The sequence below is a fragment of the Prevotella phocaeensis genome (assembly GCF_900065875.1).
In the GTDB taxonomy this organism is placed as follows: Bacteria; Bacteroidota; Bacteroidia; order Bacteroidales; family Bacteroidaceae; genus Prevotella; species Prevotella phocaeensis.
This window is the reverse complement of sequence record NZ_LT160621.1, coordinates 173,015-230,685: the sequence shown is the minus strand read 5'-3', so window position 1 is coordinate 230,685 and position 57,671 is coordinate 173,015. Positions and strand designations below refer to the sequence as shown.

At 43.0% G+C, this 57,671-nt stretch carries 34 protein-coding genes, 1 tRNA gene and 1 other RNA gene (2 of these 36 running past the window's edge); 11 read left to right on the top strand and 25 right to left on the bottom strand.

All coding sequences use genetic code 11. From position 1 onward, the window contains the following. Positions 1 to 2,442: the 3' portion of a leucine-rich repeat protein gene (locus BN3912_RS03305; RefSeq protein ID WP_023984404.1), read on the top strand. The gene continues 228 nt to the left of window position 1, outside the view; only the last 2,442 of its 2,670 coding nucleotides appear in the window; its start codon lies beyond the left edge, outside the window; the stop codon is at positions 2,440 to 2,442. 423 nt (positions 2,443 to 2,865) lie between these two features. Here BN3912_RS03305 and BN3912_RS03300 read toward each other — a convergent pair whose 3' ends face one another. The 12 genes from BN3912_RS03300 to BN3912_RS03245 all read right to left on the bottom strand — a co-directional run bounded on the left by BN3912_RS03300 (position 2,866) and on the right by BN3912_RS03245 (position 25,821). Beyond that, positions 2,866 to 4,125, bottom strand: coding sequence for a sialate O-acetylesterase (locus BN3912_RS03300; RefSeq protein ID WP_051403449.1), 1,260 nt, complete (start codon positions 4,123 to 4,125; stop codon positions 2,866 to 2,868). 9 nt (positions 4,126 to 4,134) lie between these two features. Then, positions 4,135 to 6,420: a beta-glucosidase BglX gene (bglX, locus tag BN3912_RS03295; RefSeq protein WP_230204625.1), complete on the bottom strand. Its 2,286-nt coding sequence runs from the start codon at positions 6,418 to 6,420 to the stop codon at positions 4,135 to 4,137. 34 nt (positions 6,421 to 6,454) lie between these two features. Next, positions 6,455 to 8,962 carry a glycoside hydrolase family 2 TIM barrel-domain containing protein gene (locus tag BN3912_RS03290; RefSeq protein ID WP_023984407.1) on the bottom strand — a complete coding sequence of 836 codons (2,508 nt, stop codon included), beginning with the start codon at positions 8,960 to 8,962 and terminating at the stop codon, positions 6,455 to 6,457. A 31-nt stretch (positions 8,963 to 8,993) separates the two neighbouring features. Then, positions 8,994 to 10,889, bottom strand: a complete 1,896-nt coding sequence (locus BN3912_RS03285; protein ID WP_082935428.1) for a glycoside hydrolase family 16 protein — start codon at positions 10,887 to 10,889, stop codon at positions 8,994 to 8,996. 156 nt (positions 10,890 to 11,045) lie between these two features. Beyond that, positions 11,046 to 13,067: a cadherin repeat domain-containing protein gene (locus tag BN3912_RS03280; protein WP_036859646.1), complete on the bottom strand. Its 2,022-nt coding sequence runs from the start codon at positions 13,065 to 13,067 to the stop codon at positions 11,046 to 11,048. Between the two features lie 33 nt (positions 13,068 to 13,100). Next, positions 13,101 to 14,798 carry a RagB/SusD family nutrient uptake outer membrane protein gene (locus tag BN3912_RS03275; protein ID WP_023984420.1) on the bottom strand — a complete coding sequence of 566 codons (1,698 nt, stop codon included), beginning with the start codon at positions 14,796 to 14,798 and terminating at the stop codon, positions 13,101 to 13,103. Between the two features lie 30 nt (positions 14,799 to 14,828). After that, a complete protein-coding gene (locus BN3912_RS03270; protein WP_195906765.1) occupies positions 14,829 to 17,639 on the bottom strand; it encodes a SusC/RagA family TonB-linked outer membrane protein in 2,811 nt (936 codons plus the stop codon). Positions 17,640 to 17,669: 30 nt separating this feature from the next. Further along, complete coding sequence (locus tag BN3912_RS03265) at positions 17,670 to 19,427, bottom strand: RagB/SusD family nutrient uptake outer membrane protein (RefSeq protein WP_195906764.1); 1,758 nt, start codon at positions 19,425 to 19,427, stop codon at positions 17,670 to 17,672. Positions 19,428 to 19,433: 6 nt separating this feature from the next. Then, positions 19,434 to 22,772, bottom strand: coding sequence for a TonB-dependent receptor (locus tag BN3912_RS03260; RefSeq protein ID WP_394332695.1), 3,339 nt, complete (start codon positions 22,770 to 22,772; stop codon positions 19,434 to 19,436). A 115-nt stretch (positions 22,773 to 22,887) separates the two neighbouring features. Then, complete coding sequence (locus tag BN3912_RS03255) at positions 22,888 to 23,841, bottom strand: FecR family protein (protein ID WP_023984424.1); 954 nt, start codon at positions 23,839 to 23,841, stop codon at positions 22,888 to 22,890. Positions 23,842 to 23,924: 83 nt separating this feature from the next. Further along, the gene (locus tag BN3912_RS03250) at positions 23,925 to 24,503 is read right to left on the bottom strand and encodes a sigma-70 family RNA polymerase sigma factor (RefSeq protein ID WP_023984425.1); all 579 of its coding nucleotides are present in this window, start codon (positions 24,501 to 24,503) and stop codon (positions 23,925 to 23,927) included. Positions 24,504 to 24,663: 160 nt separating this feature from the next. Further along, positions 24,664 to 25,821: a purple acid phosphatase family protein gene (locus BN3912_RS03245; protein ID WP_023984426.1), complete on the bottom strand. Its 1,158-nt coding sequence runs from the start codon at positions 25,819 to 25,821 to the stop codon at positions 24,664 to 24,666. A gap of 413 nt (positions 25,822 to 26,234) precedes the next feature. Here BN3912_RS03245 and ssrA point away from each other — a divergent pair. The 5 genes from ssrA to BN3912_RS03220 all read left to right on the top strand — a co-directional run bounded on the left by ssrA (position 26,235) and on the right by BN3912_RS03220 (position 35,520). Further along, positions 26,235 to 26,635: a transfer-messenger RNA gene (gene ssrA / locus BN3912_RS03240) on the top strand. A 750-nt stretch (positions 26,636 to 27,385) separates the two neighbouring features. Then, on the top strand, positions 27,386 to 30,730 hold the full coding sequence (locus BN3912_RS03235; protein ID WP_154665142.1) for a SusC/RagA family TonB-linked outer membrane protein: 3,345 nt from the start codon (positions 27,386 to 27,388) through the stop codon (positions 30,728 to 30,730). Between the two features lie 12 nt (positions 30,731 to 30,742). Then, positions 30,743 to 32,608, top strand: a complete 1,866-nt coding sequence (locus BN3912_RS03230) for a RagB/SusD family nutrient uptake outer membrane protein (protein WP_023984429.1) — start codon at positions 30,743 to 30,745, stop codon at positions 32,606 to 32,608. Between the two features lie 25 nt (positions 32,609 to 32,633). After that, positions 32,634 to 34,043: a DUF4623 domain-containing protein gene (locus BN3912_RS03225; RefSeq protein ID WP_023984430.1), complete on the top strand. Its 1,410-nt coding sequence runs from the start codon at positions 32,634 to 32,636 to the stop codon at positions 34,041 to 34,043. Between the two features lie 22 nt (positions 34,044 to 34,065). After that, positions 34,066 to 35,520, top strand: a complete 1,455-nt coding sequence (locus BN3912_RS03220) for a glycoside hydrolase family 10-like protein (RefSeq protein ID WP_023984431.1) — start codon at positions 34,066 to 34,068, stop codon at positions 35,518 to 35,520. Between the two features lie 353 nt (positions 35,521 to 35,873). On the opposite strand, the gene BN3912_RS03215 is transcribed toward BN3912_RS03220, so the two are convergent. The 8 genes from BN3912_RS03215 to BN3912_RS03180 all read right to left on the bottom strand — a co-directional run bounded on the left by BN3912_RS03215 (position 35,874) and on the right by BN3912_RS03180 (position 44,346). Continuing rightward, positions 35,874 to 36,560 (bottom strand): contractile injection system protein, VgrG/Pvc8 family, encoded by a 687-nt coding sequence (locus BN3912_RS03215; protein WP_064972258.1) that lies wholly within the window; start codon positions 36,558 to 36,560, stop codon positions 35,874 to 35,876. Between the two features lie 108 nt (positions 36,561 to 36,668). Next, positions 36,669 to 37,067, bottom strand: a complete 399-nt coding sequence (gene tssD, locus BN3912_RS03210) for a type VI secretion system tube protein TssD (RefSeq protein ID WP_023984433.1) — start codon at positions 37,065 to 37,067, stop codon at positions 36,669 to 36,671. A 446-nt stretch (positions 37,068 to 37,513) separates the two neighbouring features. Then, positions 37,514 to 37,587 (bottom strand) — tRNA-His (locus tag BN3912_RS03205). A gap of 93 nt (positions 37,588 to 37,680) precedes the next feature. Then, positions 37,681 to 38,094, bottom strand: a complete 414-nt coding sequence (gene secG / locus BN3912_RS03200; protein ID WP_064972259.1) for a preprotein translocase subunit SecG — start codon at positions 38,092 to 38,094, stop codon at positions 37,681 to 37,683. Positions 38,095 to 38,105: 11 nt separating this feature from the next. Beyond that, positions 38,106 to 38,846 (bottom strand): hypothetical protein, encoded by a 741-nt coding sequence (locus tag BN3912_RS03195; RefSeq protein WP_004368127.1) that lies wholly within the window; start codon positions 38,844 to 38,846, stop codon positions 38,106 to 38,108. A 20-nt stretch (positions 38,847 to 38,866) separates the two neighbouring features. Next, complete coding sequence (locus BN3912_RS03190; RefSeq protein WP_050786857.1) at positions 38,867 to 39,406, bottom strand: LptE family protein; 540 nt, start codon at positions 39,404 to 39,406, stop codon at positions 38,867 to 38,869. A gap of 10 nt (positions 39,407 to 39,416) precedes the next feature. Further along, entirely contained in the window at positions 39,417 to 40,658 is a 1,242-nt protein-coding gene (locus tag BN3912_RS03185; protein WP_004368129.1) for a sigma-54 interaction domain-containing protein, read from the bottom strand. A gap of 154 nt (positions 40,659 to 40,812) precedes the next feature. Continuing rightward, positions 40,813 to 44,346 carry a glutaminase domain-containing protein gene (locus BN3912_RS03180; RefSeq protein WP_004368130.1) on the bottom strand — a complete coding sequence of 1,178 codons (3,534 nt, stop codon included), beginning with the start codon at positions 44,344 to 44,346 and terminating at the stop codon, positions 40,813 to 40,815. A 780-nt stretch (positions 44,347 to 45,126) separates the two neighbouring features. Here BN3912_RS03180 and BN3912_RS03170 point away from each other — a divergent pair. The 3 genes from BN3912_RS03170 (at position 45,127) to BN3912_RS03160 (ending at position 51,383) form a co-directional block, all read left to right on the top strand. Then, positions 45,127 to 47,865: a glutaminase family protein gene (locus BN3912_RS03170; protein ID WP_023984437.1), complete on the top strand. Its 2,739-nt coding sequence runs from the start codon at positions 45,127 to 45,129 to the stop codon at positions 47,863 to 47,865. Positions 47,866 to 47,924: 59 nt separating this feature from the next. Next, positions 47,925 to 50,441: a glycoside hydrolase family 31 protein gene (locus BN3912_RS03165; protein WP_023984438.1), complete on the top strand. Its 2,517-nt coding sequence runs from the start codon at positions 47,925 to 47,927 to the stop codon at positions 50,439 to 50,441. A gap of 135 nt (positions 50,442 to 50,576) precedes the next feature. Then, entirely contained in the window at positions 50,577 to 51,383 is an 807-nt protein-coding gene (locus BN3912_RS03160) for a TerB family tellurite resistance protein (protein ID WP_023984439.1), read from the top strand. Between the two features lie 254 nt (positions 51,384 to 51,637). On the opposite strand, the gene BN3912_RS03155 is transcribed toward BN3912_RS03160, so the two are convergent. The 4 genes from BN3912_RS03155 to BN3912_RS03135 all read right to left on the bottom strand — a co-directional run bounded on the left by BN3912_RS03155 (position 51,638) and on the right by BN3912_RS03135 (position 55,173). Beyond that, positions 51,638 to 52,462: a zinc ribbon domain-containing protein gene (locus BN3912_RS03155; RefSeq protein WP_023984440.1), complete on the bottom strand. Its 825-nt coding sequence runs from the start codon at positions 52,460 to 52,462 to the stop codon at positions 51,638 to 51,640. Positions 52,463 to 52,465: 3 nt separating this feature from the next. Next, on the bottom strand, positions 52,466 to 53,254 hold the full coding sequence (locus tag BN3912_RS03150; protein WP_023984441.1) for a Nif3-like dinuclear metal center hexameric protein: 789 nt from the start codon (positions 53,252 to 53,254) through the stop codon (positions 52,466 to 52,468). Between the two features lie 524 nt (positions 53,255 to 53,778). Continuing rightward, a complete protein-coding gene (locus tag BN3912_RS03140) occupies positions 53,779 to 54,525 on the bottom strand; it encodes an ABC transporter permease (protein WP_023984443.1) in 747 nt (248 codons plus the stop codon). A 15-nt stretch (positions 54,526 to 54,540) separates the two neighbouring features. Next, entirely contained in the window at positions 54,541 to 55,173 is a 633-nt protein-coding gene (locus BN3912_RS03135) for an ATP-binding cassette domain-containing protein (protein WP_023984444.1), read from the bottom strand. Positions 55,174 to 55,358: 185 nt separating this feature from the next. Here BN3912_RS03135 and BN3912_RS03130 point away from each other — a divergent pair, with 185 nt between their 5' ends. Beyond that, positions 55,359 to 56,468, top strand: coding sequence for an agmatine deiminase family protein (locus tag BN3912_RS03130; protein ID WP_023984445.1), 1,110 nt, complete (start codon positions 55,359 to 55,361; stop codon positions 56,466 to 56,468). Positions 56,469 to 56,530: 62 nt separating this feature from the next. After that, positions 56,531 to 57,415 (top strand): carbon-nitrogen hydrolase, encoded by an 885-nt coding sequence (locus BN3912_RS03125; RefSeq protein WP_023984446.1) that lies wholly within the window; start codon positions 56,531 to 56,533, stop codon positions 57,413 to 57,415. 245 nt (positions 57,416 to 57,660) lie between these two features. Here the strand turns inward: BN3912_RS03125 and BN3912_RS03120 are convergent, their stop codons facing one another. Beyond that, on the bottom strand, positions 57,661 to 57,671 hold the final stretch of the coding sequence (locus BN3912_RS03120) for an ATP-binding protein (RefSeq protein ID WP_023984447.1). Its footprint extends 1,837 nt past the window's final position; only the last 11 of its 1,848 coding nucleotides appear in the window; the start codon falls outside the window, past its right edge; its stop codon occupies positions 57,661 to 57,663.

Below are 57,671 nucleotides of genomic sequence, written 5' to 3'. Positions count from 1 at the left end.
AGTTCGGGAGTTGAGACCGATGAGCTGCTTTGGGACCTGTATAGCGAAATCCTATCTACAGCGGAAATAGCTGAAATATCAGAGAACACCTCTTCCTTCAATCGCTACAACGAGGCGGTAAACTTCCTATATACGTTCAATGATGACTCTCGTGCAGCCAACGACACACTATTAACATACAATAAATACCGCGACCAATACTTCAAGCAGTGGGAAGAATACAACAATGTGAAACTTGCGCAAACAAAAATAACAACTGAGCAAGGGGCTCTGCAAGCTGCAAGAGCTGTCAAAGTATCCAAGGAAAAACTCGATGACATCGAGCACGAATGGATTGTCGTAGGCAATAAAACGAAAGTAGAAGAGTGCCTCAACACCATTACTGAACTCTCAAAGGCCCACCCTACCATCTTGTGGAACGAAATGAAACAGGGTTTCGATGAACAAAGTGACTTCCTCACCTGCAATACGAAAGGAGTCTTTGCACCCTCCTATATCTTTCCATCAACATTCATGGATGAAAAGTGGGATACCATCACATTCGATGCCGACGACTTGAAAACCTATTTCGACAGGGCTCCCACAGCACTCAAACAACTTACATTAGGACGCCGACAAGAAAAGATTAAACGCATATCGCTCGAATATAGGTCTGTGCGCGTGGAGCGCCCGTGGTTCAACGGAGCTGTATTTAAATCAGACCTGTGGCGTTTCCCTAACACTATGAAGAAAGAGCCGATAGCCTATTCGGACGAGCCCTCACTCGGTCGCTACCCTGCCTACATCACTGCCCTGTTGCTTTATCGTAACCTGCAAATTGTCTACAAATCGGGAATGCAGGCTGTCGAGTCTTCCGAAGGCAAAGACACAACGGCTGTATTGGCGTATATCTGCAAACGACTAACCGACTGTCCTTCTCCTAACCCCAATGCAAAATGGCACAACGGCTGTACCGACGGAAGACTGCAACTACGCCAAGCACACGGCGGAAAACTTATCGCACGCGCTTTCGGCAGACAAATAGGCAGTTGTTACCTGCCTCTCGGGACAGAGGTAGAATGCGTGGCAGAACCCGACACGGCGAATGACTACGTTATTAACTGCTGGAAAATAAACGCCACCGATACCAGTTGCAACAATTATCACTACCGTTTCAAGATATCGTCGCCCATGGAAGAAGTCGAAATAGTATGGAAGAAGGGCGCCAAGATTCCTCCCTCCTCATACGAGTTGAGTCCCGACAGGAAAACACTGTTTAAATGGAAGGGTAGTGAAGCCTACATCGATATGGATACCATCAGCGAGCTGCTGACCGTGACGACTATCTCTGCCGAAGCATTCTGTGACAATAAGTGTCTCCAACATATCCGAATCGGGCAAAACGTATCGGTTATCGAGCGTGGTGCTTTTATGGACTGTGAGGCTCTTGATATGGTGGAGATACCTGCAACGGCAACTTCCATTGATCGCACAGCATTCGGAAAGCGCTCCACCATGACCGTTCCACACTTTACCGTTGATGCCGATAATCCTGTATATGTAGCCAATGAGGGTAACCTCATGGAACGCAAACACACCTGTAACGCTTTCGTCTTGCGATGCATGTACTGCGGTTTTCCCATATTCTTCACTAAGCAACCCGACGTGACGGTATGCCCATACTGCCACAAACAGATGGATGCGAGGAAGACGGAAGAGCAGACAGTTATCCAGCCAGACTTCCATGTACCTCTGAAAATTAGGGAAGCTGAACTCAAGTCTACCCTCAAACGTCATTTCAAACACAAGTTCTTCGTCCTAAAAGACTACAAGCAGATGGTACTTGACAGTGCCGAGTTTTGCTCCATTTACATTCCGCAATGGTTTTTCAGTACCGTCACCTCCTCCGAATATATAGGGCTGAAAGGTGTAGAGCTGCAACAGACACAACCATCAGCAGAATCACAAGGAAAAGCCGATAAGGAAATCAAATACAATGAGTGTTCCGGCACCCACGGAATGATGTTCAAAGACATCGTTATCCCAGCATCTAAGTTTAATGTCAAGATCGATACCAATGTTACGAAGATTCCTTTTGGCGCCGAACTGTACTCCTCTCCCTCTCTGTTTGAACTGTATGGGTGCAATCACGTAGAAGGAGCAAAGGCACTGAAAAATCAAATCGATACAGAAATAAAAGATGCCATAAAGAACGAAATAGGCGGAATAGAGCCAAAAGTAAAAACGATAAAAACAGCATATACCAATATCGATAGCTCTTTGGTGTTATATCCGATATGGAATAGTCTGTTCGCCTACAACGGTAAAGATTATCGCATCGTGGTCGACGGATACACGGGCAAGGTGAGTATGCAAAGTCCCAAGGACAAGGTTAGGATATACGTAACGATTGCCATCACCCTTGCAACTATCTCTGCGATAGTCTTATGCTACATCTTGTAAACCCGTCAGCGGAGAAACATCAATACAGTCATCCTATTGTAACACATTGATAAATAGTTATTTGTAACATATATTCTCCTATCCTACAGGCTGTGTGCTATAACAACAGGTTTCAAAGATAAAGAATATACGGTATATATTGCCTCGTATCGTAGCTAAAGCGTGCAAATAATGTGCATATGTTATGTATCTATCGCCGCCAGATGCATAGCATATTACAATTAAACTGCACCTTCGTACCCTCTTTAAACTTATTCTTTATTTCCTTTTGTAGGGATAATTGGCAGACAAATACCCTCATTATAATACCTACAGCTCCAATTCGAGGATTAAATGCACCTGTTTTTTAAAAGTAAAAAAGTATTTAAATGAGCGGTAATATTTAAAAGAAAAAGATAAACGAACAAATTTCGTCGGAAAAATTTACGAGACCAATGCCTTCATGTGGCATTGGGTTCCATTGACAGCAAAGAAAGACAATATTACATAACGACGCGAATAACCCGACAAGCAGAAAGTGAAACGAGATGCATTTTTCAAAGCTATTTTTTGTAAAATATTGCCGTTTAAATCCGACACCTGTATTTTAACAAGCGGAAGCGTGGCTTGTATGTGCACAATCCCGCCCGTTTCAAACTCTGTTTGTACAGCAACAGGTGTAACGCTCCAAGGTGTTTGCATTATTGTCTGCGATATACTGGTAGATTGATTTAGCAATTCACTCGCTTTATCTGCAAAACGTTTACCCATTTCTATATATCCGTCACGTGTGAAATGCAATTTATTATTGGGATTGTAAGGTAAATCACGACATTTAATTTTATAGCAATTGGGAATATATTTTGGACTATTTTCATCTACTACATCGTCAAAACAATGAGAGATTGAATGTGCGCCAGTAGGCTCACCGATAATCAATGGAACTTCAGTAGACTTCAAATGAAGATCGTGAAGCATATCTTTATACACTTTCTTCACCTCGCTTGCCCAGTACGAATACCACTCATCTTCTTCCCCCTGATGCATAAGAATACCCTTAATAGTACCATATTGCTGCGCAATCTTCGCCATCTCTATCATGCGTTGATAAGGATTGCCTTCATAAGCATAAACAGATTTCTTAATAACACCTTCGTTTGGTAAAGGCGCCCCCAACGACTTATTCAGATAAGCATCATATTTATCTTTGTCAAATAAACGTATGCTCGCACTCGCTACTGCCACATGAACGAAACCGAACTTCTTTCTCGGGTTCTTTGCCAACATGGTTTCACCGAAAGACTTGACCATGCTACACGCTGTTTTAAACCTGTTAGACTTTCTGCAATTGGGTTCTGAAACCGGTTCCCATTGGCCTACACGCGAATGGTCGTAACCAGTTTTATCCTCATTCTCATAATCATTGTAAGATATTAAATTCAGAATATCAGGATTTGGCACCTTATCTGTGGCTGTCGGATATGCGGCATAGCCTTCAGCATTAGACTGTCCGAAAACAATATAGATATAAAAATTGTCTTTATCTATATCTTTTATAGGATTCCAAGAATTAAGTTCTCTTAGCGTTTCTGCCGTTTCCGTCTTCTTTTCTGAGAGAGTCTGTGCCTGTACATCAGGCAAAATTGCACCAACGACAATAGCTATCCACATAGCAGACACACGTTTTAAATACTTTTTTTCCATATATTTTGCTTAAATGTTCTCCAATCTTACCGTACGCGACAGTAATTCCTCGCTATTCGTACCAACCATAATCTCGAACTCTCCGGGCTCTACTACGTATTTCATTTCATTGGTCCAAAACCCCAATTCATGGGCATCAACATTCAATTCTACACGCACTGTCTGCCCTTTAGGGATAAACACCTTCTTAAAACCTTTAAGTTCTTTAACAGGACGCACCATCGTTGCCACTTTATCCGCTACATACAATTGCACAATCTCTGCTCCATCGCGAGAACCGATATTAGTAACATCCACTGTAACCTTGAGCCTTCCGTCTGTTTCGAATCTATCGTTACACTGTAAATTAGCATACGCAAACTGTGTATAGCTCAATCCAAAGCCGAAAGGATAAAGGTTCTTATTCTTCAAATCGATATACCGCACAGTGGAACTATACTCCATATCACCGGGACGCCCCGAACGTTTATAGTTATAAAAATTAGGTATTTGTCCCTCGGCATAAGGAAACGAAGTTGTCAGCTTTGCCGAAGGGTTCACATCTCCAAAAAGAATATCGGCCACAGCATTACCGCATTGTGTGCCGGGAAACCATGCTTCGAGCAGAGCATCTACATTATTGTCAACATGAGACAATGTCATTGGACGCCCATTCATTAGTACTGCCACGATAGGTTTACCCACAGTACGCAAAGTATCGATTAATTCTTCCTGCACACCGGGCAACGAAAGAAAAGCTCGACTACGCGACTCTCCACTCATCAATGCTTTTTCACCAACCACAGTAATAATGACATCGCTCTCTGAAGCGGCTTCCCATGCCTCGGAAAACTCATTTTTCCGCTTATCTAGAAAGTCGCATCCGCGCACATAGCGAATTATTACGCCATTGCCCAGCTTGTTTTTAAGTCCCTGAAACACCGTTACAACATCGTCATCCTCGCCACGTGCCTTCCACGAACCTAACACCTCGCTCCGGTTATCAGCCAATGGACCGATTAAAGCAATGCTATGAATTTGTTTAGACAACGGTAAAATACCGTGTTCATTCTTTAACAATACCATTGAATTGCTTGCTGCTTTACGTGCCAAGTTCATCAGTTTCGGCGAACACACCTCACGTTTCTCACGCTTAGTATCAAGAAAACGGTACGGATCATCGAACAGTCCTAAACGATATTTGATACGTAAAATACGTTCAACTGAAGCATCTATCGTAGACATTGCCACTAATCCTTCGTTCACAGCATCAGGAATGTACGCATTATATAACCCATCTGTCATATCCATATCTACTCCCGCATTAAGTGCCAATATGCTTGCACCTTTGTCATCTTCTACAACTCCTTGTGTTTTCAACTGCATAACCGCATTCCAATCGCTTACTATAAAACCATTAAAACTCCATTGTCGGCGTAATAGATCGCTCATCAGCCAGCGATTGCCTGTTGCAGGAATACCGTTGATATCATTAAATGCCGACATAAATGTCTGTACTCCCGCATTTACACAGGCTTTGTAAGGTGGAAGATAAACTTCTGCAAGCGTGGCAGGCGACATATCTACGGGTGCATAATCGCGACCAGCTTGCGGAGCACCATAAGCAGCAAAGTGCTTGGCACACGCTAATACAGAATTAGGTTGCCACAAATTCCACTGAAAACCTTTCACACGTGCCTCGGCAATCTTACAACCTAAGTATGTATCTTCGCCAGCTCCCTCAACAATACGCCCCCAACGCGGATCTCTGGCAATATCAACCATGGGCGCAAACGTCCAATGTATACCCGAAGCAGAAGCTTCTATCGCCGCCGCTTTAGCAGTCTGTGTTATCATATCCAAATCCCACGAGCACGATTCTGCCAACGGTACAGGAAAGATTGTTTTATAACCATGGATGACATCAAAGGCAAAGAGGACAGGTATCTTCAACCTCGAGAGCCTCATATTCTTCTCTTGCAGCTTACGGAGATTATCCACACCGCCCACATTCAATATTGAACCCACCATACCATGTGCCAAAAGCGAGTCGGATAATATCCCACTATCCGGGCCGGTAAGCAAACCGCGGCCTACATATTGCGACAACTGTCCGACCTTTTCTTGTAAAGTCATCTTTCCGAGCAGGTCTTTAATAAACACATCTTCTTTTGACTTGTCGCTAAAAGTAGCACCGGTCGATGGCCTTATCTGCTTGTTTACATGGGCATACTGTGCACGGAGCGCTGCACAATAACCCATAAATAAACCGACAATTACAATGATATGCCACCATATGTTGATTGTTGCTTTCATTATATCTATATGAAATATCTGTTTTAAATGATAGTTATTGGGCATTTAGATATATGGTTTGAGGCGTTAATCCGATACTTTTTGCAGTGAGCTGTATTATAGATGGAACTTTTTCAGCTTGCAATACAACAAGACACTTGCCCCCAAAGGCCTTGCGATGATTATCTTTAAACCGTTCGAGAGAGAATGGACAACCGTTGTCTACACCAGCTATTTTCGCATTACCCGACACGGAGAAAAGAATATCATTATCTGCCCACGGACACAGATTTCCGTCTTTATCAACTACTTCTACGGTAATAAACGCCAAACTTCGGCCATTTGCCGACAATACATGCTTATCGCTTGTAAGTCGGAGATGGTGCGGAGCACCAGCAGTATGAATGATTTGCATTGCAACGACATCACCATTACTACGCGACACCGCACGAATTTCGCCGGGCTGATATACTACTCGCCACATTACATGATACTGGTGGATATCTTCCTTACACCGAACACCTTGCGATTTGCCGTTCACAAAGAGTTCTACTTCATCCGCGTTGTTATAATAACACCACAAATCGACGGTCTGACCTTCTATCCAATTCCAGTGTGGAAACAAATGAAGTACTGTTTTATCAGTCCATTCACTTTGGTACATATAATATGAATCTTTCGGAAAACCGGCTAAATCGATAATACCGAAATAACTGCTACGGGCAGGAAAATTAAATGGTGTGGGTTCACCGATATAATCCCATCCAGCCCAAATAAATTGCCCGGAGCAGTATGGAGTATGTTTTACCACATCCCAAGTTGCTTCATGCGTAGATCCCCACGACGTATACGAGTTATCGTAAGCCGAACATATGAATGTTGGATCAATATAAGGACGGCGTTTGCCGGGCATTATAAAAACAGAATCACTCGGCATTTTATAACATCCACGTGTCTGTAACGCCGACACACTCTCTGTCATAATGAATGGTTTGTGGGAAAATCTCTTAAATATATCTTTCACCTGTTTATAATGATAATTGAAACCAATGACATCCAATGCCCCGCTTTTAAACAGATGATTGTCGGGCGACACCTCATTGCATCCTGCTGTAATAGGTCGCGAACGATCATATTTTCGCACAATACTGGCAAGAACCTGCGTCAAACGCGAATTTGCACTCAGTTGTTCATCGTTTGCCAATAATAATGCATCTCGATTATTGTTTAATAAGATATTAATTTCTTCCAACGAGATACTATCGGTATTGGCCTTAGACCATTGTTCCAACACCTCATTACCAATGCTCCAAAGAATAATGCTCGGGTGATTGCGATCGCGAAGCACCATGTCTGCAAGGTCACGTTCAAACCATTTGTCGAAATACAAGGCATAATCGTATTTAGTCTTGCCATTATGCCATTCGTCGAAAGCCTCATCCAACACTAGCAATCCCATAGAATCACACATATTCAACAGCTCAGGAGCGGGTGGATTATGCGAACAGCGAATAGCATTCGCTCCCATATCTTTCAACATTTTCAGTTGTCGGTAGAGAGCATCCTCATAAATAGCAGTACCAAGACATCCCAAATCACCATGCATACATACGCCGTTAATTTTCATTCGCTCGCCATTGAGTGAGAAACCATATAGGCTATCGAATGTGATGGTTCTAATACCTGTCGTTGTCGTATCAATATCTATCACGCGACCGTTTGTCAACAATTCCGTTTTTAGCCTATATAAATAAGGCGAACGAACCGACCATAAATGAGGGCGAGTTACATGTAACTGTTGCGACAATACAAAATCGCTATCACGTACAAAACAGTTATTTGATGTACACGCAACAACTTTACCTGTCGTATCAAGTAAGGTATGACGTACAACAAGTTTTTGAGGCGTATTACTTTCGTTCACAATTTGCGTTGTAATATCGACATGTGCTTTATTCCCATATACTTTGGACAAAATTTGTATTCCCCAATGCGCTACATGTATATCGGACGAACGTACCAAGTATACATGCCGATAAATTCCGCAACCACTATACCAACGACAATTGGGTTGCCTGCTGTTATCTACCCGGACGGCAATTACGTTATCGCCATGCTTGTTCAAGTAAGGTGTTAAATCGTAACGGAAGCTGATAAATCCGTAAGGGCGAACACCAAGAAGGTGCCCATTAATGTATACCGATGAGTTCATAAATACCCCGTCGAAGTCTATCTGATAGCGAGAGGTATCATCCTGATCATTCAAAACCAAATGTTTTCGGTACCATCCCACGCCTCCGGGTAACGCGCCACCAACAGCCCCCGATGGATTACTCACATAAAAATCACCTTCTATAGCCCAGTCATGAGGCAAATCAAGTATTCGCCATCGCCTATCATCATAATTATTCTGTGCCATCTGCGGTAAGTCTGCCAACGTAAATCGCCAGTCTTTATCCCACGGAGAACGATCAACAGCACGCCCTATAATACAAAAGAACACAAGCAGCCATATCAACATGGTCTGCCGATAACATGGGATATAGGAATGCAGAAGTTTCATTATCATTTTTAATGCTATACACATTCGTTTCTTACTTGACACATATTTTACGACCGCCCACTATATATATTCCAGAACGGAGTTTAGACTTCTGATAACTATCAGCTATCTTTTTGCCGTCTAAAGTATAAACTGCGCCATCTTTTTGTAATTTATTAGATATTTCTTTGATTGCTGTTATTCCTTTCTTCAAAATCTTCAGCTGCTTTAGGTAATAGCCCTTACCCGTAATTGCCAATCCGAATTCACATAATTCCTTGACTGCTGCAACATTTAAATCAAATGTATATACCCGTTCATCACTCCCTTTTTCAATTTTAATAATATTTCCATAATGTTCCATATCAGAAGACAAAGCCGGACGATCGCTTTGCCCTTCAATTTTAGTATTTTGTCTTAAAAAGCAACGGGCGCCATCTTCAGCATCACATACAGTTATTTCTAATTTATCTCCTGCTTGTACCGCCACACCGTTTTGTTTCCCGTTAAACTCGGCGGCACTAATAAGTACTTCTCCCCAATTAATTTTCTTAAATCCATTCCAAGCCACATCACCGTGCTTATCTAAGCAGATAATGAACATTTTTACTCCTGATCCATAGATTGAACACCCCTCACTTTTTAATTTATTCAGCATGTCTTGAGTATCTATACGAAATGTTACCTGCGCATCGCCATTCGTAACATCGGGCTTCAATGTACAGAGCGTTTGCCCTGAAGCATTACATAAATCAAGATAAGGATATTTCGTAATACCGGTCGTAGTAATGTCGATAACAATTCTATCACCAACCTCCACATTTTCAAAACGTTTGGCAGGCAACACAATATGGCCTCCATCCTGCAGATTACCACTGACATAAACCGCTTCACCGAACCAAAGTGGCGTATTCACTCGTTTGAATGTACGTAACCAGTCTAAATCCATAATAAAATTATGGGGTGTTTTCGACTTATCATTATTAAAATCAGGATTATCTTCCGGATACCCTACACCGAGTTTATCCAACGCTCCAATTTGTCCGGTAACAGCTATATCCCAAGTTTTGTCGAGCGTTCCGTTTGTTATATCCGAATCTAAGAGTCGTGTATATTTGTCTCCATAATCTATAGAACGCCAAACAGAACGTACCCGTCCATCCAATAAAAAGCTTACTACAAAATGCTTATTCGGTTCGTCGATATCCTTATCGATTTGCGTACCATATACATGATAATCTGCTGAAGGATCAAAAGACATATCTTGTATACGATCTTGTTCACTATTCAAGTTATATTTTACGCTGTTCGTAGCTCGGTTATGACCATGTATCGATTGATTGATGACAAAAATATTATTTTTATATTTGTCCCAATTATATTTCACAAAGAACTCCTCCAAATCTATTTCAAACATAGATGCCCCCTTATAATGGCGCAACCATAGTGCCATCCACGTTCCATAGGTATAGGGAATTTTTGCTTTCATTTCGATACGAGAATAAAACGGATAAAATTTCTGAGGATTTTTATATCCTTCTTCGTTAACATATAAATTGGCATCTCGACTTGACAAAGCTCCTGACCACCAGCCCATTTTGTTTGTTGCTTTAGTAGGAGTTGGCGGATTTCCATCGCGCGTTGCAGTGATGCGAGCCACACGCCTGTCACCATCAGCCACAATCCTTACCTGACCAGCACGGTAAGTTTGCGCCATTTGTTGGTTTATATTATTATTGCCGTACAAATTATTTATCGTTTTTTCATCATACAGCCCCCAATATTTATTATCGATTTTATTACCATTAAACTCATCGCCGTCGTAATATTGCCACCCTGCAGGTACTTCAGCCTTAGAAATTGGAACATTTTGTCCTTGCATACACAGTGGAACAATAAATAACATTATACCGACTATTGTTATATTTTTCATATACATTTTTTTCATTCTTCAATTATTCTTTTGTTTTGTTTTCTAAAAATTTCTACCCTTTATGTCACATTTTTATACACGTAAAAGTTCTTAAATTTTCGTAATATAAATAATTATATTTCATTCGTCAAAAACTTTGATCACAAAAATAATCAGGATATACTACCAACTTCATGGCTTTACAATAATGCCTTTTTTATGTAGGAAGTCTAACGTTATCTTAGTACCGGCTGCCCAAACGTAGTCTTTGTTTGGTTCAGGAGAACCGGGTTTGCGAAATGCCAATACTCCCATTGCCGGATCTACATAAATTTCACGTTTCCAGTCGCCGAACTTATTTACTTTACTAAATACTGCTATCTTCGGATACATTCGCACGCGTCCCGTCGATGGGATAGTTGCAGTCATGGTTTTTCCATCGGCATCTACTTGAAAGTCGAACCTGTCGGAACCGCAATAGCCATATAGTTTCACTTTCTCTATGCTAACCATCCTCAATAGAAGGTCTATGTAAACCATATAAATGCCATCTGTAGGGATCACAGCTCTATCTTCTTGCACCGTAAATCCATCGTTTACTTTAAGCGAAACAAATTCGCCATTACCAAAACATTTATCGGTAGAAAACCGCAAACCGCTACCTGCTTTAAAATAATTGATGTAGAACCAACGGTAATCCTCAGAATAAGAACGATCGAATTCCTGCACCTCGGGCGATGCCCAGTTCATATTTCCGAAATCATCGCCTACCATATAGATACAAGTCGCAGAGCCCGGTACATCCTTTTCCTGTGTCAATGGACCGAAATTGGCGGTATTGTCTGCCATATTGAGTTCAATAGGAGTCGATGCAGCTACAGGTACTGGGCTCATTTCACTTGTATCAATACCACGATATATAATCTTTCCGTTATAAATATTGAACTCCATAGAGTTCCAATCACGATCATTATATTTAGAAACAGCAAACATCTTTAGGTTTCCTTTAGTAGATGTTTTTGCCGTAAATTTATTTCCAGTAAGTGCAAATTGATATTCATTACCGCCAAAACAGTCACCTATTCCGTAAACTTCAGGTGTCTCAAACGAAATTAGCTTACGGTTCATGTCTACGAATATCAAGTAATAACCAGACTTCTGTACCGTAGCCCTGCCCTGTGCATCTATTTCAACACCCTGATTTGATTTGAGCGAAGAGAAGCTGTCAGCACCGTTCGTACTTGTCGACCACTGCACAAATTTGCCTTCCTTAAGATACTTTATACTCCAAAACACACCATTTCCAGCCACTCCAACAGGTGTCATTTTCACTATATCCGACGTATTCCATGCACCGAAGTTATTGCCTGCCATATAAAGAGTTTCAGGAAATCCCGTAGCTTCTGGCTCGATGATGCTCTCTCCCCCTATGCGTGCAGAGAATTTCTCGGTAAGCACATTGTATTGTACGCATACAGAATAACGGCCTTTCTGCTTCAATTTCAGATTGACAGAAGAATTATCGGTCAATTCTGAATAAGTATTCGTTAGCATATTGGTACGAACGCTTTTGCCCATACCAGTGAACGTGGTATTGATAGTATCTTTCTCTGTCTTGGAAACCTTGATATAAGTAGGCGAGCCATCAGTATAAGTAAATATGTATTCTGCCGGTAAAATAACTTGTTGGCTGTCGGTATTACACCAAGTAACGATATGGTTTATACGATCGTAAGATACTTTATCGAGCACTATGGTTTTATCACCAGCATCGGTCAATTCCATTATACTCAACATTTTAAATTGTATAGGAATCACATTCATCTCATTCAATTGTTTGTTTACAACAATTTTATAAAGACCTTCTCGATTAACCATAAAACCTTCAGCACCTTGCTTCAACATGTATGTTTTCACGTTCTGACCAACAGATTCTACTTCTCCACCATTACCATAAACAACGGGGTGACCATCTGTTCCAACAAATGAAACCACAAAATTACCACTATTTTTTAACCAAGCATTAAGACTCACAATATTCGAATCTGTTCCCTGTGTTAAAGAGCCCTTGGCAATGGTGCGAGAGAACTCGGTAGCAAAGCCCGACAGATAAACACCTTCCGGTACATTGATCTGTGGATTGAATGAGATATCGTTATCCACACAACCATAAATCAATAGTGCCATTACCATTAATTGAAAGATTTTTTTCATGATGTTTTTCTCCTTAAATAAACAAACAGACCACTACCAGCCGGAATTCTGTTTCCAAGATTTTAATTTCAATAATTCACTCTCGGGTATTGGATACCAATACATTTTAGATAGAAATACCCGTGGTTCTACAGTATAGGGTTCATAATTATAAGTATTGGCAGCTCCTGCAGAAGTGTTTTTAGTAATTCTCACGCCTCTGAGTGGTATGCCCAATGTTGATGAAGCTATTTTCCAACGGCGTACATCCCATGCACGATGCTCCTCAAAAGCCAACTCAACACGGCGTTCACGACGGATACGTTCACGCATATCTGCCTGCGTAAGTCCTGTGGGAAGATCGGGCAAATCTGCTCGTTGCCTAAGTTCATTTATGTAATGGGCAATATCCGGATTACCCGGATCGCTTTCATTTAATGCTTCGGCATAATTCAAATAAATTTCTGCCAGACGAAAAATGGGCCATGTATGTCCTAAAGCTCCGCCACCGGTCTGCACATTAACTTCCCCATTGAGAAATTTACGCAAATAATAACCGGTTTTTGTTGCATTTGTTTTGTACAAACCATCATTTCCACCTATCCATGTTTCTACACTTCTTTGTTGTAAAGCGGAACCATTAAAGATAACTGTTGCAGAAAAACGGGCATCTCTGTTTTTATAAGGAGTTGCTGCCTGTGTGACATTATTCCAAGAAAAATCAGAACCATCACGCATTTCATAAGCATCTACAAGATTTTGTGACGGATTAGTTCCTCCCTTTCCACCAAAGCTAATGGGAAAATTGATACTTTCAAACGTAGAGCTCACACCATAACGCCGCATAAAAATATACTCAGAATTCTTAAAATCATTTTTAAACAAATCGCCATAATCTGAAGCCAAATCGTATATTCCGAGGTCTATCACTGCTTTTGCAGCCTTTGCAGCCTTTATCCATTTCGCATTATCCGATGGAATTTGATGCTCATCAATATTCTCGTAATCCATATACAGCGGACTGGCAGCATATAAAAGCAGCCGACTCTTTAACGCTAACGCAGCTCCTTTGGTAGCATGTCCCAATGCAGTTTCGTCTCTCCATGGTTTCAATTCCAGAGAATCTGCTGCAATGTCACATTCTTTGGCAATGAAATCTACACACTCTTCCATTGTAGGACGAAGAGTATTTCCATAGTCGCCATTAACAGACAACGAAGATGCAATAATAGGAATTGGACCGAAACGTTTTAATAACTCGAAATGGAAATATGCCCTCAAAAAACGTGCCTCCGCCTTCCATATACGGATATCCTTTTGCCTATTCTGGTATTCAATTTGATTTTTCGGATCCAAACGATAAGCATCTAAATTCACTCTATCGGCATTTTCTATAAACTCACAAGCCATACGGATACCAGCATAATAACGATTCCATAAATTATCAGGATTCTCAACCGCATTCCATGATCCTGTATTGAACTTTTGTACATCTGAAGTTTCTACGGCAAATTCGGCATCATCTGTAGCATCATCGAACATAGCTCCATTACTCAAACGGTTCAAACCTTCGGGAAGGAGGCTGTAGATACTCACCAAACATTGGCTGGTGTGTTCATACGATGAATACGTCATATGCTTATCAATATAAGAATCGGTTTCACGATCTAGAAAATCACTACACCCCGTTAGTGTTAAACTAACACTAATATACAAACAAAATATAATATGATTGAAAAAGTTATTTCGCATATTCCTTAATAATATTATTAGATTTCAATATTAAAATACAATCTTCAATCCAAGACTATACGATTTCATTAACGGATAATTGGTAAGCGTTCCCATTTCCGCATCCCCTAATTTACCCAAATGATCGAAAGTCAGAACATTTGTTGCATTAACATAAATATATACATTACTCAATTTCAGAATATTGCTAACAGATTGTGGCAATGCATATCCCAATTGTACATTACGCAATCGTAAAAAACTACCATTGCGCTTCCAGAACGTGGAGGTTCGATAGTTATTATCGAAATCTACAGTAGATAACCGTGGATAACTGGCTGTCGGGTTCTCCTTTGTCCAACTATCAAGTGCTAACGGGGAGGCAGAACCATTATCCTTGAAAGAATAAACACTTGATCCACTAATGTAAATATCACGATTAGCGACTCCTTGAAAAAACAAACTTAAATCAAATCCATTCCATTTACAACCTAAACTCAATACATAGTTCCATTCCGGTACTGTAGTGTGCCCAACAGGATAAGCGTCATTAGAATCGATGATATGATCATTATTCTGATCTACATATTTTATATCACCGGGAGCAACATGCCCAAATTGTGGTACGGGCAAACCAGCTTTCAAGTTTCCATTTGCATCGAAATCAGATTCTTGATACAATCCATCAGCCACTAACATAATAGGTTGCCAAACGGGATGACCTTTCTGATAAAGATAATTATACAATTTCATTTCTTCTCCCTGCTCTTTCACCTTACTTTTGGAATACCATGCACCAGCTTCGACAAAGTAAGAGAAGACATTCTTGATAGTACCATCGTAACGAGTTTTGAACTCGAAGCCATTATTGTTTACACGTCCTACATTCATCAAAGGAAGGATATTACCATAAGAAGCACCAATGAAACCTAGCACATTAGAATATGCCCGTGTAAGGATACCTGACTGGACTTCGTTGAAAAAATCAAAAGTAACTGTTAAATTCTTTAACACCTTAGCATCTAATCCGACATTGAAAATCTTTTTTCGCTCCCAACTTACATCAGCATTGGCAAGTGTAACTTCCCGAAATCCCCCAGAAGAGTTGGCATTAACACCAAACAAATAACTTCCATTATAGTCATAGCTGGCATCAAAAATATAACGAGCGGAAGTCTGATCATTACCGACAAGTCCATAAGAAGTTCTGAGTTTTAGATGGTTTATCCATGAAAGACGTTTCATCAAAGGCTCGTTACTAACGACCCATGCTATGGAACCTGCAGAGAAGAGGCCAAAACGATGATTGGGAGGAAAATTATCCGTTCCCATATAAGATGCGGAAAACTCTGCAATATAAGTTTTCCCATAATTATAAGTCAAACGGCTCGCATAATTCAAATAACGGGCATCATCACGTACACCATACACTTTATATAAATCAGATACAAACAGGAACATTGCATCAATACCATGCTTGCCAAAAGTATTATTGTAATCTACTTGGACTTTCATGTTCATACGGCTGAAATCCGTACGAAAACTTTCTGTTGATTGCAATGGAGCATTGGCACCATACTGCGTATAATTATAAATAGGATTATTTTCAGCATCAATACCAATTTGGGCAATAGAATAACGAGCATAATCGCGCGTCTTCGAAGAAGATTCTGCCACATAGTTATTATAGCCAACACCTATCATTGCGCTCAAACCTTTCACCAAATTGTTAAAATTATATTTCAGATTAAAAATTACTTGCAACGCACGAGAATTCTCTTTGTATAACCCACGATTAAGTATATTAGCTACTGGATTTGTATAAATATTAGTTCCACCAAAGCTTCCATTTGGATTATAAACTGGAAATGCATTGGGAGGCGTTGTCCACATGGAGTTTATTAACTTTGCAGCACTGGAACCACTAGGAGCAGACTGTTCGCCAATACTTGTACTGGTATATAATGATGCAAGCAACGCATTAGTTACACTAATATCCAAATTTGCACGAAAGTTGTAGCGTGCATAATAAGCGTTGGAGTTCTCTTTGCGCTTTTTATCCGTTCCTACATACAAACCATTATTCTGTAATAAACCTGCCATCACATAATAACGAATGACATTACGTCCTCCTCGAAATGTCATTTCTGCTAATGTAAGGGGTGTACTATTTTTTAGCATCTCTTTCTTCCAATTTACATTCGGATATAAGTACGGATTACTACCATTTTGATAAGCAGTTAACTCATCAGTATTGTAACGAGCCACTTGCCCATCATTCGTCAATGCTTGATTATACAGGCGAGCATAATCATATGCCCCTAATGGACTATTCATCACGGTTGGCATTTGCAAACCAGTCTGTACTCTGAAACCGATCTTTGAAGAAGAAAGTTCACCTTTTTTTGTGGTAACAAGTAATACGCCATTGGCTCCACGAGCACCATAGAGTGACAATGCAGCTGCATCTTTTAATAAAGACACAGATTCTATCTCCTCTGTTGAAATATAATCAAGTGGAGCCTCAAAACCATCAACAAAGACAAGCATCTTCTGTCCGCCAACAAAGGAACTAACACCACGTGAATACATATTTTGCATATAGAAATCATAACCAGGTTCACCACCTTGTTGCATTACAGTGAGTCCAAGCAGTTGACCTTTCAAACTATTTCCCACAGAGGGAGAAGTAACCTTCATTAAATTATCGCCACTAACAGTTGATATTGCTGAAGGCATTTTCCATGTTTCCTGCTTACCATAAGCTATTTCCACTTCTGCTGTATCAATCTGCGCATTGCTCAATATACAAATAAACAACAGAATGCAGCCAATCATTAATCTTTTATGTTTTATTGCCATATACATTCAAATTTAAGGTTCATCTCCTATTTACCAACCAGGATTCTGAATCAGATATCCCTTGTCTACTTCATTCTGCATGATTCCATGCAAATAAGAGCGTCTGCTCCATGAGCGGCTCTCAAACACATAAGGTTCATAGTGTATTTTTGACTTACTTCCATCGACAGAAGATATTTTCAAGCCATACATTTTGCCACGCATTACTCCTTCTTGCTCTGCAATAAGCCATCTGCGAATGTCCCAAAAACGATGATCTTCAAAAGCTAATTCTACACCACGTTCGTTACGTAACTTCTCACGGAACTCTTCTTTTGTTAACGAGGTGGGAAAGCCGGGCATACCCGATCTCTCACGTACTTTTTCCACAGTATCAAATGCTTCTTGTGGAGGTACATCATAATATTCATTAAGTGCCTCAGCATAATTTAAATAGAGCTCTGCAACCCTAAACACAATCCAATCTACATTAGTTGTATTCAACGGCGGAGTTACTTTCATTGTACGTGGCACCCACTTTCTGACGAGATGGCGTGTTTTATCAGTAGCAGAACTTTGTGCTCCATTTGGTAAGAAATCAATAAAAGGAATCTCATTATTCCATGAGGCTCCATGATAAGCTACAGTCTGACTAAAACGAGGATCTAATGTTTTATAAATATCCATCAGATTATCGCCGCCGGTATCTGACCAATCAGCTTGGGTACCATCACGTTTCTCATAAAACTTTACAAAATTAAAGGTTACATAAAGTCCTCCATCCCCCCAAGCCTTATTCATTGCCCATACGGGGAGGTCTGCTACCATCGGACGAGAACTCACTTTAAAGTTCCTATATTTCTTGTTTGCCAAGATAATTTCCTTATTATCTGGAACCGTCCATACATGTTCGTAATTAGTTTCAGGTGTGCCATCAGCATAAAGCCCATAATGTCCTGATCCGATAGCTGCGTCTAATGCCTCTTTTGCAGCATCAGCAGCTTTCTTCCAACGTTCTTTATCATAGTTTCCATAACAAATCAAATTCTCGTGTCCATTAAATGGCAAATAAGGAGTATCGGTATTAAACAACGGACTGGCAGCATACAGCAATACACGCGACTTCAATGCCAGAGCAGCTATTCGAGTTGCACGTCCGACCTTTGTCGCATCCGTGTAATAATCCGGTAAAAGACTAGCTGCTCTGTCACAATCTACCAAAACAGAATCTACACAATCTGAAAATGTATTTCGAGGATAAGTGGAGAAATCGTTAGGAGAGAGCCTGAAATGAATAATGGGCAAGCCACCATAGCGATAAACTCCTTCCCACAACAACATAGCTCTCATGAAATATGCCTCCCCAGCCGTGCGTCTATTGAAATCCGGATCACCGACATCATAAGGAACTTCATTAATTCGCTCAAGAATAATATTACACTTCCGTAACGTTTCCCAACGCAAATAATGTCGACAGTCTTCATCCCATTCGGCACTATTGTTATTATGATTGTCTACATTCCATGATGAATTACCTTTTGCCCAATCTGCAACATCTTCTGCCTCATCACAGGCTGAGCCTAAGGTAGAAGAAGAACATAACCTACGATCTGTATTAGAACTACTCATACAAAAACCTAAAGGCATTCCTTCTGCATATACACCAGTAAGGTATCTTTCTGTTAAACTTCTATCTGCAAATACCTTATTCTCATCAAGATCAACCGAAGGAGGCGTCTCTAAGTAATCCGTACATGAGCAAAGAAACATGGAACTCATGATTATTTTTAAGAAATGATATTTTTTCATAATACTTTAGAAATTAATGTTAAGACCTATATTATATATCTTCTGCAATGGATAGGTATTGATTTCTACATTACCGGAACGTGAAGGAGCTTCCGGATCAAGGTCAATAACATCCGACCATGTTATAAGATTCGTACCACTGACATATAGTCGAATACTTTCTACACCCAAAGGCTTTACGAGTTCTTTACCAAAAGTATAACCAACTTCAATGTTTTTTAAACGCAAATAGCTTGCATCCCTAATCCAAAGATTAGAGTCTTTATAGTTATTATCAGTGTCTTTATTTGGACTCAGCGATAAACGCGGAAAACTTATAGGCTCTCCATTCTCATAACGTTCTTGAGTCCAACGCTCCAAAATTAAACTCTTTGCGCTCTCATGTCCATTGATAAATGGCCATAACGATCGTCCAAAGTATTTAATAGAAACATTACTTGCACCCTGAAATAGAGCAGACATATCAAACCCTTTCCAATTAAAACCAAGCGAAAAACCATAAATAATTTCCGGTATGGGAGAATAACCGACAGGTACCCTATCATAATCATCAATTTTTCCATCCTGATTTACATCAATATATTTCACATCACCAGGTTGCAACTTATTGCTACTCCATGCACTGACAGGTCTATCCAAAGCATTAATTTCTTCCCATGAGTTATAATAACCGTCGAAAAGCAACCCGTAGAATTGATTTACGCGTCTGCCCGTTTCCATCTGATAAGCATATTTTTTAGGAACTTCATCTTTAAACAATACTTTGTTGCGTGCAAAAGAATAATTAAAACGGGCCCAATATCTAAAGTCGCGTATATTGCTACGATAGTTCACATCCAGTTCCCATCCTTTGTTTTCCATCTCTCCCATATTATAAGCAGGAAGATTTGCTCCGATAATCATCGGTTGAGTATTACGGTTGGCAAGGATATTATTACGACGCTCCTTAAAAATGTCCAACGACATCGTCAAATGATTTTTAAAGAAATTCATCTCTACACCAAAGTTGAACTTTTTTGCTTTTTCCCAAGTTAGATATGGATTACCAATCTTATTTTCAATAATCATTCGAGAGTTATTCGGTGAAGAAGCGTTTCCGAAATTATATTGGTAAAGGGTATTATTGGAAGCCTCGCCGTATGAAGATGGAAGATAAAGAAAACGATCTCCGCCAATCTTATCGTTACCAACCTCACCGTATGTAGCTCTCAGCTTTAAGAACACAAGGTAATCATTCTTCGGGAAAAAAGGTTCTTCGCTGATAACCCATCCTGCAGAAACTGCAGGGAAGAAACCGAAACGACGGCCTTTGGCAAAGTTCTCCGTTCCATTATAACCCATATTGAACTCCGCTAAATAACGAGAAGCGTAATCATACGTTACGCGACCTACAATACCTTGGTAAGCATTGGGTACCAAATATTGCAAAGAGGGAGAATAATATTTACTTTGATTATACAACAACAAAGCTGTTGTGTGGTGCTGTCCAAAGCTGTGACCATAGTGAATACCCAGCTCCATATATACTTTCCTGTTCTTTCCATAGCCTGGTTTAGCAAACCAAACGGTTTCTTCTTCTTTTGGAAGATAAAGTATATTATCAAGATTAGCAGGATCGCGTTGTGCGACATAATACTGAATGCTTTTACGGAAGCTCTTTCTACTATAATAATAGCTGTCATACGACATACTACCATGTACTGATAAACCTTTCAACAAAATACGGGAAAGATCATAATCCAAACGCAATGTCGTATTGACATTGTTTTTACTGTCATAATCATAACCATTACCCAGCAGGATCATCCATGGATTCTGTTCCCCTAAAACATCTTGCAGACGCACGACTTTCCCATCGATCAGACCGGGCGAACTCAATGGATTAGACCAAGAAATCTCACGCCATATTGTACTATTACCAGCTCCCGGAGTACGTACATTCTCTATCTGTGCTGCCAATTGTAATGATGCGCTGAAATCTTGCGTGATCTTAAAGTCCAGATTCGAGCGAAAATTATAACGAGCATCATGGGCATTCACATCATGATCCTTATCTATCTTCGTATGATTGTACATACCTTGCTGAGCATAAAATCCTGCAGAAACAAAATACTTTACTCGATCTGTACCGCCAGACAAATTAAAATTATGCTGTGTTCGCAGCGTTGTTTTACGCAAAAAATCACCGGTCCAATCCATATTCGGATGAAAAATAGGATCCGTTCCATCGCGATACAACCTAATATCTTCATCAGAGAAGCGCGGTGTATAAGTTGCACCAGAGGTGTAGGCATCATTCTTTAATGCCTCATTATAAAGAGTTGCATAGTCTGCACTATTCAAATAACTTGGAATTGCCGTTGGTTTTTGGATGGCAACATTACCAGAATAACTCAAACGTGGTTTTCCCAATTTTCCCTTACGCGTGGTAATTAAGATAACACCATTGGCACCGCGAACACCATAAATTGCCGTTGCAGAAGCATCTTTCAAAATACTGATAGATTCTATTTCATTAGGATCGATGCCATTATAATTAGGCCTTTCCACACCATCAATCATCACAAGGGGCGCAGTATTCTCTGTAAATGTGCTTACACCACGGATCAACAGCGTGGAACCATCCTCACCCGGAGCCCCACTACGTTGCATCGCTATCAATCCTGGCATCTTTCCAACCAGCATATTGCTGATATTAGCTTGCGGAGTCTGTACAAGATCTTTGGTTGTTACTGATGATATAGCACCCGTAACACTTGCTTTTTTCTGTGTACCGTAGCCTACCACTACCACCTCATTCAACTTTTGGGCGGCATCTTCATCCATAATGATTTTAATATTGTTACGTCCTTTCACAGGTACGTCTTTAGTAACATAACCGATATAAGATACCGTTAGTATTGCCTCATTAGGCACATCTAAACTAAACTCACCTTTTACATTCGTAACAGAACCATCTGATGTTCCTTTTACAAAAATACTTGCACCTACAATAGGTTCTCCGGTATCATCCTTAACGATACCGGCAACCTTGTGTTTTTCAGATATATTCATACTACTACCCTGTGGAATAAAAACGGTTTTCGTGTTATCTTCTTGCCGTACCAATACAATCGTATTGCTATTAAACGAGTATTTAATACTCAATGGCACAAACACCTGAGAGAGCACTTGATCTATCGGAAGATTTTTACATACGATAGAAACTTTGGTCTTCGGGTCTAATACACTGTTTCTATACACAAAGGTATAGCGAGTCTGTCGCTCGATTTGCCGAATAAATGTACGCACCTCTCTATTCTTGATGCTCAATGTCATCCTCTCATTCTGTGCAAACATGCCCATTGGGAATAAGAATAGGAACAGTATAAAGAAAGCTGTGAGCGAACCGTTCTGTTTGCATTTTCCGTTTTTACTCATATTGATTAGGTCTTTAGATCTTTAGTCAACAATTATTGTTTTATTTTACTATAATTTCATTTTTCTGTATTTGAAATTTAAATCCATACTGCATACTAAGGGAACGCAGTACACATTCTAAAGATTCTTGATGAAAAGAACCGGTTAAAAGGTCGTTAGCAAGGCGCTCGTCCATAAGATGTATCGTTACGCCATACCAGTTTTCGATCAGTTTAAGTACTTCCTTCAGCGGCAAAGAGTTGAAAACAAGATAACCATCTTTCCACCCTGCATCCTGATACACATCGTTTTGTACTATCGACATACTGTGGTTATTCTGCCGATAAATAGATTTCTCACCGGGAACTAACATATATTTCTGGACAAGCCTATTACTACTCAGCCGCACAGAACCCGAGAACAATGAGGTTTCCACACGGCCATAACCAGCTTTAACATTGAATCGGGTACCTAAAACCTCTACTTTTATGTCGCCTACCGATACATGGAACGGACAATTAGCATCTTTCTTTACTTCGAAATAGGCCTCTCCATAACTTAATTTTACTTCACGATGCTCACCCGGCACCACATCATAGCGTAATTCCGTACCGCTGTTCAGTGCTACTTTCGTGCCATCGGGCAGCACTATTGTAGCTTTATTACCCGAAGCAACATTAACAATTGCAGGTAGCAGCTGTTCATTTGTCGCCGGTTTCAGCCATAGATACACTCCCGAAAACGATACAAGAAATACAAAAACTGCCGCCACATACCTCGATATCTTATATATACGTTTCCGTTTCAGCTTCTTTTCAATAAGGTATAAAATTTCGTCTTTCACCATTGGAGGCATTTCTACCGCACATGAGGTTGAGGAAAAATCTTCATACATCATCTGCCATAGTTCATCGTCGGATGCTTTCTCTACTTCCTGCTGGAATACATTGAAGTCTTCTTCCGAAAGCTTACCCTTCAAGTATCGATCGTATAAGTTGTTTATTTGTTTAGACATAAATAGTTTTTCTATAAGTTATACGCCAAAGCACTTCATAAGTACCAGACATATAACATTCATTAAGGATTGGGAACGGGTATTTACAAGAACAAAAAAACGAAAACAAACCACACAAAGCGCCCCCTTAGCAACTCATTTCGAAATATTTTTAAAGTCGAAGTAAGGTAATTCTTCACAGTTTGTGGCGACAAGTTAAGCGATTCGGCAATCTGTTTTATGGGCATTCTTTGTTCTCTGCTCATCTCGTAAATTTCGCATGCACGGCGTGAGAGACGTGCTTTGGTTTTCTGTAAACGTACGGTAAGCTCATTGTAATACAATTCCTCTTCGGGTGAAGGTGCTACAGACAACTGATCGCATAAATCAAGATATTCTTCGAAATTTACCGTTGCTACTTGTCGCCTGAAGCCATCGATGATAAGGTGTCGTGCAATAGTAAAAAGTAAAGACTGTATATTGCCGCAACAATCCAGTTGTGTGTGTTTGTCCCAAAGTTTCAAAAAGGTCTCTTGTACAATATCTTCCGACAGTGTTTGATTTTTCGTCTGAACCAAGGCAAAGCTATAAATCCGATCGGCATATTGGTCGTAGATTGCCGCGAAAGCCTCATAAGAGCCTTCTTTCAATGCTGTAATATATGTAATTTCATCGTTTTTCATTCACGGCATGTAATATAATAATAAGGTGACAAAACACTACTTACAGACTATCAAACGGTTTGTTTGCAAATATAAGCGAAAAAGATAATATCACCAAAATCACAATATTTATTTTATCTTTCTGCACCATTCAGCTACTTTTCATCATCGGCAATACTCCCTACTTTAACGGGAATGTAAAGTGTTTTTTATCTTTTCCATTAAGCCCCACGTAGTTTACTTCCATCTTTCCTTTTGAAATATGGCACAACAAATAAGTGTTGTTACTATTGACCAAATTGGGAAAGTTGATTACCTCATTGGGTTCTTGGTATCCATAGTGATGCAAGTGTCCGGAAAGCATTACAGATACGTTCATTTTATTTAGTTCGGGAACGACTGTCTCCAATAAATGATAAGGACCATGCCAGTTCTCTAAAGTTGGTGGCATGTGCGAGAATACTACCAAAGGATACTTGCCAATCTTCTCTGTTTGCTGTAATTCGTGCAACCATTGTGCCTGTTCTTCACGATATTTGTCGTATTCGGTAATACCTCCGTACTCGATATCGCTATCAGGCTTATCCTCTCCCGAGTCTATAAAAAGGAAATCCACACCGCAGATATGTTTCAAACGATAGTATTTGCCCGTTGTTGACGGGAAAAAGCGATACAGGTTGTCGGCAAAAGGGCCGCGAAGTTCGTGGTTACCTCTATTGAACATAATAGGAACCGACTTGGCAAACATACTCACACATGTATCTATATACGCCTGAAAAATATGCTCCTGACTATTGATACGGCTCGACATATCTCCGTTAAGCAATACAAAATCGACATGCTTAAAGTCGATATGCTTACATAAATCTTTCATGAAAGCGGCCCTTTCGTGAATATCATTTAGTACTAAAAAAGTAATATCGCGGGCATGATCAGAAAATGTTTTGAATTCATGCGGTTTTCCTTTCCATACATCGGTAGCCGTTATATTGCCGTAAGTAACCCAGTCATCGTACTTCCATCCCGCAACTTCTTCTGTAAAGATACGGTAACGATAACGCGTATCGGGCTTTAAACCCACCACACGCACATGGTGTACACTGTCTGTCAGTACCCTCCGTCCGTGCAAAGTGGCGTAATATCGCTGTCGTTCCTTACCATAGAAATGGTCTTTTCCATCTTCTGCCACTTCTACCCAAGCCCTTCCGGGCTTATCAGTCACCCACATAATAGTTACTCCGGTACTGTCCATATCGCAAATATAAGGTCCGTGTGTTACCTTAATGGCACTTACAGACAACGATACCAGCAACGTTGCACACAAAAGTAATCGTTTCATTCGTTTATTAGATTGTGATGTTTAGAATTTACAGTGTCTTTATAGATACTACGTAAAACATAGATAATGGTACTAATAAAAATATATATATTTGAAAAGTAAACATTTTATTGCCCACATCCTTTCATTGTGGTAAAGCTAAAGCGTGCAAATAATGCGCATATGTTATGTATCTATCGCCGCCAGATGCATAATATATCACAATTAAACCATACACCTGTCACACATAGGGTGTACACCATCCCACCACAGGAAATGATTAGAAATGCGGGATGAATATTTTATAATTCCACATTAATAGATTGCCTTTTCATGAAAAAAAATCTCCTAAAAGCAGTTTACTTTAAAATAAATACGTATATTTGCAGCTGTAAAGAAACTTACAAAGCTGTTCTGTGGAACGTAGAAGCATCGGGGCTGTTTGGATTTGACAGCGGGATGAAATGGTATGTAAGCACGCGGAGACTCGTCGGCTATCTCCTTAATCAGAGCAGGCAAACAATTAATTGGCGAAAACAATTACGCTCTCGCTGCCTAATCGAAGCATAGTAGATTACTGGCTTTATCCTGTTATCAGATGACAGGACGAGACATCGCTCAAGAGATGTTGTTCCGAATCTTCTTGGTAAAGCGGTGCAGGTAAATCGGAAATAGCATGCGTATGCCTCCCTGCGTATGTAAAACTTTAAGAGGATAAGGCTATGGTTGGTGGTTCAGGTCTTGCCATGGCACGAAAACAAAGGCTGAAATAAGCGTGTAGAAAGCATATGGTTTCCCTGTTTGGACGCGGGTTCGACTCCCGCCAGCTCCACTTCAAGTACTCTGAACAGGAACTAAGAAGAAAAAGATTAAAAAATATAATCGTCGTAGCTCATTGATGTTACGGCGATTATTTGTCTTTATCCAATCTTGTTTTAGATAACATTCGAAGGTTACCGATACGATCAAAATACTCCCAACAGGCTACAATTTAGCTACAGGAAAAATCCGTTTTGGAAAATTGTAGCAATTGATACCACACAAAGTACGATAGATACAGCATAGTGCATATTTCATTATATTTTGTGAAAAAGTAAATGTTTTCTTTGTTTTTATTATAAGTAATACAAAATAATGTTTATATTTGCAACACTAAGATATGCAAAATACAAATAACAATTTATTTTTGCGAACTGCTTTGACGACTTAAATTTATTAACCGACCTAAATTGACACATTGTTATGCCTGCACCATGAATTTATCTTCTGCCAGTATAAGTATGCCCTCGGGTGTTCTGCGGCTATATCGCCCAGAGCAAGATAATCTGAATAATCTTTTTAGCCGAACCGGTTATGACGGTTCTTTTCTCTCTGCCCGTTTTTAAGAAACGACAAACCGCAAAAAATCTTAATCGATACAAAAGACATGAATGAAAATTTGTTTAAATGGAGCGATATTATCGCCCGACGCTTAAAGAAGGGATGTTTTAAAAACTCCCGACGATTTTGTGCATTGTTTGTGATCTGCATTCCGCTTGCCGTAGCGGCAACGATACCGGGCAGTGCTGATCCGTCTGTAATAGATATGCTGCAACAACAACGCAAGACGATAAGAGGCATTGTAACAGATGCCAACAACGAACCGCTCGTGGGCGTGAGCATTACCGAAAAGGGAACGTCGAATGCTTATATTACGAATGCCGAAGGGCGTTTCGAAATGCAACTGAACAATGCCAACGCCTCGCTGGTAGTATCGTATGTGGGGTTTGTAACTCAAACCGTAAGAGCACAATCGAACATGCGCATTGTGATGAAAGAAGATAGTAAGGCACTTAATGAAGTGGTTGTTGTGGGCTACGGCTCGCAGAAAAAGGCAAATCTGACAGGTGCCGTAACGAGTGTAGATGTAGAGAAATCGCTTTCGAGCCGCCCGATCGCCGATATAGGCCGCGGACTGCAAGGCGTCGTACCGGGCATGAATATTCGCGTGCCGACTGGAGAAGTGGGCTCCGATCCGCTGATAAAAATCCGCGGACAGATTGGCTCTATTGAAGGAAGCAGTGCTCCACTGATCTTACTCGATAATGTAGAAATTCCCAGCATTCAGATGGTGAACCCTAACGACGTGCAGTCGATCTCCGTACTCAAAGATGCCGCTTCCTCTTCTATTTACGGTTCGAAGGCGGCGTTCGGCGTTGTACTGATAACAACGAAGAGCGGTGCCAACAGTAATAAGTTCGAGGTAACTTACTCTAATAACTTCTCGTGGCAGAGTACTGCAAAGAAACTCGAGATGGGCGGTGTGGACGGACTTCAATACACGCTCGACGCACAGATCAACCGAGGCGCCCCGATGCCGGCTGGTGGTTTCTGGCGTATTACACCCGAGAGCATGGTAAAGATACGCGAATGGCAGGCTCGCTACGGCGGAACGGTGAAATGGAACGATCCCGTGCTTTACGGACGCGACTGGACATATGACGGTGTCAACAAATACGGCTATCGTATCTACGATGGCATCAAGGCAATGGTGCGCGACTGGGCGCCTATGATGACACACAATCTTTCTGTGAACGGCAAAGCGGGCAACACCTCTTACAATGTGGGGCTGGGCTATCTCAACCAAACTGGAATGATGCGCACGGCAAAACATGATGACTTCCGGCGCTACAATGCATCTATCAACATCATCTCTGAAATCAACAAGTATGTATCAATAAGGGCAAGTTCTATCTATTCCGACCGCAATAAACGTTATCCCGGTGTGGGAACTACATCGGCAGACCCGTGGCTGTATCTCTATCGATGGAGCCCGTTGTTCCCCATCGGAGTAACCAGCAACGGTAATCAGTTGCGCGAACCTTCTTACGAACTTGGAGCAGCTAACACAGATAATCTTCAAGACAAATACTTCAATGTAAGTCTTGGTTTTACGCTGAACTTCACTAAAGACTGGGATATGAAGGTGGACTACACCTACGACCGCCAAACACGCGAAAGAAACTCTTCGGCAATACAGTTCAGAGCTGGTCAGATATGGTACGAGCCCATCGAGTGGAAAGAAAACGGCTTCCCCGTGTATGTCAATGAAGATGGGCAAGTAACCGATACGGGTGGAATTCCTGCATGGCGTTTTCCAGTAGCAGACTATTACTCTAATGTTACCACTAACTACGTGCGGAATTTAAGCCGCGGTGCTGACAACAATACTTTCAACGCCTATACCACATACCGTCTGTGGCTCGGAAGCGAAAAAGAACATGCGTTCAAATTCATGTTAGGTATGAATGAGGTGACTAACAACTGGAGCTACCACATCGGACGAAAGACAGGACTCATAGACCAAAGTAATCCGCAGTTCCCCCTTGCATCGGGCGAACAGTTTATCGAAGGAGACCGTAACTGGGAGGCGCAGTTAGGATTCTTCGGACGTATCAACTATGCCTTTGCCGACAGATATCTGCTTGAAGGCAACTTACGTAGAGATGGTTCGTCAAAATTCCCCAAACATCTGCGGTGGAAATGGTTCCCATCATTTTCTGCAGGATGGGTGTTTACCAACGAACCGATAGCTAAACCGCTAACCGGTGTGTTGAGTTTTGGTAAAGTAAGAGCATCATGGGGCAGCATCGGAGACCAGACTGTACCCAACACGCTATATCGGTCTGTATTGGAAGACGGAACGTCTAACTGGCTCGACGGAACAAACAAGAAACCTACCATCTTCGGAACGCCCTCAATTATAGATAATAATATCAGTTGGCAGAGGATTGAGACGCTAGATTTCGGTGCTGACCTGCGTTTTTGGAATAACCAGATAGGAGTAACTTTCGACTGGTTCAAACGCGATACTAAAGACATGATTATTCCGGGAGAAAGTCTTCCCGTAACATTAGGAACCAGTGCCCCGAAAGGAAACTACGGTAATCTGCAGACCAAAGGATGGGAATTGGCACTCGATTTCAACCATCGTTTTACCAACGGACTTGGGGTAAGCGTTAATGTTTCAGTATCGGATGCAACGACTTTTATAACAAAGGGTGCCGATTATCTTACTCCATGGGAAAACCGAAGTCTAAACAATGGATATTCTACTGGAAGAAGGTATGGAGATATTTACGGCTTTGTAACTGATCGACTGTTTCAAAAAGAAGACTTCGTATACGATGCGAATGGTAAAATCGTTACAACCAACGTAATCTATAAGGGTACACTACGTAGAACCAATCTACAGACAGCCCCCTATCCTGTTTATCAAGTGCATTACGAGGACGGAGACAAATTGATATTCTCTCCCGGCGATGTGAAGTTTGTAGATATCGATGGCGACGGATATATCACTCCCGGTTCGGGAACAAACGGTGATCCGGGCGACCAAACGGTGATAGGAAATTCTACACCACGATACGAATATAGCTTCCGCATCGGTCTCGACTACAAGGGATTTGATCTCTCCGTATATTGTCAAGGCATCGGCAAGCGCAAGATATGGGGAGCAGGACAACTGGCCATCGCCGGCTTCTCAGCTAAAGAAGGCGCTATTCCCAAAACTTTTGCTACAGATTATTGGCGTGAAGACCGCACGGATGCATTCTATCCTCGTGCATGGGACCTTGGAGGCAGTAACACCGGATTCAGCATGCAATGCCAAAGCAAATATCTGCTCAACATGGCTTACTTGAGAATAAAGAACATCAATGTGGGCTATTCGTTCCCTCAAAACTGGCTTTCAAGAGTTGGACTTACCAAAGCAAGAGTGTATCTGTCGTTGGAAAACTTCTTTACTTTCGACCATCTGCGCGGACTTCCCATCGATCCGGAAGCTATTTCTGGTTACTCGATGTTCAGCGAGTCTTATAATCTATCACGTACCGGAACGGGAACGCCTATATTCAAATCGCTCTCTTGCGGTGTTCAGTTATCTTTTTAAAACGATATAATTATGAAACTAAAGATATTTTCTTTTTTAGTTATCTGCACACTTGCTTGTACAAGTTGTAACGATGTGCTCGACCGCCCTTCAAAAACTACGGCGGAAGATGAGAATTATTGGACCGGAGAAGAAAAGGTAAGACTGTATGCTAACAGTTTCTATACTTACTTCTTTGTCGGTTATGGTCTCGGATATGGAGAAACTGCCTATACACCCAACAATAACTTCTCATTCAATGATGATGTAGTAATAAAGTCTACACAACCGCAATTCCAGCGTTCTGTCCCAAACTCCAAGGGAAGCACGTCGTTGGGCTTACAATGGGAAAACCAGTTCGCAGGTCCGTCGTGGAACTTCGCTTGGATAAGAAAGGCCAACGTTATGATAGACCGAATCAGCCAGAGAATGCCGGGTGTTCTTACATCCGAGCAGTATAACCACTGGATGGGTATTGGTCGATTTTTCAGGGCATTGGAGTATGCCCGTTTGGTCAATGTATTCGGAAATGTGCCTTACTATAACAGAGAGATAAAAAATACAGATAAGGATGAATTGTACAAAGACCGTACCCCCCGAAACGAAGTGATGGATTCCGTGTACAACGACTTCAAATATGCCATGCAAAACGTAAGACTCGACGATGGAGCACAGAACGTAAACCGATATGTCGTGGCTTCGTTCGTATCGCGCTGGGCTTTGTACGAAGCAAGTTGGCAGAAATACTACTATAAAAACGACGAACGAGCACGAAAGTTTTTCCAGCTGGCGATAGAAGCAGCAGAGTTCGTAATAAATAGCGGGAGATACGATATTGTTACCGACTTCCGTACATTATTCGGTTCAACCGACCTTACTGCTTCGAAAGATTGTATTCTCTACCGTAAATATGATGCCGGACAAGGTGTAACACATTGCGTTGCTTCGAATTGTAGTATGAGTTCGCCTACCGATATAGGACCGAATCTCGATCTTATAAAGGCTTTCATTTGCACAGACGGTAAAGATTGGAAAACTTCTTCGCTTACAACGGCAACCGATTTTACACTGTCGAACTTGATAAAAACAAGAGATCCGCGTTTTGAAGCGAGTTTCTACGATACTCCGACGGCAAAGGGCAAGAGTTGCTATCTGTATGTAACGAAATTCATCCCACGCAATGCGTTGGAATATCTGAAGACAGGTGGCTCACCGGCTCCAGAATTTCAGGGCGACAAGAATGTTACGGGCTATCCTGTAATGCGTTATGCCGAGGTGTTGCTCAACTGGATTGAGGCAAAGGCAGAGTATGCAACGCTCGGTGGTCCTGCAGTGACGCAGGCCGATATTGATAAATCGGTGAATAAAATACGTAAGCGACCACTTGATAAGGAAGCAATAGACAAGGGCGTAAAACAAACTGCACCGATGGAACTTACCAATTTGAACCAAGATCCAAACAGAGATACAGACGTTCCGGTACTCATTTGGGAGATCCGGCGTGAGCGCAGAATGGAATTTGCTTTCGAGTTTGCACGCATTATCGATCTGAGACGCTGGAAAAAACTGGAATATATGGATACTGATGCCAATACCGACCTGCTCGTTGGTACATGGGTAAACTTCCAATCTGAAGCAAGTGAAGAGCTAACCGCGGCAAACAAGGGCAAAATCCGTGTAATGGATCAGACAGGAAAACTTATTGTTTACGATGGAACAAACGGCGCACAAATGAACGGGTTCTTCTATCCGCTCGAAAACTTAGGACGCTTTAAGTTCCTTGATATTCCTAACGTAAATCCTTATCTCTCGCCTATCGGAATCAACCAGATGACCGATTATAAAAACAAGGGCTACCATCTAACACAGACAGAAGGATGGCCTGAGACGAATAATTGACCAATAATTAAACAACAAAGCTATTATGTATAAATTCAAATATATTGCTATGGTTGTCGCCGTGCTGGGATGTTGTGCAGCATCCTGCGGCGACAATTATCCCGAAAGCCAAGACGAACCATACGCCACAGACCTGCTTTCGATTAAAATCGTGAACGCCGGAGCCGCCGGCAATGAAACGGTGGAAGGGAAAATAGACGAGGAAAACAAAATGATAGATTTTCCACGTCTGGATATTGCGACCAACTTCTCGGCACTCAAGATAGAGGCTAAGGTTTCTGAAGGAGCTTCTTTGCAACAGACGGAGTACAACTTCTCAATGGATGAAGAGGATACTTACAAGACACTCTTGCTGAGAGTAACCAATCATAATCGCTACAAAGACTACTTCATCAAAGTGAGGAAAAGAATACCCGTTTATGGCGCAGACTTCAAAAATGTTACTGTTTATAACTTCTCAGGCGATAATCTCTATCCCGATTATACAGCACTCAGTACCCGCTGTGCCGACTTCGACGGCAACTACGTGTTGGTGGTAACGCGCAGTGCAACGAAGCCTCACCTGTTGAAAGTGTCCGATCTGAAAGAAGGAAAGAGTCTCCCCATATCGCTCGATCTCACCGGTGTGAGCGGCGGAACGTTCCCTTATAACATGGGAGCACTTGCCAACGGACATGTCTACATGGCATCCCTGTCGGGCAGTAAGGCATCGCCACTGAAGATTTATTATTGGGAAACACCCGAATCGCAACCCGAAACCATTGCCAATATCAATATAGCAACCATAGATGGAGCAGGGGCAAGACATGGCGATAATATGTCGCTGAATATCGACAAGAACGGAAACGGCTATATCTTCTTCGGCGATAATGCCTCGGCAGAAATACTGCGGCTCACCGTAACTGCCCATAAGACCGTCAGCGATCCCATAGCCCTGCCCTCGGTTTCGGGTGCAACTGCCTGCATGGGTATCTATCGCATAGAGGAAACATCACAATATGTTTTCAGTGGTGTGCGCACTCCTGTGATGCTGACAGATGAGTCTGCGAGTGTGAAATATACGATGGGCAAAGATCATACGGCTGCAGAAGGTATCTCGCCACGCATCTTCACTTTCAACAAATCGCGCTATCTCATTGTGTGCACTGCCGGACTGGGAAGTGCCAGCAAGGCGACACCCGCCCTTTACATCTACGATATATCCAAGGGCAATACGGTAGAGGAGGCGCTTGCCAAATTCGACGAGGCGGGTAATTACAATCCTATTTACTCGTTCATTCTCGGCGGAGCGGGCAACGGCGCACCGATGGCACAGACCAACTACTACGTTGAACGCGATGCCGACGGCAACGATGTGAAACTTTACGTCTTCGCTTCACGTGCCAATTCCGGATTTGTGATTTGCGAATTTCCCATTGCAAAAGAAGAAGATTAACCTTTAAAACAACAAGACAAATATGAAAACATGGAAGAAAATCGTCATGATGCTGTTTGCTACGCTCGTTGTAGCCTGCCATAACAGCAACGATAATGACGAACCGGCCATCGAAACACATCCGCTGTTGCCCAAGAAAGAGCTGCGCGGAGTATGGATGGCAACCGTTTGGGGACTCGACTGGCCCCGCGGAGACTATAATGCCGAATCGCAGAAAGCGAAATACATCGAATATATGGACCTCTTTGCACGCAACAATATCAATGCTGTATTCGTGCAAGTACGCGGAATGGCCGATGCTTTCTATGACTCGCAATACGAGCCTTGGAGCAAATACATCACCGGTGTTGCAGGGCAGCAACCCAGCTACGACGTACTGCGGTTCATGATAGACGAGGCTCACAAGCGCGGTATCAGCTTTCATGCGTGGCTCAACCCTTACCGTGTTGCTACGAGGGCGAGCGCATCGGCGGCATTTCCCGACCTCGACAACAAAATACCTGCAGTCCTTACACGCGACTATAATAAAATCCGCGTCTACAATCCTGCGTTACCCGAGGTCCGCACCCGCATCATCGATATCGTGAAAGACCTTATCACAAAATATGATGTCGACGGAATACACCTCGACGACTATTTCTATCCGGCCTTAGAGAGCGGAGAGAACCTCAACGACAGTGCTGAGTACAAAAAGTATTGCGAGAAAGACGAAGAAGGAAACTACAAACTCTCGATCGCCGATTTCCGTCGTCATAATGTAGATCTCGCGGTAAAAGGCATACACGACGCCATACAGTCGGTACGCCCCGAAGTGGTGTTTTCCATCAGTCCGGCGGCTAACAACGACAACAATTATAACCGACTTTATGCTGATGTACTGAAATGGTCGCGCGAAAGCTGGACAGAGGCAATCATCCCACAGCTCTATTTCGCGTCGGGCATGAGCACCACGAGTTTCAACCAGCGATTACATTGGTGGTCGCAGTATACCTATAACAACGCTTTAATGGTGGGTTACGGACTCTATAAGTTCGGCGACTCCTCGCAGGGCGAAGCCTACCAAACATCGGAAGACCTCGCTAAGCAATTTGCTTTTTCCGCCACCATGCGCAAAGTACAGGGCAGCGTGCTCTACAGTGCTCTGAGCATGCTCGAGAACAAAACGGATATCATGTCGGTCATTGCTCAAGTCTACAAGGAACCCGCTCTATTACCCTATCTGGGCAAACAACCGGCTGTACAACCCGTGGCTCCTGCTGGACTGCGCTTAAATGGCAATGAATTGCAGTGGACCACCTCAGACAATGTTTACTACGCCGTATATCTCAGTAACGGAGGCGGCAAAACTGCCACATTAATTGCCATCACCCGTGAGACAAAACTGGAACTGCCACAAAAAGGAACCTACTTCGTAACAGCGGTAAACAAGAAAGACAATGCCGAAAGCAATCCGTCTGAAACCATAGAGTTTCAATAATCATTCTACGGTCGACCTCTGTTCACGAGAGTCTACGCTGACTTATTTTTAACCGAATCCTATTATAAAGCCTCCGCCGCCTTCATTGGCGGGGAGGCTTTTTAACCCCTTATAATAGAAAGTCGCTTGCCGGCATCTAAAATCAATTTTACGTCCAAGAAAGTCACTTGCCGGCATCCAAAATCAATTTTACGTCCAAGAAAGTCGCTTGCCGGCATCTAAAATCAATTTTACGTCCAAGAAAGTCGCTTGCCGGCATCTAAAATCAATTTTACAACCAAGAAAGTCGCTTGCCGGCATCCAAAATCAATTTTACAACCAAGAAAGTCGCTTGCCGGCATCTAAAATCAATTTTACAACCAAGAAAGTCGCTTGCCGGTAATGTCATTCATAGAGAGATAGGAGAACACTTTGGAAGGACGCGCTAACGTCTGAACGCCGATATCCAAGGATGTGAGACTCGTACCGAACTCAAGGGGCACAGATTCGGGACGGGCGGGCCTGCCGAAGACAAGGGAAGTACCGTCGTAATAGAGCCACTCGTTGTACTGGCGGGGAAGGCGGAGAAGGAAAGTGAAGTCCGACTCGTTATACTGGCATTCGTAATCAACGGGCTTAGTGTGTTCGGGATGAATTACGGCACGGACCTTTGCGGCTTCGGTCAACTCAGTAACGATATAACCAAGAGTACGCTCATTCCATGAATGGAAGTTCACACCACTCTCCAGCAGATAGGTCGTAGAATAACCAGAAACCAGAATATAACCGTAGTCGTCGTTATTGCGGTGAAGGCTCACATTGGTAACCACGCCAAGGAAAAATACATCGCCAGAAAGACCGAGATGGACACCGAAGGACTTGCCAAGCCAGCCGGCACCGTCTTTCAGGTTGGGTGCATGGCGGTTCCCGCCAACCTCGAGGTCGATACACAGATCGAAACGGTGATGGGAGTTTATCTTCTGGACAAGCTTCAGAGACTTGAAGCTGTGCAGGTAGTGACCGTCGATACTTACACGGAGATTATTGTTTGGTAATGACATGGAAGATATATATATAATCAAGTTTACATACTCAATAAAACAAAACGGGCTCTACCGCACCGGCTATCCGAAGGCAGGAGAGCCCGTTGGCTGTCAACTCACAGACAACTAAACCTTAGGCCAACGGTTGTCAAGCTCGGCATTGCCAACAGTGATGGTCTCAGCAGAGAAAGTCATCGAGATAGTCATCGGAGTCTCGTTTGTCGCATCAAGAGTTTCCTTGTAATGAACGATATAAGCGTTCTTGAAGTCGATCTCCTTCATCTTGGCATCCTCGTCGGTCTTCTTGTAGACGATCTTGCCGTCAACGGGCTTGAACTGGCTGTTAAGCATCGCCTCGATGGCTGTCGTGTCGTCGGTTGACTCTACTGTTACGCTCACACGACCGCCAGAAATGCTCGAAGAAGGCTTGCCCTTGCTGTCTGTACTGCGGCTGAACTCGTAATTTGAATAAAGAACGTCGTATTCCTTGCCACCTAACTCAAGTGTTGCTCTGAATGAACCCATAAGTAAAATAATTTAAATTGTTAATAAATAATTAAAAGAGGCCTCGCTGTTCCAAAAACCGAATGACGGAAATAAAAAAGAGAAAACCCCGAACAACGTCTTGAAGTCTCCTCTGTACGGATTAAAACAGCCTTGCTCTAAAAAGAAGAGGAAGATATGCAATCTGTTGTCTACAATGGCAAAGATAGAACTTCAGTACAGAAATACAAAGGAAAAAGAGAAAAAATAATATGATAATAACAATATTTAATTATAGAGATGCAGCGAAAGAAACTGTATTACGTTTTGAATGTATTAAACCATTTTTCTCGAAAAATGATTTACAAAAGATAAAAGATAATCCATTAAGCGCTTCTGAGATTTCTCCACAAAACGTCATTCAAAAAGCGTGTCAGACAATAAACAACATATCTCGTTTATTGTCTGACACTGTTTTAGCACTTTCGGGTGGGTGGTGGGGCTCGAACCCACGACATTCAGAACCACAATCTGACGCTCTAACCAACTGAACTACACCCACCATGTAATTGTTTTCATGCTCGAAAGCGGGTGCAAAGGTACGGGATTTATTTGTTACCTCCAAATAAATCCCGATGTTTTTGTTATTTTCCTTTTATTTTGCAGGTGCTTCTGGTGTTTTAGGTGCGGTATTCTGTGTACCATTGTTTGTGGGCGGTGTTGTATTCTGCGTGCCTGCTGCAGGAGCTGCTTTCTGTTGGGAAGCACCAAATCCCGGTGTAGTATTCGGGTTTGTTGTCTGTGTCTCGGTGGCAGATTGCTCAAGTACGCTGCTATCTGTAGCGGCATTAGGTACTACATGAGCACAGGCTATGCTGAGTACCACCATCGCAATGGCAAGTCCCCATGTTGCTTTTTCTACTACGTCTGTAGTCTTGCGCACTCCCATAATAGCATTCGATGAAGAAAAGTTGGACGAGAGACCACCTCCTTTAGACTCTTGTATGAGTACTATACCTATCATTAAGAGCGATGCAAGAACGATAAGAATTACGAAAAGAGTGTAAATCATTTTGTTATTTATTTGTTTTTATTATTTAAAATCAATTTTTCTAAAAATCTCATTTGGTCTGCAAAGTAAGCATTTTTTTTTGGATAATTCAAATTTAATTGCTGAATTATTTCCAGTGCTTTAGAATATCTACCTTGTTTAATGTATATTTTAGCTAAAGTTTCGGTAAAATATTCTTCGTCGTTATCCTTAATTTTATCGGGCAATTCTTCTGCCGTGGGCTCGGTTTCCGGATTATCTTTCAGGGTTATCTTTCCTCCTTCTTTGAATATGAAGTCGTCTATGAGGCTTTGCCCCTTTAGTTGTGGTGCCAATTCTATGGCTTTTCTTTCTTCTTCGCTCTCTGTTTCAAGCAAGTATGATACATAATCGAGTGCCGCATCGGCTGGGGTAGGTTTCCGATTTCCGGCTTTATTGCTGTTTTCAGTCGGTATACTATCCAAGAAATCATCAATCAGAGAAATTGTACGGTTGCCATGAATATCTTTTTTCTCATCTTCTTTCTTCTCCTTTTTTATTCTATAGTGAGCGGCTTCTACTAAATTGAAAATTACTTTACGGTCGGTAAGGTATATCGCTGCACGGCGCAACTCTTCGTCGAAACTGGTGTCATGAAGAATATAAAGGTTTTGCAATAGCAGCAATCGAGCCGTCTGATAATACGGATACAATGCGAGCAGGCTACGCAAATCGTATAGCGTTTCGTGATCCATCAAATCGGGATGTAAAATCAATTTCGTGATATCCATATCTTTTCTGTTTAAGGATATTACCAATTGGCAACCGTTGCGTTAAAAATCTGATCGGTGAGTTCTTTTACCATTTGGGTTACAAGTTCTTCTTGTACCGCATTCAGACTTAGAGTGGTTTCGTATGACTTTGTGGCTGTGAATTGTTGTTCGAAATCCTCCTTATGGTTGGTATTGTTGGTAAATCTTACGTTGACAGTCATCGATAATTCTGTTTGTGCAGAATAGCCTTCGCTTGATATGGCTTTATTTCTTTGTGTATATTGGGTAATTTCTCCCTCGATCTTCAGATCACCATTGCGTTTGACTTGTATCAGTCTGGTATGGTTTGCAAATACATCTTTCAGTTGATTATTGAAGATCGGCCCCATCGGTCCCCACACATAACTGCTTCGGATAGGAAAATCTGCTATCTGAATGGTTTTCGTTTTACTGTAATCGATACTGGCGCCATTGAATTTGTAGGATACGGAGCATGCCGAGAGCGCAATCACGGCGATTACAGCGCAAAATGTATACAGACTATTGCCGGTAAAACATTTTTTTATAGATAGTTTCATTCCCATACGATCAATTTTTCTCTAATCCATATTGCTTGATCCTACGGTACAGTGTACGATCTGAAATACCGAGTTCCTGTGCTGCTTTCTTTCTGTTACCGCCATTCCTTTCGAGCGCTTTCTCAACCATCTGACGTCCGAGATCACTTAGGTTGAGGCTTTCCATATCGTTTATTTCCTCAGCTTCTACTTCTTCTGCAGTAGGGTAACGGGAGTTGATAGCATGATGATCTTGCACGATGGATGCCGGTGAGTCTAATCGGTTGCCGCTAACGTTTACGAAACCTTGTGCACCATTGAGGCTACGCGCCTCATCCAATTGCTTTCGAAGGCCGTTCATGTCGCGCCGCAAATCACTCACATTCCCACGCAACTCATACAATATCTTATACAATATCTCTCGCTCGCTTTCGTAAGAGTGAGCGCCTCCGCCTGATATTGGGGCGAGCTGCATGCTTTCCTTGTCTTGCGGAATGAAAAGTTTCAATGTGTCTGTATCAATCAAACGGTCTTTGCTCAACACAGATATCTGCTCGGTAATATTCTTTAACTGTCTTACATTGCCCGGCCACTTGTAGTTCCGTAAGATATCTTTGGCTTCATCAGTCAGTGTAATTTTCGGTAATCTGTATTTCTCTGCTATCTGCATGGCAAACAAACGGAACAACAAAATAATATCTTCGCCACGTTCACGGAGCGGAGGAATCATGATCGGAATCGTATTCAGCCTATAATAAAGGTCTTCGCGAAATCTTCCTTCACTGATAGCCTTTTGCATATTTACGTTCGTAGCGGCAACAATGCGTACATCAGTCTTCATGATTTTCTGTCCGCCCACGCGGATATATTCGCCTGTCTCGAGCACTCGGAGCAGCCGTGCCTGTGTGGCGAGGGGCAATTCTCCCACCTCGTCGAGGAATATCGTACCTTTATTAGCGATACCGAAATAACCTTCGCTTTCGCCGATCGCACCGGTAAACGAGCCTTTCTCGTGGCCGAAAAGTTCACTGTCGATCGTTCCTTCGGGAATAGAACCGCAGTTTACCGCAAAATATTTCTCCCTCCGTCGTGGAGAATTATCGTGAATAACTCTCGGTATTATCTCTTTACCGACGCCACTTTCTCCGACAATCAGTACCGAAAGATCAGTCGGTGCCACTTGTAAAGCGATGTCGAGCGCACGATTCAATCCATCGCAATTGCCTACGATGTTGTATCGTTGTTTTATTTTCTGCAGTTCTGAAGTGTTCATTTGGTGACAAAATTACGTAATTTATTCGATATAGCTGTAATTTTGGCAGTATTTTAATATATAAAAGGTATATTTATTTGTGTATAAAATAAAAAAGAGGATGCATCTAACAACAGATACATCCTCTTGATATAAAACGGATTATTCTATCAGTTTATTTAACAACGAACTTTTTACCTTTGAAAATGTAGACACCCTTCTTTAGGTTGTTGAGGTTCTTTACGCCCTTTGCAACAATTCTACCATCTATGCTGTAAACATTTCCGGTGGTATCCTCGGCCGTTGTTCGGTCGACAATGGCGTTATCAATAGCCGTTGTGGTCTTCTTGGCAACTACCGGTGCCCAAAACATACCTACAACCGGACGAGCTTGGAACTCGTAACCTCCGGCGGTCTTCGGGTTGTAATAGTCGCGTAGAGCGAAGTGATTAGGCGTTTCGTTTACATAATTCCAGCACGGATCAACCAATTTAGCAAAGTCAGCATCATTATTGGTTAGCGTTGCTGCTATTACATTCTCGTCGAGTTTTGCACGATAACCGTATTCGGGTACGCTTCCGTCGTAACGTGCATCCATCGGCATGCCGTATTTAAAGTTAGGTATAAGAGTCAGATAGTAAGCAACTTCCGTGTTGATAACATCTGTGAAGAGACCGCTGCCTAACATTCTATCGTAAGCCAAATCGTATTTCTGGCCCCATTTGATGGCATTTCCGTCATTGAAATATCCCTGAATGTAGTGATCGTCCGTATCGGCCAAATAGTTTGCTTTCCAGTTAGCGGCAAGGTCTTTAGCCTTCTGTAGGTAGGGCGCAGCTTCGTCCTCATGCCCTGCAGCTTTGGCAATTTCACCGAATGCAGCAACGGCAAGGATGGCTTTAGCCGACAGATGTGAGTTGTTGACAATACGACTGTTGAAACTGTCGGCTGTACCTTCGAGTTTGAACACGTCTTCCTTGGCCGGAGTAACTATTTCTGCGAGATAGTCGGTAAATGATTTAAAGCGATCGTAGTTATCAGAGAAGAAAGTCTTGTCAGTAGCCCCGAGCTTTGCTGCCATACCGGCTTCGAGCACGAAGTTGGCAGTGCATTCAGTTTGGTTTGGATAGCCAATCATAGTGCCGGTAGCTTCATCTATATTCGGGAAGTTGTCAACAATAGGATAGCCTACACCGAGATCGTTAGGAACATCTGTTCTCGTCCATCCTCTTTCGTTCATCCATTTGAAGTAAGGTTTCAGTGTAGCGACAGCCAAATCGGGATTGTAGGCGAGGAACAACGGTGCCTCGGGGAATACTGCGTCGATTGTTTGAATGTCGTTTCCACTGGTGATGGCCGTTGTGTAGTTCAGTGCCTTGCCATCGGTGTTAAGGACGAGCTTGTTGCCTGCTACGACCTGACGGTATGCCAGCGCACAGAGTTCGGCATATTTGGTACCGCCGGCTGTCTTAGCATCAGTATAAACGGTGTTATCCATCGTACGTGCAGCGTTGATATTTGCATCATAATTGGCTGCATAGTCTGCCATTGCTACTGTAAGAGAGTTATATTTCGTAGACCAGAAGCCCGGCAGAATTTCGGTCTTTTCTGCAACCGGATTGCCTTCATTATCGGTTGTAGCCTTGGCTGCAACGTTCTTAACTGCTTTGCCCTCGTCATCGAAGCCGAGCATGGTGAAGCCCGAAGCCTCTGTAGACGAACCGAGGTCTTGCTTGAACAGTATCATTGGCATCTCGTCTGTGCCGCCTTCCGATTGGTAGGTCGTACCGTCTGCAACGGTAGGAACATTGCCCGTTGCCATCATGTTGTTGGAAGACAACTTATAATTGCCGAAACCGATTGTCTGGTTCTTTGCCGGATCGGCAGCTATATATAGGTAACCCCAATTTTGGCGGTCGGCTCTGTGAATTTGCTGTGCGGTGGTTCCCGTTTTTACAAAGGTAAGACCGTTTGCCGTTACAAGGTTTGTAATGTTCTTATTTGCATCGTTTCCGACAGCTATCTGCGGGGTTGCCTCGAGATAAACCTGCACGCTGTGTGCATTACCGTCGTTTGCCTTGGCGCGATAAGATACGTAATTAATAGGCGTAGATAATGCTATTTGGTCGGTAATAACCTGCGGTGATGTAAATACAACGTCGAGGTCTACCGGTCCGGCGGTAAAGTTAAAGTACGATTGCGTTGCCGTTATGTTTACAGAGTTTTGTGTTGCAACGTCTGTGGGATGGTTGTAAACATCGAGTTCGTAGATACCGAAGTCGGCATTGGAGCCCCATCTGTTGTTATGAGCATAGGCAGTCAGCACGTTATCGCCTTGGTGAAGCAGCGCAACTTGCTCGGCTGTCAGCACACGTGTAATATATTGTGTGCCGTCTGTCCATGTGTTACCAGTGTAAGGAACTATGGCATGAATGTCTGCCGGCATACCGTCCATCCATTCCTTATTACAATCGGTTCCGCCGGAATTATTTCCACGGCGAATTATCACCGTGCCGTTTGCCGCTTTTATTTTGGCGTTATCGTAAATCTCGTTGCCGTCTCCGTTCAGCCAAAGCGTAAACTCATCGTCGTGACGAAACTTAACGATGTATGTTTTCGTAGGATCCGGGGCTTTTGTTAGCGTGAAGTGTCGGCGTATAGTAATATCCGTATTGTCGCCAGACCAATCTGTGTGGCGGTAAGCCTGTCCTTCATCGCCAAATGCGCCCTTACCGTCTTGCATGTCTGCCTCGCCATCGTAATTGATAGAGGCAAATCCCGGATCTTCCGTAAGGTTTTCAAGTGAGTATTTGGCATTCCATGCACCTGCATCGGCCATGGGAACGAGTGCTATTTCGGCATCGGTCTTCTCGCCATAGATACCGCAGTCTGCAAAAGCGCCTCCCCAATCTTGATGCACGTGAACAGCCAATATGTTCTCCGAACCATCGGTTTTAATAAGGTTCTTTTGATCTTGTGTAAGCAGAACAACTTCGGCATTGTTCCAATCGGGATTATTGTCAGGGATAGACCAAACCAGTTGTCCGTTGATATAATATTCGCACGGACCGTCGTCATGCCCGCATGCTAAGTACATATTGCCTGACATTTCTTTACTTATAGTGAACTTGCGGCGCAGATAGAGGTCGGCTGTTTCGTCGACATTTGCCCATATAGTGCTGGATTTTCCTTTGTAAGTTGCGTCTGAACTGAATGGCGACTGCCTGTTTTCCCACCATGTATCGTTGTCATCATCATTGGTAAGCGCGTATCCCGCCTCGTACCATGCCTTTCCTGTGGCATCGTTAGGCGGCGTGCCCAATATGACGCCGTAGTTAGAAGGTTCCGATTTCGGGCCCTGATAGATCATTGCGTCCGCATTCCATTGGTTTTCAGGATCGTATTCCGATGCGGGCACGTAGACTTTACTCTTGTCGAACCACGACTTACCTTGCCCTAAAAAACGGTAAAATTTACCGTCTACACGAACATAACCGACAAGACTCTTGTCGCTGCCGTTGTAATGTTTGGTTGTACCACCGTTCAATGTGTTGTATGGCGACCATACTTGGAAATAAGGATCGGCCATGATTATAGGCACTGACGGTGCGCGAAGATCGCTTTTCTGTACTGGCGTGAAGACATCTGTCTGTGCAGAAACGCCTGTACATACAGCTCCTAACGCCAAGAGAGATAAAATTTTCTTCATCTTCTTTTCTGATTTAAGGGAGATTCTTTTATCGATATCATGGGGAAGGCAAGAACCTGATGAATCCTATCCGAATGATGTTGTTGATGATTAAGTGATAATTTCGTTTAGTATACGGTCTGTTCTCTTGATGTAAGTCAATTTAGATTATCTGATGCAAAGATACTATATTTTTTTTAAATACAAATTTTTTTCATCTTTTTTTCTCGCTTTTTCTAACATAAAGTTTGCGAGAAATAGAATTTCTTATTACTAAAGCCATCTGCAGAAACAGGGTGTAACGGAGTGGGGGAGGCACTTTGTATGTGCTGTTCTGCAGGCAAACGAAAACCGTTTTATGGAGATAGGGCAGAAGTTTTTCAAAAACGTCGCGAATATATGTATGGTATAATGCCGATAGAGCGGCTGCTTATCGGGCTTGGAAGTTGTATGTATTGAAGATATAAGTATGGCAACATGATAGATTGGGTGTAGGTGAATGCCGATATACGGTAAAAAGGTGCTGTATTGTTCGTCATGATAAATTTTGTAACAAGATGCAATATCGCCGGTATTGCAGTCGAATAAATTGGCGTGATATGCTCTGTAAGCATATTTTTTTTCATGAAAACGAGCGGTTTTAAATGAAAATAACTTATCTTTGCAGAAGTTAGGCTTCACCTTAGCAATATGGAAAAGGTTCCATTGCATTCGGTTCGTTCTATTTTTACCAAAGAATTGAAACTATCAAGACTTACTAACAAGTTCGCAATCTATAAATTCTAAATATTCAGACTCAACATGAAATTCAACTTGACATTTATTGCCTCCTTATGTATAGCACTGACAATGAACGCACAAACCGCAGAGTTTTTCCGTCCGTATAAGTCTGTCAGCTTGCGTTTACCGGCCGTTCCGTTAATCGTAAACGATCCTTATTTCTCGATATGGTCACCATATAACGCCTTAAATGAGGGTTCTACCAGCTATTGGTATGGCAAAGATATCGAAAAGCCCATAGAGGGATTGGTGAGAGTCGACGGGATTACGTATCGTTTCATGGGTAAGGAGAAAGAGTATATATTAGACAGAGCTATCGTACCCATGGCATGTGACGACCAATGGATGGCAAAAATCACGAATACATCGCCCGTCTCGTCGAGATGGACAGCACTGACATTCGACGATAGTGCTTGGGATACCGCCCTCGGGGCTTTTGGTAATGCAGATGAGTATAGGGCTTCGTATATCCGAACCGAATGGAGAGGCGATAATACCAATATATGGATACGGCGCAAGTTCCGCATTACAGCCGAGGAATTAAAGAAAGATCTTTACCTTATATATTCACATGACGATATTTTCGAGCTTTATCTGTGCGGTCTGAATGGACGTAAGAAGATTATAGATACCGGTTATAATTGGGGCGAAAACTTCGTCTATCACCTTACAGAGAGCGATAAAGCCCTGCTTGCCGAAGGCGAAAATATGATTGCGGCCCACTGCTTCAACCGGATGGGCGGCTCTCTGGTGGACTTCGGAATTTATGAGAACGTGAAAACACCTGTACCCGACATACGGAATGCCGTGCAGAAATCTGTCGATGTGTTGGCAACAAATACCTATTATACCTTTACTTGTGGGCCTGTAGAGCTGGATGTTGTCTTTACTGCACCTATGCTGATCGATAATCTCGACTTACTTTCTACACCGATAAATTATGTATCTTATCAGGTAAGGTCGACCGATGGAGCCAAACACCAAGTGCAGGTATATTTCTCGGCAAGTCCGCAGATTGCCGTCAACGACCGCAATGATCCCACGATATCGAGACGAATAGCCAATAATGGCGTTAGGTATTATCGAACCGGTAACCGCAACCAAACCCTGCATGGCACGGGAGATCATACCCCTATAGACTGGGGGTATCTTTATTTGCCGGAGATTAACGGCACGGCAGGAATATATTCTGTGAACGATGCAGAGCGCGCTTTTGCGGCCGAAGGCAGGCTTCCGGCTGCATCGAAGACGAATGTGGTGGCAGAAAGACAGGGGCAATACCCGCTTTTGGCATATACTCACGACTTCGGAGATGTAACCGATGCTTCTACTTTTATGATGATCGGTTACAACGAGGTGAAAGATATAGAGTTTCTTAACAGACAATATACCGGTTATTGGGCACGCAACGGCAAGACGATTTATCAGGCTTTCGAAGAAATGCGCGATAACTATAACGAGATTATGACCAAGTGCCGTGCACTGGATAAGACCATTTACGACGATGGTTTAGCTGCCGGTAACGTGAAATATGCCGAACTACTGTCGGGCTCTTACCGCCATGTGATTGCCGCACATAAGCTCTTTCAAGACAGAGATGGAGACCTGCTATTCTTCTCGCGTGAGAACAATTCCGGCGGTTTTGTCAATACTGTAGACCTGACATACCCCGAGTCTCCGCTTTTTTTGAAGTACAACCACGAGCTACAGAAGGCCATGATGACGAGCATATTTAAATATTGTGAGTCCGACCGATGGGGATTTACCTTTGCTGCACACGACCTCGGAGACTATCCGATGGCCAATAATCAGAACTATGCCATTAGGTTTCCCGAGGTAAATGGCAGTTTCGGCGGTAATATGCCTATAGAAGAATCGGGAAATCTCGTAACACTGGCTGCAACAATATCCATGCTCGATGGAAATACAACATACGCAGAACGCTTTTGGGATACCTTGAAAAAGTGGACAGATTATTTGGCCGAGTACGGTCAGGATCCCGAAGACCAGCTTTGTACAGACGATTTTGCCGGACGTTCCACCCATAATACCAACCTTTCATTAAAGGCCATCATGGGTGTGGCGGGCTTTGCAATGATGGCAAAGATAAAAGGCGACCAAACCACTTATGATACCTATATGGAAAAAGCAAAAAGTATGGCTGCCAAATGGGAGCACGATGCCCTCGATGCCTCGGGCACTCATTATAAACGAACGCTCGATCTTGATGGAACATGGAGCCAGAAATACAATATGATATGGGACAAACTATGGAAGATAAATATTATACCTAATAACGCCATGCAGCGCGAAATAGATTATTATCTTACCATTCAGAACAAGTACGGGCTGCCTCTTGATAACCGTTCGGAATATACCAAGAGCGATTGGATTATGTGGACGGCATCGATGGCACCCGATAAGGAGACGTTTCTGAAGTTCTCCGATTTGGTTTACAAATATGTCGATGAAACCGAATCGCGTGTACCTATCAGCGATTGGCATTATACAGAGAGCGGCAATATGGTAGGTTTTCGGGCACGTAGTGTTATAGGCGGCTATTGGATGAAGGTACTTATGGATAGCTTTGAACCCAAGGTTCTGCCTCCTACGGGTATCGATAACGTGGCTTCATCGGATGGGGAAAGCAAAATAAAGGCATGCTATAATGCCGTCGGACAAGCTATAAATGCACCTATGAAAGGGCTCAATATTGTAGAATATGCTAATGGTGAAGTAAGAAAGGTCTTTATAAAATAAGGTGAAGATCATAGCAATTCTTCGGACAGAACATAATTATTAACTTAAATATCAAACTCATGAAATTCAATTCAGTGTATAGGTTCGGCCTTTCTTTGGCCGCAGCGTGTTGCATTTTTACCTCTGTATCTGCACAGAAAAATGTGGCCTATCAGGATCAGAATGTCCGTATTTCCGTGATTACCGATGGAGTTGTCAGAATGGAATATGCTCCCGACGGGCAGTTTATGAATGATAATTCGTTCATAGCCGTGAACAGAAATTATCCTGCAGCTGCGTTTAAAGTGCAGAATAAAGGGCGGAAAGTAGAAATAAGTACGGCACAGTTTGTACTTACATATAATAAAGGTACGGGCAAGTTTACCGCAGATAACCTGCAAATTGCCTCTCCTAAGGCAAAGAAAACGATACCGTTTGTGTGGAAGCCCGGCATGAAAGATGAGAAAAACCTAAAAGGTACCTATCGTACCCTCGACGGTTACGACGGAAATATGCACGACAATGAGCCGATGCCGATAGAAGACGGTCTGCTTTCAAGAAGTGGATGGACTTTCATAGATGACTCTGAAGGCTATATATTCGACCGTTCCGAATGGCCTTGGGTAGCCCATCGTGCCAATGAGGGCAATACTCAAGACTGGTATTTCATGGTGTATGGGCACGATTATAAGAAAGCCTTGAAAGATTTTACCGTCTTTTCGGGCAAGGTACCTCTGCCTCCGCGCTATGCTTTCGGTTACTGGTGGTCGCGCTATTGGTCGTATTCGGATAATGAGATGCGCGATCTTGTGAGCCATTTCAGAAACTACAATGTGCCTTTGGATGTGATGGTAGTAGATATAGACTGGCATTATCGCGAGAATGGAAAGGGCGGATGGACGGGTTATACGTGGAACCGACGCCTGTTTCCCAGCCCGAAAGGCTTCTTGAAATGGCTCGATGACGAGCATCTGCAATCCACTTTCAACCTTCATCCGGCCGATGGAATTAGGAATTTCGAGGAACATTATCCCGAAATGGCTAAGTGGATGGGCGTCGATCCGGCCACAAAACAGGATATAGCTTGGCAGGCTTCCGATAAACATTTTATGAAAGGATGGATCGAAACGCAGCTCCGACCGATGGAAAAGGATGGGGTTGACTTCTGGTGGCTGGACTGGCAACAGTGGAACAACGACCGTCTATTCCCGAAACTTAGCAATACATGGTGGCTGAATTATGTGGTTTTCACCGATATGGAGCGTACCTACGACCGCCGTCCGATGCTTTATCATCGTTGGGGAGGGCTGGGCAACCACCGTTACCAGATAGGATTCTCGGGCGATGCTATCATTAGTTGGCGCTCACTTGACTATCAACCTTACTTTAACTCTACTGCCTCGAACGTGTTGTACGGCTTTTGGAGCCACGATATAGGCGGACATTACGGCGTTTCAGTAATCGATCCAGAGCTTTATATCCGCTGGATGCAGTTCGGTGCGTTGAGTCCTATCCTCCGTACACATTCCACCAAGAATTCCGGTCTTAATAAAGAACCGTGGGAATTCGACTATCATAAGGTCGATATAATTCGAAATATCGTGGACGAGCGTTATGCCTTGGCACCGTACATCTATACCATGGCCCGCAAAACTTACGACGATGCCATCGCTATTTGCCGTCCCATGTACTACGATTACCCCGAAAATAATGAGGCATACGATAACAGGAACGAGTATATGTTCGGCGATCAGATGCTCGTTTATCCCATTACATCGCCGATGAAAGACGGAACTTCTAAAGAAAAAGTATGGCTGCCGGCGGGGAACGACTGGTATGAAGTTTCGTCAGGTACGCTTCTTAAAGGCGGACAAACTGTGGAACGCAGCTTTCATCTCGATGAATATCCGCTTTATATCAAGGCAGGTTCTGTTATTCCCATGTATGGAAAGGTGAAGAATTTGCAGGGCAATGACGAGCCGGTAGTGGTTTCCGTGTACCCCGGAACTAAGGGACAATTCTCATTGTATGAGGATAATGGCAACGATAAGAATTATGCCAATGAATATGCAACGACGGAGTTGGCTGCACAGCGCAACGGAAATGTGCTCACGGTAAGCATAGGTGCGCGTAAGGGTTCTTATAAAGATATGCCCTCTGCACGCCGTTTCAAAGTGAAAGTCGTGGCATCTGCCGTACCTGAAAGTATCATGATCAACGGACAGAAGGCCGATTTCGAGTATGATGGCAATAATCTGACGCTTATAATCGATGTTCCCGAAACAGATTGCAGCGTGGCCAAGAAGATAAATATTACCTATCCGCAAGATGCGCTCGATGTGGCCGACGGAACCATCGGGCGGTTCCGCCGCATACAGCAGAACTGTCTTACAGCCAAACGCGATGATGCCGAGATCATTTTCGGTGAGGAATTGGGCACCATGGAGTCTACTGGACGGGCGATTTCTTATTACCCCAACCGATTTAGAGAGTATATCGAAGCGTTCCGCAAGAACTATGCGAACCTACCGCAGATATTGAAAAACAATGGTCTTAATGACGAACGGGTAGAAAAGTTCCTAAAAGCAACTTATTAAGTTTGTCTGGCTGTGAGTTGCAGGGGATGCAACAAATAGTTGCATCCCTTTATTGTTTTTAAGACATTATGTTCAAACAGTCTCGCTTTTTGTTCGTACATTTGCGTTTACATTGATTATCAGCATAGAAAATATATGGCATCTGGAAAATGGATAGGCGGCTTTTTGGGCTTTATTACGGGCGGTCCGTTGGGCGCATTGGCAGGGTTTGCGCTCGGTTGGCTTTTCGATCAGGGAATAGATTCGGTTAATGTTGCCGACACACAGGGGCAGAGCAAAGCCGATAGTTTTGGGCAGAACGGCCGCTATCGGCAGCAGATGCAGGAAGGACAGCGTAATTCTTTTCTGTTCAGTTTGCTTGTCTTGGCAGCTTACATCATCAGGGCAGACGGGAAAGTCATGCATTCTGAGATGGAAATGCTAAGGAATTTCCTCCGACAGAACTTCGGAGAAGAGGCTGTGGTGCAGGGAGAAAGCATTGTACACCGTTTGTTCGAACAGCAGAAACAGATGGGGGAGCGCCAGTACAGCATAACCATACACAGTGTTTGCAGGCAGATTGCAGCAAACATGGACTATTCGCAGCGCTTGCAGTTGCTCAATTTTCTTGTAATGATAGCCCAAGCCGACGGACATGTAGCTATGCAGGAAATCGAAGCATTGCGAGAAGTATGTGCGGGATTGGGACTCTCTGTCGAAGATGTAGAGTCTATGTTGAACCTGCAGACTGGCGGCAGTAGCCTCGAAGCAGCCTATAAAGTGCTCGGTATTTCGAGTAATGTTTCAGATGCAGAAGTGAAAAGTGCGTACCGAAAGATGGCACTCAAGCACCATCCGGATCGGGTATCGGCGTTGGGAGAAGATGTGCGTAAGGCTGCTGAACGCAAGTTCCAAGAAATCAATGAGGCCAAAGAAAAGATATTTAAAGTAAGGGGATTGTGAGTTATGGCGCTGTAAGATGTGCATAATGTGTTCTTTTCGGCGTTATAGAACAATTCGTTCATATCTCGTAAGAATAACCCGCAAGAGGTCTTGCTTCCAGCAATTCATGCAGATTACTATACCTATAGGGCGGTTACACCTATAATATACGGCCGTAAGACAGCTGGTATAAACAAAATAGAGTGCCTGTGTAAGCGGGCACTCTATGGTTATTATAAAAGACGGTTCTTCTTTCGAAGGAAGAAACTCTTCCTTTATTCTTCTTCTTTCTTTGTCTTGCGTATGGCACGTTTGCGCTTGGGTTTCTCCTCAACAGCAGTATTTTCCATCTTTACACCTGCCAACTCGGGATCGATCATGATGCGTCCGCAGTATTCGCATACGATTACTTTCTTGTGCATTTTGATATCTAACTGGCGTTGAGGCGGTATCTTGTTGAAACAGCCGCCGCATGCATCGCGCTGAACATATACAATTCCCAGTCCGTTACGGGCATTCTTGCGGATACGTTTGAAACTTGAAAGCAAACGAGGTTCTATCTTTATTTCCAGTTCTTTGGCTTTTCCTTTCAATTTATCCTCTTCCTCGCGCGTTTCCTGCATAATTTCATCGAGCTCGTTCCGCTTCTGTTCAAGGTCTCCTTGGCGGTCCTGTATCTGCTCTTGTGCCTGTTCGTAGTCGTGTTTACGTTCCTCTATTTTAATTAGAGCTTCCTTTATTTTCTTGTTGCACAGCTCTATTTCGAGCTCCTGAAACTCGATTTCTTTTGTTAGGGTATCGTATTCGCGGTTATTCTTTACCTCGTCGAGCTGCTTTTTGTAACGGTCTACGCTTATTTGTGCCTTGGTAATATCCGCTTTCTTCTGGGTAACGGCATCCTCGAACTCCCTGATATCGGTCTGAATATTCTCTACACGTGTATTCAATCCCTCTATTTCGTCTTCCAAATCTTGTACTTCGAGCGGAAGTTCACCGCGCAGTGCGCGCTTTTCGTCGATACCCGAAAGGGTGGTCTGCAGTTGGTACAGTGCCTTTAGTTTCTCTTCTACCGACAAATCTGTAGGATCTTTCTTTGCCATATTTTATAAGTAAATTATAGGATTTGTGTTCGTCTTCGTGAGATAGCATCTCACTTCTTTACACTTATCCTCGATGATTGATTTGAATATTTCGTTCGTAAATTGTTCGCTCTGATAATGCCCGATGACGGCAATTTGTATCTCTTGCTCGTGTCCGAAGAACTCATGATAGTGCATCTCGCCCGTTACAAAGGCATCGGCTCCGGCCTTTATGGCATCTGCAAGCATAAAAGAGCCGGCCCCTCCGCATAGGGCAACGCGCTTGATATCGCGCCTTAGCAGTTGATTGGCCTGCACGCATTCCACATCGAAAGTACGTTTAAGCATCAGAACAAAGTCGTCTGCCGCCAATGGCCGTGCAAGATTACCGATCACCCCCGAGCCTCCGATTACGCCGCCGGCACTCTTTGTTTCTCCAAGGAACTCTACATTGCTCAGCTGCATTTTCTCTGCAATCTTATAATTTACGCCGCCTAACGCGTTATCCATGTTTGTGTGCATGGATACGATCGTAATGTTATTCTGCAAAGCCTTTATTACCGTGCGCTGTACATAGTCGGTATCGCTGATCTGTGCGAGCTTGTGAAAGATTAAAGGATGATGAGACACAATAAGATTGCAGCCCAAAGACACCGCTTCGTCTACTATCTTTTCGTCGACGTCAAGACACAATAAAGCCCCTGATACTTCCGTCTCTGTTAATCCAACCTGCAGGCCGGCATTATCGAAACCTTCCTGTAAGGGCAGAGGCGCGAATTGTTCAAGGGCGTCAACCACTTCTATAATCTTCACGCTTATATCGTTTAGAACTGCAAAGATAAGCTTTTTATTTCGGAACAGAAAGGAACAACGATCCTGTTTAATTATTTTTAAGTATTATGTTCGGGCATATCGTGAGGCACAGGCACAAAAAACCGGCCTGAAATTCAGACCGGTTTCCGTTATTTCTCTATTGTACTTATGCCAGTATGTTTGCTCTTCCGGCGTTGTACATACTCAAGATTTCTACGCAAAATCTTCTAAATGTTCTGTTTTTTATAAACTTTTTTGTCATTTCTCTCATAATCTTTTTACCTTTCTATGCTAAAATTACGTTATCCATGTGGGATGCCTCTTCACATCCTTTGTGCTTAATACCTATTGCATATATTACCGATTTGAAGCGGTATAATATTGAAGACGAGTGCAAAAGTAACTACTTGCGGCATGTAAAAGAAGAGAATAACCGGAAAAAACCGGCCATACCCCTCATATTTTGACTTGTGTCAAATGGTTTGATTTGCATCAATGTTGCAGACAGAACGTCTGTTCAGGGCTCATACACCTATGGTGTAACGGCGATAAACCCACAGTGTAACGGCCATAGACATAAGGGATGAGCAGAACATAGCTACAATGATTAGAACTTGGATTGCCGCTGCACTGACCGCACTTGTGCCGCCGAGGATCATCGTCCACATAATGACGGGCGACGAGCTTACCACAATACCCGCCGTATGGGCGATGTTCGGCAGTGCTGTTTTCTCTATGGTGCGGCGCACGATGTATCGGGTAGCCTCGGTATATGTAGCGCCATTGCCCAACAGATAGTCGTAGAGTTGGGCGTGATAGCTCGTTCCTGCATGATAAGTGGCCAAGGCTTTGCTGTTTACGGTAATCATATTGCCGATGAGCAACCCCATAATAGGGATGAAGAAACGCCCGTCTATGGGATTTTCGATACCCAGCGAGAGGAACAACAGGTAGAGTCCGGTTATGAGAGAACCTACCGTTACGCCTGCAAAAACGGGCATCAGAAAGCTGCGCAGGTGCAGTCTTGCCTTCACGATTACGGCTGCCGAGGCGGCTGCAGCCATCAGTAAGAACCACAAAATGTTGACGAATGTGTTGTTCATCTCTATGATGTATTTCAGAAACAAGGCCGTAAGCGCCATAACGACCAGCATCTTTAAGAGTCCTTTAGCCAACTTCTGCCATATATTTATGCGGTAATAATAAAGTATGTACAGTGGCAGCACAAGCAACAGCATGCCCAAGGCAAGGCCCAATACCGTTATTTCCATCTTCGTTTCTCTATTTTATGATTGGTTTCCAAGCACGATGTGCTTGTTGAAAATATCTTTTATACGTTCGTCGTTTGTCGCTATGATCATGATAGACGTATTGTTTTTCAGTGCTGTCAGGTAGTTTTTTATCCGTTCGGCGCCATCGTCGTCCTGTTCAGATGTCGGTTCGTCGAGCAAAAACATGCTGCGTATCGGCGCTGTTGCAACCGATAACAGAATGCGTTGCAGCGTGCTACTGTCTATATTCGATAGCTTTCGGCCCCACATACCGTTGTCTACGCCCAATTGCTTCCAGTCTGCAAACAGTTTATTTTTAGAAAATTGCTGCTTTTCGTTGGCATGCAAAGCAGCAAAGGTCATAAAAAGTTCTGCCACGGTTGTGCCCTGCAGGCGCAAATCTTGTGGGAGATAAGCCATCTTCTGCCTGAAATAAGCGGCCGAAAGTGGCGTTATCAGCTCGCCGTCTATGGTGGTGTACCCGCTTTCTGCCTGCTGTAATCCCATGAAAGTTCGCAATAGCGTTGTCTTTCCGCAGCCTTTTAAGCCGCTTACACATAGGGTGTCGCCTTCTTTAACGGTAAAAGAAAGAGAATTGAAAAGCTGTTTACCGCCCATATTCAGGCACACTTCTTTCATTTCAAGCATAGGGTTCCGTAGCAAATGTATGCTTGCAAAGGTAATAGTTTAATTTTAAATCGGTCGATAATTATACATTTTTTCATTTTCGGCGGCACGAATGTCGACTTAAATACCTATCTTTGCAATAGCAGAAGACGTTCTCTGTCTTCGGTAGGGATCAGTATTCGATGTGAAATAAAAACATTGTTCAAATGATAAACTACTCGATGAATGGCCGTAATTATATGTTTCCAGCCGAATGGTACCCCCAAAGCGGCGTGCAACTTACATGGCCTCATGCCGATACCGACTGGAAAGAATGTCTGCATGCCATCACGGCAACGTTTGTAGAAATGGCAAAGACCATCGTAAGGTACGAGAAACTCTTGGTCGTGGCGCAGCATGTAGACGACGTAGAAGCGCTGCTTCGCCGTGAAATAAGTGCCGAATTGTTCAAGAATATCGTGTTCTGTCGGGCCGAAAACAACGATACATGGGCGCGAGACCATGCCTTTATCACCCTTGTTCCGGCCGACCATGCCTCTGTATATCAGGCTCAAAGTTGCTTGCTCGACTTCTGTTTCAATGGTTGGGGCGGCAAATTCGCGGCCCATTTGGATAATGCAATCAACCGAAAGGTATATTATCAGGGCGTTCTGAAAGGAGGGTATGAAGATCATACCGACTTTGTACTCGAAGGAGGTGCCGTGGAAACCGACGGTAAAGGTACCGTATTCACCACATCCTCCTGCCTGTTGAAGGCACCGAACCGTAATCAACCGTTGGATAAAAAGCGGATAGAAGCCAAGTTGAAGGCCATGCTGCGTGTCCAAAGGATTGTGTGGATAGATCATGGAAGGCTGATCGGCGACGATACGGACGGGCATATAGACACCATAGTGCGTACTTCTCCGGGCGATACATTGCTGTATGTGGGCTGCGATAACCCCAAAGACGAGCAATATACCGACTTTCAAGCCTTGGAAGAGCAGCTGCGTACCTTTCGTACCATAGAGGGCAAACCCTATCGGTTGCTGAAACTACCTATGCCCGATGCCATTTACGACGATGATAAACAGCGCTTGCCGGCCACTTATGCCAACTTTGTAATCCTGAATGGTGGACTTATTTATCCCACTTACAGGCAACCTGATAACGATAGGAGGGCTGCCGAAGTGCTGCAACAGGCATTTCCGGACAGGCAACTTGTACCCGTCGATGCCTGTACAGTTATCAAACAGCACGGTTCCCTGCACTGTCTGACCATGCAATATCCCCAAAACGTGATACAAGAAATAGGCTGTATGCCGGATATATTTTAGTTCTACCGCGCATACATTATTGTATTGTTATAGACACATTATTATAATATTATAGCTACATCATGAGAAAAATAAAGATAGGTGTGCTGCAAATGCACAATACGGCATCGGCGGAAGACAATCGGATGCGGTTGGCAGAGGGCATAACCGACCTTGCCAAGCGGGGTGCACAGCTCGTTGTGCTGCAAGAGTTGCACAATACGTTGTACTTCTGTCAAACGGAAACGGTCGATAACTTTAATCTCTCGGAGCCTATTCCGGGCCCTTCAACGGCCGTGTTCGGCGATTTAGCGAAAACACTTGGCGTGGTTATCGTTGCTTCGCTGTTCGAAAAGCGGGCTCCGGGCCTATATCATAACACGGCAGTGGTACTGGATACCGACGGCAGCATAGCCGGAAAGTACCGCAAGATGCACATTCCAGATGATCCGGCCTATTATGAGAAGTTCTATTTTACGCCCGGAGACCTCGGTTTTCACCCTATTGAAACGAGCGTAGGCCGACTGGGCGTGCTTGTTTGTTGGGATCAGTGGTACCCCGAGGCTGCCCGTCTGATGGCCTTAGAAGGCGCTGAACTGCTGATATATCCTACAGCTATCGGCTACGAAAGTCGAGATACGGCCGATGAACAGCAAAGACAACGCGACGCGTGGGCCATTGTACAGCGCGGACATGCCGTTGCAAACGGGCTACCCGTGGTAACTGTCAACCGTGTAGGCTTCGAACACGATCCTTCGGGGCAAACTGAAGGCATACAATTTTGGGGGAGTAGCTTCGTTGCAGGGCCCCAAGGAGAGCTGTATTACCGTGCTTCGGAGACGGAAGAGGACAGTGCCGTGGTAGAAATAGACCTTGATCATGGCGAACAGGTGCGCCGTTGGTGGCCGTTCTTTCGCGATCGACGCATAGAAGAGTACGGGGGGATTACAAAAAGATACGGCCTGTAGGTTCGTGAAAACGATATTATTCCAACTGAATATGGCATGCTTTCGGGTAACGGGAGGCGTGAGTGGTTGTTTATTTTAGATTTTTATCGATTTGACTTAACCGATTGAGAAATAAACTTTTAGCGAATTATTTGAGAAATAGAGGTAACGATTTAGCAACTGTGCGAATTTCAGCGTTTTGCGTTACTATGCTGTCAAATAACTCTTTCTAAATGCAAAGATACAAAATAGACTTGAATTCAAGTCTATTTTGTAT

Bases quoted from the DNA above. Each gene is read 5' to 3' on its own strand.
- BN3912_RS03300 (WP_051403449.1), bottom strand. From the start codon at position 4,125: ATGGAAAAAAAGTATTTAAAACGTGTGTCTGCTATGTGGATAGCTATT.
- bglX (WP_230204625.1), bottom strand. From the start codon at position 6,420: ATGAAAGCAACAATCAACATATGGTGGCATATCATTGTAATTGTCGGT.
- BN3912_RS03290 (WP_023984407.1), bottom strand. From the start codon at position 8,962: ATGAAACTTCTGCATTCCTATATCCCATGTTATCGGCAGACCATGTTG.
- BN3912_RS03285 (WP_082935428.1), bottom strand. From the start codon at position 10,889: ATGAAAAAAATGTATATGAAAAATATAACAATAGTCGGTATAATGTTA.
- BN3912_RS03280 (WP_036859646.1), bottom strand. From the start codon at position 13,067: ATGAAAAAAATCTTTCAATTAATGGTAATGGCACTATTGATTTATGGT.
- BN3912_RS03275 (WP_023984420.1), bottom strand. From the start codon at position 14,798: ATGCGAAATAACTTTTTCAATCATATTATATTTTGTTTGTATATTAGT.
- BN3912_RS03270 (WP_195906765.1), bottom strand. From the start codon at position 17,639: ATGGCAATAAAACATAAAAGATTAATGATTGGCTGCATTCTGTTGTTT.
- BN3912_RS03265 (WP_195906764.1), bottom strand. From the start codon at position 19,427: ATGAAAAAATATCATTTCTTAAAAATAATCATGAGTTCCATGTTTCTT.
- BN3912_RS03260 (WP_394332695.1), bottom strand. From the start codon at position 22,772: ATGGGCATGTTTGCACAGAATGAGAGGATGACATTGAGCATCAAGAAT.
- BN3912_RS03255 (WP_023984424.1), bottom strand. From the start codon at position 23,841: ATGTCTAAACAAATAAACAACTTATACGATCGATACTTGAAGGGTAAG.
- BN3912_RS03250 (WP_023984425.1), bottom strand. From the start codon at position 24,503: ATGAAAAACGATGAAATTACATATATTACAGCATTGAAAGAAGGCTCT.
- BN3912_RS03245 (WP_023984426.1), bottom strand. From the start codon at position 25,821: ATGAAACGATTACTTTTGTGTGCAACGTTGCTGGTATCGTTGTCTGTA.
- BN3912_RS03235 (WP_154665142.1), top strand. From the start codon at position 27,386: ATGCTGCAACAACAACGCAAGACGATAAGAGGCATTGTAACAGATGCC.
- BN3912_RS03230 (WP_023984429.1), top strand. From the start codon at position 30,743: ATGAAACTAAAGATATTTTCTTTTTTAGTTATCTGCACACTTGCTTGT.
- BN3912_RS03225 (WP_023984430.1), top strand. From the start codon at position 32,634: ATGTATAAATTCAAATATATTGCTATGGTTGTCGCCGTGCTGGGATGT.
- BN3912_RS03220 (WP_023984431.1), top strand. From the start codon at position 34,066: ATGAAAACATGGAAGAAAATCGTCATGATGCTGTTTGCTACGCTCGTT.
- BN3912_RS03215 (WP_064972258.1), bottom strand. From the start codon at position 36,560: ATGTCATTACCAAACAATAATCTCCGTGTAAGTATCGACGGTCACTAC.
- tssD (WP_023984433.1), bottom strand. From the start codon at position 37,067: ATGGGTTCATTCAGAGCAACACTTGAGTTAGGTGGCAAGGAATACGAC.
- BN3912_RS03195 (WP_004368127.1), bottom strand. From the start codon at position 38,846: ATGGATATCACGAAATTGATTTTACATCCCGATTTGATGGATCACGAA.
- BN3912_RS03190 (WP_050786857.1), bottom strand. From the start codon at position 39,406: ATGAAACTATCTATAAAAAAATGTTTTACCGGCAATAGTCTGTATACA.
- BN3912_RS03185 (WP_004368129.1), bottom strand. From the start codon at position 40,658: ATGAACACTTCAGAACTGCAGAAAATAAAACAACGATACAACATCGTA.
- BN3912_RS03180 (WP_004368130.1), bottom strand. From the start codon at position 44,346: ATGAAGAAAATTTTATCTCTCTTGGCGTTAGGAGCTGTATGTACAGGC.
- BN3912_RS03170 (WP_023984437.1), top strand. From the start codon at position 45,127: ATGAAATTCAACTTGACATTTATTGCCTCCTTATGTATAGCACTGACA.
- BN3912_RS03165 (WP_023984438.1), top strand. From the start codon at position 47,925: ATGAAATTCAATTCAGTGTATAGGTTCGGCCTTTCTTTGGCCGCAGCG.
- BN3912_RS03160 (WP_023984439.1), top strand. From the start codon at position 50,577: ATGGCATCTGGAAAATGGATAGGCGGCTTTTTGGGCTTTATTACGGGC.
- BN3912_RS03155 (WP_023984440.1), bottom strand. From the start codon at position 52,462: ATGGCAAAGAAAGATCCTACAGATTTGTCGGTAGAAGAGAAACTAAAG.
- BN3912_RS03140 (WP_023984443.1), bottom strand. From the start codon at position 54,525: ATGGAAATAACGGTATTGGGCCTTGCCTTGGGCATGCTGTTGCTTGTG.
- BN3912_RS03135 (WP_023984444.1), bottom strand. From the start codon at position 55,173: ATGCTTGAAATGAAAGAAGTGTGCCTGAATATGGGCGGTAAACAGCTT.
- BN3912_RS03130 (WP_023984445.1), top strand. From the start codon at position 55,359: ATGATAAACTACTCGATGAATGGCCGTAATTATATGTTTCCAGCCGAA.
- BN3912_RS03125 (WP_023984446.1), top strand. From the start codon at position 56,531: ATGAGAAAAATAAAGATAGGTGTGCTGCAAATGCACAATACGGCATCG.